Source organism: Galbibacter sp. (assembly GCF_048266365.1).
Lineage (GTDB): Bacteria > Bacteroidota > Bacteroidia > Flavobacteriales > Flavobacteriaceae > Galbibacter.
On sequence record NZ_JBLWZP010000012.1, the window covers coordinates 1 to 57,671 of the forward strand.

Here is a 57,671-nt window from a genome sequence, read left to right on the forward strand (position 1 = left end):
ATTCTATAACACCAAAAGAAGGCATACTGAAATAGGAAAAGTACCACCTGATCAAATTTATAATACAAAAAGAATAGCATCATAAATAATTAGATATATATTTAAACTGTCTTACAGATGGGGAGTAGTGTATTATTAAAAATGACATTATCTGCTTTCACATCTTTTATTGAAACGTTATTTACAATAGTTTCCCCATTATCTGAAGTTCCATATTTAAAACCTATTTGATTGTAGCATTTTAAGGTTTGTCTTCCTCCTACATCTGTATTAGTCTGGGTATTAACTACTGTTGAGGAAACTTCTCCATTTTCATCATCTGAATAATATGTTATAACCATTGGATATTGTTGTTCAGAAGAGCTATAACCCCTAAAGGATATTTCATACTCCCTAGCTTCCTTTATATCATCATAACAATTATCTTCTCCTTCTTTATAATGAATTATAATATCAGATGCATTATTATAATCAGTTAGCTGTAATGTACAATCATTTAAAAATTCAAAATAATATTTCATTGTAGGATGGTCTTTCCAATTATCATCCCATTCTTCATCTGGATCAGGGTAATAAGCAATTAATACATTTTCTTCAACTATATTCCAAGCCCCATTATAAATGTCAGTTTCTGTACTAGAATAATGATTTTCATAAACAGCAGTTCCATCTGCATTATAAGTATAGGTGTTTCCTGATAAATCTTCTGAAGTGTTCCATGAACCAACTAAATTGGAGTCTAATGTGTTTAAATCTGATGAATCATCTTCATTTGAGCAACTAATAATTAATCCACAGAATAATAATAGTAGAAATAGGGTATTTTTCATGTTTAAAATTTTAAATATTAATGTGTAATTATTTTCATTTCTTTATTGTAACAGATGTATTAAACTCCTTGGGGAGCCAATACCTGAGCATAAAATAGTCTTTGGTTATTTCATCTAGTCCAATTGCTAAATTGCCCAAAGAAGTAAAATAACTCCTATGGTTAACAAAAGGGTCTTTTGTTAGTTTATTTCCTTGCTGTAATTCAGCATTTATTGAATTGAGGAATAGCGTAAAATACTTGTTATGAATCCTGTATTCAATCCGTATCAATACATTTTCTTTAAACCATAAATAACAAACAGATTCAAATGACTTTCCAAAGAGATAAACCTCTGAATACTTGTCACTCCTATAAAATTCAGTATCATTTTTTAAGGTTTTTATGTACTCTATATCAGTATTGGATTTATGAAGTGTAGAGCCTAATTTATATGGAATAGATTGAAAAAAAGTCATTCTATAATCTTATTTTTCCATACAACATAACCTGTTGGGCAAAATCTTGGGCTAGTTGTTTTTGTCTTTCCCCTGTAATATCCCTAGAAATGTTATAGGTTTTTTTATAATCCGTTATTACTCCAGCAGTATTTTCATAGTACTCAAGATGTAAGCTACTTAACCTATATATAATAGAAACATGACTTTCGTTATTTGGTATTTTACTTTTTTGAATAAAAAATTGTCTTTCATTTTTTTTCATCAAAATAAATTGCTGCCCATTCCATAATTGTTGCCCTAAAGTATCAACAAATATTTTGAATTTTCTGGAAAAAGGCTCTTCTTTTAGAGTCTTAGACTCTCCATTAATTTTTGAAATAAAATAGACTATTACAAAGCCTATAATAAACATTACAACGTATAACATAGAATTGTTTTAAAATTAATATTGTCATATATGGCATTAAACTAAACAAATATAACCCATTTCTTGACTTGTCAAATATGTCAAGTAATGGAAAAAGCAGAATTGCTTAAAAATGTAGGTAAAAGAATACAGGAATTACGGGAGCAAAAAGGATTTACTCAAGTAGATTTGGCTGGCAAAATTCAGGGAGAATTTGATACTACCAATGTCTCAAGGATAGAGTCAGGTAGAACCAACCCTACACTTTATACCTTATATAGAATAGCTGAAGCTTTAGAAGTTCCTCTAAAGGATATAATAGATATTGAACCAACTGAAGAATAAGATTTAGCTATTTATTACTTTTCCTTCCAAATCCCATATTTTCTGTACAAATTATATCGTTTTTAAAAATATAGCTGGATTTACTCTATTATTGAATTACAAAATGTAACATTTCGCTATACTAATAATATCTAAGTTTCCCCTGACCACTAAAAAATATAGGTTTTTGAACTATATGGGGTACTTATGCATACACATAAAATTGCAAAAACTACTACCATAATAGGGTAGAATAATTATATTACATATCTCCATTATCCGCTAAGCTATAATATCCCTCTTTAGTAATAATTAAATGGTCTAGCAGTACTATTTCTAATGTAGTAGCGGCAATTTTCAATTTATTGGTAATATCTATATCTGCTTTACTAGGTTTTAAATTGGAGCTTGGATGGTTGTGCACTAAAATGATGTTACTTGCCACTGTTTTAAGTGCAACACTAAGTATCAACTTTATATCTATAATACAAGATGTAATGCCCCCTCTAGCCAAATTGAATATCCCAATTACCATGTTAGCTCTGTTTAATAATAATACTTTAGCTTCTTCCTGTAACTCTATGGTATTCATATCCCAATGCTCTAATGCTATTTTATAAGCATCTTGGCTACTATGTATTTTTACTTTATCCTTATTCCCATTAGAATAGGACACATTTATTTCACATACTTTCATATTAGTTAGAATTGAAAATTCCAATCTTGGTAATACCCTATATAAAGTGGAAACCAAAACTGGAAAAAAATTAAAAAGTGCCAAAGTGACCTTTTTTACAGAAACTTTTATTGTAAGGAATATGTTTAAAGATTAATCTGAATAAAGTTTAAGATGTATCAGTATGGTAAATTCCTTAATTATAAAGTTTTGCAATATTTTGTCACTTTAGCACTGCATTAAAAATGTCCTAAACCCGTATGTATATATAATACTATTACGAGAAATGGACGTTTTTATACTTAAATAGCCTGTCCAGCTAATTCATGGATGCCATTTTGTGAGAATACATTGGCATTTGCTTTGAATTCTTTTTCTCTAGAGGAAACTGCATCTTCCACTGGAACATACACCCATTTGTGTCTAAGGATTAATTCCTCCCCTGTTTCTTTTACAATATGGGTATAAGGCTCTACTTCCTGCTTAACTACATTACCTTGCATTTTAGTGCCTATAAGGAGTTTACAGGTTTCTTCATCAAAAGTAGATGGAATACTGGTTTTTTTGGATGTGGCGTAATAAAGCCCAGTGTCTTTGCTTAATACCATTTCCACTCCTCCTGAAAGTTCTAAAGCAAAGAATTCCCTTCCATCCTCTGCTTGTCTTTTTTGATAGTTTACAATACGTACCATTGGTTTAAAATTTTTGAGTTGAATAAAATACCTTCTGAAAAACCTTGCATATAAAAACTTGCTATCACCTAAGTTTTTATATATGCTGCTGAAAAAAAGTTCTTCAAATAAAAAGGTACGGGGTGTTTCCCCTCAGAAAAAGGTGGGGGTACTTAGTGAGAGGTGAGTTTTTAGAATTTTATCTATATTTGATTGTAATCTAAACTACTATGGCAAAAAAACATTTTGAAAAACCATTCGACGTTGGGACAAAAGCAAAATTAGAACTTTTTAGAAGTTATTTAATAGAATGGTTGCCTACTTTTATATCTTCAAATGAAAAAGCCTATTGGAAAAATATTTTTATTTATGATTTTTTTGCAGGGAAAGGAAAAGATTGTGAAAACACATATGGAAGTCCTTTAATAATTTTAGAAGTACTTAACAGCTTTGAGGAATTTATTTCTTTAACAGATGTTAATATTAATATTGTTTTTAATGAAAAAGACAAAAAGACGTACGAGTGTTTAATTAGAAATGTTGAAAACTTCAAGTATAGCAATCAAGAAAAAATTAATATTCATACTTATAATAAGTCATTCCAAGACCTTTTTTCGGAGTTATATCCTAAAATGTTAAATTATGACAAACTTCCGAAACTTATGTTTTTAGATCAATTTGGTATTAAAGAAATAACAAATGAGATTTTTATAAAATTAATAAGTTTTAAAAGGACTGATTTTATTTTCTTTATTTCTTCTTCATTTGTAAGAAGGTTTAATGAGCTTCCTGAATTTCAAAATTATCTTTCTATCACTAAGGAACAATTTATTGATACAAAACCATTTCACTCACATAAAGTTATATTTGAATATTATAAATCTTTGATCAATACAAACTATATGTTGGCTCCATTTTCAATTAAAAAGGGAGTAAACATTTATGGATTAATCTTTGGTTCAAATCACACCTTAGGAATTGAAAAGTTTTTAAAAGTGGCATGGAAAATTAATCCAAATACTGGAGATGCAAATTTTAATATAGATGAAGAAAAAATTATAGATGGGCAATTATCTATATTTGAAGAGGAAAATTCCATAAAAAAATTGGGTTTATTAGACTCTAAAGTTAGAAGCCTAATCATAGAAGAAAAAGAAGAGTCTCTTTATCGCTTATATCATGAAACATTGAATTTTGGATGTCTCCCAAAACATTGTAATGAAATATTGAGGAAACTTGAAAAAGAAAAGAAAATAGGTAAAGTGTCTACTAGGACTGAAAAAATCCATAACTTAGCTCCACCTAAGGACATTAAAGTAGAACTAAAGTGAAATACTCTAAAATAGAATGGACTGAGGCTACTTGGAATCCAACAACTGGATGCAATAAAGTTAGTGCTGGATGTAAAAACTGTTATGCAGAAGTAATGGCTAAGCGCTTACAGGCTATGGGAACTCCAGGCTATGAAAATGGTTTTGAATTTACTTTAATGCCAAGCCGACTAGATGCTCCTAAAAAAATAAAAAAACCTACAAAATTCTTTGTGAATTCCATGAGTGATTTATTTCACGAAGATATGCCTTACGATTATTTAGACAAAGTATTTAGAGTTATTGAAGAAACCCCTAGACATCAATATCAAATGCTTACCAAACGAGAAAACATCCTTAAAGATTATTTTTCCACTAGAAAAGTTCCTAATAACGTATGGCTAGGTGTTACCGTTGAATCTGCAAAGACAAAACATAGAATTGATGTTTTAAGAAATATTGATGCAAGAATAAGATTCCTTTCTGTTGAACCTTTAATTGAAGCAACAGGAAGACTTAACCTAGATAATATACATTGGGTTATTGTTGGTGGAGAAAGCGGCTCTAAAGCTAGACCAATGGATCCTGAATGGGCGATAGACGTACAAAGACAATGTGATGAACAAGATGTTGCATTTTTCTTTAAACAATGGGGAACATGGGGAGCAGATGGAGTTAAAAGAAGCAAAAAAGCTAATGGCAGGATCCTTATGGGAAAAGAATGGAATGAAGAGCCTACCATTATTTAAGCTTAGAATTTGTGAATTATCATTAAAAATAATATATTACATTTGCATAAAATTTAAAATTACTACAACCAAAATGGAAATTAATAAAGTTTCTGCATTTGAGTATTTATTATTCAAGTTGGTCATTTGGCACAAAGAAGTGACAAATGAAGAACAGAATGATATTAGTGTTTTAAAAGCTTTAAAGCTGCTTTTTTTTGTTTCAGCTGCTAATACAGATGAATCAGGAGAAACTTTATTAGATACGGTTTTTAATGAATTTGTTGCAATGCCTTATGGTCATGTTGAAAGTGATGTGTATGAAAACATCAAGAACAGATTGCATAGCAACATAATCATAGATAGAAGAAGTACGACAATCATTGATACTTTTAGTGATGAAAACCTAGATAAGGAGATACGATCTAAAATTGATTCTAATATTCAGGCATTAAAAGAAAATAATAATAAAATAATAAAATATTCTTCTTTTGAATTGGTTGACTTGAGCCATACGTGGTATTCATGGAAATATTATTTTTCCAAAGCAAAAGAATCTAACATTAATAGTCATATAATTCCTCTCTCAGTCATTAAGAAAGAAGATAAATTCTTCTCTTTAGCATAAGAAATTTGAGGAAATGAAATTTATAAAGAAGGCGTTTAGCTTACTAGAAGAATTTGAAAAAAAAATAGATTCTGTTTTTCCAGAAGATAATGGTGATTATGATGAACATGAAAGGGCTGATTCTATTGAAGTATTAAAAGCTGAATTTCAAAAGTTTCAAAGACTCTCTCATCAAAACATAAATTATTCTTTGTTGTCAGGAGAATATATTAATAGTGATGATTTTCAAGAGTTTTTAAATTTTTTAAAGCCTAAATATTCAGAGCTTCTAAGTTATTTTGTGTTTAATGGTGAACTCCAAAATATGGCCTATCAAATTGTGGAGTGTTTAGATAAGACTATAGACTACTACTTTGTTTTCATTACAGATATTAAAAATAAGTATTCATTAAATCAAAATGATTATTTTTTTAGTATCAATTCAATTTTAAGTTCTGTATATAGAAACGAGAAACTCTCTGAAGATTCTTTGAAATATTTTAGATACTTTCATGTGAATATTTTAACAGCTAGATGTGACCATCTTTTTTCTCATGATGATTCTTTTTTAGTTCAATTATATAATATCGAAAGTGCCTTAAGTGATATAAAAATAAGTGGTCTAAGTGCATTATCAGAAGTTATTTTAGCTAAATGTGGTTTCCTTAAATCAAAATGGTTTCTTAGAAAACAAGAAGAAGCTCCAGATGAATCTACTTTTATAGTAGATGGAATAGAACATCAGATAGAAAATGTTAAAAATCAAGCTTCTTTTGAAGAATGGATCAAGTATTCCAAAGAGCACTATCAGTTGGAGATAAATTGGGTCTCCAAAATTAAAAATGATTATAGAAAGTTTCATAATAAAGATTTAAGTGATTTAACATTTACTCAGATTCATCGAATGATAAAATATCATAAGGATGAATCAAAAAATTATTTGGAGTTAAAAAAAATTTCTAACTTTTTAAAGGAAATTTTAATCTTAGAGAAAAAGAAGAAAGATTGTAGTTACTTTAATGAGTTTGCCTTCTCTGTAATGAGTAATTACGCTCTCAATAATAGTTTTTCTTTATTTGTAGAGAAGAATAAGGACATAAATAATCTTAAGAGCGAGTATGCTAAAATAAAGTCTGAAACTAATTCTTACCTCAACAACTTTTTTATAGAATTTAAATTCTTAGATTCAATTATACAGATTTTAAATGATAAACTAGAAGAAGAAGACAACGATGATTTTTTAAAAGAAAATGAGGAATATATAAAAACAGAGTTAAAAGGTATATTTAATAAATATGAGTTTAATCACAAATGGTCTATAAATCACCATAATTATATATTCCAGTTACCTTTTGAAGAGTGCAAGCTTAGTCTTGAGGATAATAAATTAGATTATATATTTATAGCATCATCATTTGTACTTCCTCCTTCTAACAAAAAAATTGAAAAACAATTCAATTTAATAAAATCAAAGTTTAACAATCTATTGTTTCATATTGAATCCGTTAAAGTACTAAAGACTGATACGGATAAAATTAAAAATCTAAATAATGAAATTAGTGATCATAAAGCTATAATTCAGAGACGTGAAACTCAATCTATTGAAATTCTTGGAATATTTACAGCATTAATTGCATTTGTTTTTGGCTCTATCTCAACTTTTCAATTTTTAGAAAGTGCAAAAGAAGTTTTAATGTTTAATGTAGCTTTAGCACTGTCACTAATTTCATTTGTATGTGTTTTAATAATTTTTATTAGAGGAAAAGATACATTAATAAATAATTGGAAATGGTTAGCTGGTTTATTTGTCTTATTTATACTTTTTTGGGGAACTCTAATATATTTTGATATTAATCCAGAAAAAGAAGGGAAAATTGAACAAGATGTTATTAATATTAGAGATTTGGACAGTTTAATAAATATTCGTCTGAACAATAAAACAAATAAGTTTTCACCTATTAACCAAAAAGATACTACTGGTCATAATGAAAGCTTTTCTCTATCAGGAGAATCCAATAAAAACATTGAAGTTATGAATACAAGTTTAAAGAAAAAATAAATATCTTGCCTTATTAGATAAGACAAGATATCCTTTTCAACTCAAAAACCAATGGTAATTTCCACTACCACTGAGAGCCTTTAATAAGCTGTTGGAGAAGTTAAAAACATTGACATTCCTATCCAGAAAAGTATCAATATAACTGCTCTTATTGGCTTGTGTAAATAGGTTGTACACTTTCCAAAGATTAATATCTCCATCCTCATTTCTACAAAAAGGTTCATCTTGGTAATAATCCTTAGCTACTGTAGATATCTGCCCATCATTAAGCTGTAATTCTGGAATGTTTAATTTTTCCCCTCTAGGCAAATAATTATACAGCCGTGATTTCCCAATAAGCTGTGCAAATTGATGTTCAGTAAGATGATGCTTGCTAAATTCTTGCATCTGTTCTAGATGCTTTTCTGCCTTATATTCCTGTAGGGTTTTAAGCAGTTTACTTTTTAGGGTATCATAACCATCTACTTTTAATTCTCCTGCAAAGCCATCACTAGAGATGCACATATTACAGCATACCATATTCTGAAATCCAATAAAGAACTTGAATTTTTCAAAGGTCTTTTTACTGTATAAGTTCTCTTGGTTATAGGCTCTTACTCCTCCTAAAGTCAACGTAATATCATTTCCATTGATATTTTCTGTAATACTGGGGATTTGAATAATAAAAGCCATCCTTTCGTAATAAATGGTCTTTTCATGGTCTAGGAGTTCCTTTACGGACTTATGTATAGCTGAAGGAATTCTACCTTTAATTTGGTGGGATACCCTTACTTCTGGTGTATTAAAATGATGATGCGGAAATACCTTATTGGCACAATGTTGTGCTATTTCAATAAACTCAGTATGGGCAATTGTACGTTCATTATCCTTGCTAAATACAGGAATAATACAATCCTTTTTTAAATGAGAGAGGCTAACTTCTGATGTGTTAGCCTCTATAAATGGTTTTCTCCCATAATTCTTTGGGATTCTTCTTGGTGTAGGGGCTACATCAGGTGCTTTCTCTATTATGGTAGTAGAATTTACAGCTTTAAGCTGCATACTAGGCTGAATGATTTGTGCTTCCATTTTGGCTAAAGTTTTGTGGGTTCAACAATGTTTGTTTGGATAAAATGGTATCCTTTTGGACTTTAAAGTCATATTCCAAATGCTCTTTCCAATTGGAGTAATGTGTATAGAGTTCCCGTAATCCCTCTAGATTATTACAAGATTTAATATTAGCTCTGGCTTCTTGTAGGTTGGTTCCTGAATTACACCAATCCAATATTTTTCTTCCAGTGGCTGTGTTAATGGTAAATTCTGGTTTTCCCATAAATAAGCCTGTCCTGTCTTTGGATGCTGAGACAAAATGTTTAATGTCTATATCAAAAACCAAAGTAAATTCATAGTCTGTTCCATCTCGCATTACACTTTTAAGTCCAACTTTTTCAGGTATGTATTTACCATCCTTTTGTTGAAGGACATAGTCCTGCTTTGTTCTCATAGTAGCTATAACATGAGCTTCTGCTTGAAGAATCTTATTAATAAAGGCATTAAGTCTTGGGGTCACCTTTGCCCAATTGGTAAAGCTATTTCCTGCTAATTTGGAATGAAAGTCCAATAGCTCATCCCAACAGTGAGATATACTATCTATAATTACCACTTCCATTTCAGCCCTTAGACATACATCAATAGCTTTGATATATTTCTCTGGTGTAAATGGTGGCTCTAGAGTGAGTACATTATAGTTGCCTAAATGGGCATATAAATCTGCTGAACCATTTTCTGTATCTATAATAGCTACTTTGGTTAAATCCTTATTAGTTAACCCTTGTGCAAGAAGCAAACTTGAATAGGTTTTTCCTGACCCAGCACTTCCTTGTAAAGCCATTTTTATCTTGGCTCTTTTGCGTTCTGATTGTCTTAATTGCATGATTTTAAAGTTTTAGAATTAATGAAATATGTTGAAAATGAAAAGAGCACCTTATCACTTTTGGTAAGGTGCTCTTGTTTGATTTTATATGCTTTTGGAAATTATCTTAAAGACAACTCTTTAAGTTTGTAAAGATTAACATGAAAATACAAATGCAAAAAAAAATACTTTTTGATAAAAAGATCACTTCGTCACTTTTCATCCAGTAAGCTTTTCATGGCATCATCAATTACATTATTTTCAAGGTCTTTTAAGTAGGATTGGGTAATAGCCAAATTTTGATGTCCCATAGCTTCAGAAATAATATCAGTAGAAATTCCTTTTTGCTTTAAATTGGTAGCAAAGCTATGGCGAGCTACATAGCTCGTCAATTTTTCTTCAATCCCACATTTAGAGGCAATCTCTTTAAGCTGTTTGTTATATCGCTTCAATGTTTTAGCTTTTCTATTTTCAATCTGCATGGGTGTCATATTGTTTCTTAAAAGAATAGGAAAAACATAATCTGTAGGTCTTTTTTGGGCTTTATAATATGCTAGAATTTCCGCAACAGGATTTAAAATTTCAATAGTAAAAGCTGTTTTAGTTTTTCTTCGAACATATTGAATTTTGCCCTCCTTAATATTATCCCATTTTAATAACATCATATCATAAAAATTCATCCCTCTTGTATAGTAACTAAACAGGAAATAATTTTTGCTATCTATCAGGTGAGGGTTCTTGTTAATATCCAATTGAATTATCTTTTTAACAGCATTTGTACTGATAGCCCTCTTATTATTCGTTTTTTTAAGCTTGGATATTTTATAAACATTAAAGGGGTAATGTTCTGGCTTGGTATAGTTCTTTTTGATTCCATCATTAAAAACTGTCCTTATAGCTCTCATTTTTGCAGCTACACCTGTATCAGAATTTCCATTACTCCTAAGAAAAACCTCATACTCTTTTAACAATTTAGGGGTTACTTCTTTAAATGATACTGTTTTACCATTTAAAAAATTTTCAAAACTCCTTTTGGAATCACTGTAATATCTGGCATTTCCTGTCCTGTTTGAGGTTGTAAGTTCAGTAATGTATTCATCAAAGGCTTGTAAAAAAGTAAGTTTCTTATCCAATTTAAAATCAAAAAACCTATCATGGAATTCATCTAGAGTAATATCATCTTGTTCTGCCAATGCATCAGATATTATTTTTTCGGCTCTTTTCTTTATATCACCCAATGTTTCATTGAATTGTCTATAGTCTATAAAATTTTTCCGAAACTCGGATTTAGAGCTATTCCACTGAGATTTTTCACAGGCTAGATTTAAAGAAATAAATTTAGATTTTCTATCTTTCGTGACCCTGAGGAAAATGGGAAATAGTCCACTGGATAATGCTTTAGTTCTTTGAATGATTTTTATTGATGCCATAATAGATAATATTACTTTGGGTACAACATAGGTACAACAAATTTAGATAAAATGGGATAACAAAAGAAAATAAATGAAATCAGAATATATCAAATCCCTCATAAAATAAGGGCTTATGAAGAAATATGAAAACTTAGGAAACAATCTTTTCTCTGACTGTTAATCAGAGGGTCCTTGGTTCGAGCCCAAGAGGGGGAGCAAAATTAGAATCCAGTCTACAAAATAGGCTGGATTTTTTGCTTTTACACTCTATATAAATATTTATGAAACGGAGCGTAAAACCCATTCATCGCTTTTTAGCGTGGATGGGATGTAATCGACACACTAACCTTGTGGAAGTATGTACTGAGGTATGGTATCTGGACTAGCCTCGCCAATAACGCAAACGAAATATCCTTCTGACCAAAAAGTACACTTACGCCAACATTGTTTTTGTAAAGATACAGGGTGTTTCTGCCATATTAACTTTGTAGACTGTTGTTTTAATCTACGGACTATTTGAGATATAGAAAGACTTTGAGAAATTAATTGAGTTTGATGAAAAATGGGATGAAAAATATCTGCTATCTGTAAGAGGATGGATGGATAATTGGGGACATTTATCTACCTATTTTGAGTATGCTCCGGATATCAGAAAAGCTATATACACAACCAATGCGATCGAATCCATGCACAGACAAATACGAAAAGTCACCAAAACAAAAGGAGCTTTCATCTCTGTTCAAGCATTGCTAAAGATTGTGTATCTAACCGTTAAAGATGTTTCTAAGAAATGGACAATGCCAATTCACAATTGGGGTTTGACACAGTTTACTATACACTCCCTTGACTTACAAGCTGGAATAAACAAATCTAACCTAAACTACTAAACCCTTACTTTTTCTATGCTTATTAAGAAAAGATCAATTTTTATAAACTTCATCTGGCATAGGTGCTTCAACACCGGATAATTTTATAATCGGCATAGGCGATTTCCATTTTCTCAATCGTTCAGAAAGCAAAATTGATAATTCCTTTACTCTATCAGGGTATTTAGAGGATAAGTCTTCACGTTCTCCGATATCAGTTGTTAAATTGTATAATTCATTACTTCCATCCCGCATGTTATAAATCATTTTCCATTCGCCTTTTCGGATGGCGGATCGATAATTTATTCCTAAATTGTCCTTCGCTATCCATTTGTTAGGGATATGCCAAATAAGCAATCTATCCTCTTTTTTTAGTTGAGGTTTTTTAAGCAATGGAATAAAACTTTTTCCATCTACACTCTGAATGATATTGCTTGGTTTAATGCTTGCCATTTGCAAAATTGAAGGAAAAAAATCTTCTATAATTACTGGTTGGTGATAATCAGATGATGGTTCTGTAACTCCATTCCATTTGACTATCATTGGTACACGAATTCCTCCTTCGTAAACTGATCCTTTACCCGCTCTAAGTGGAAAGTTTTGTGTATTTTCCGTTCCTCCTCTTGGGGGGGCCATGCTTAAGCCGCCATTATCGCTAATAAATAGTAGTATTGTATTTTCTTCAATCTCGTTTTCTTCAAGAAAATCCATGATATCCCCTAAACTTTTATCCATGCCTTCAATCATACTGGCATAAATTGCCTCCACGCGTTCAAGTCCAGCATCAAGATACTTTTGTAAATATCGTTCATCTGCCTCATAAGGATCATGTACTGCAAAATGAGAAAGATATAAAAAGAATGGTTCCTTTCGATGAATTGGCGTTTTAAGGGAATTTAAGGCCCTCTGAGTTAAGGCTTCCGTAAGGTATAGATCGCTCCCAAAATACTCAGTCATCCCCGGTACGGCATGAACATTATGTGCCTTACCATCAATATTACCATAATTTTCCTGACCAAGATAGCTTAGTGGACGACCGGCGCCAGTTCCGGCAATATTTATCATAAAACCAAGATTCTCAGGATTTGATCCCGGCGTTCCATTTGGAGCAAAATGTGCTTTACCAGCATGAATAGTATAGTAACCTTCATTTTTTAATAGCTCTGGAAGCGGATTAGCCTGCACACTTCTGGGAACATCTCCAGAAGGGTTTAAGCCGTTAATATTCCATTCTGCTGCTTCAAATTGTTCATCGCTCTGGTCAGAATTTCGATCCCTGTGGGGCATGGTCCAATTTGTTACCTTATGATGTGCCGCATTCATCCCAGTTAATAAACTCACCCGCGATGGTGTGCAAATGGGAGTTGCATATGCATTGGTAAACTTCGTCCCTGTTTTTGCCAATCGCTCCATATTGGGTGTGTGAAATTGTTTGTTCAATGGATAAGCAGTATCTGTAAAGGGAACAGACGTATCCATCCAACCCATATCATCAACTATAAATACGATAATATTAGGCTGTTTTTGACTATAAAATGGTGTTAAACTTAAAAAAAAGTAGAGTATGAATATTTTTTTCATGGTAAATTTTATTAATCTTAAAGAATGGCTTTTCTTCTTTTATCCAGCCAGTTAAACTCAAAATTCATTTTTCATTCCTTCCTGGAATTTTCAATCCGTAACCCTGATTCATATTACTATAACAATGAATCTCTACATCTATATACTTATCCCAATGAAAACGGACACTTCTCCAAAAAAATTTCGGTTAAATTAATCAAAAACTTTTACAGTCCTTTTCTAAATATTCCTTTTGATTGACCTTGAAGAAGTACGACAATCTGGTAATTGGAGCCTTAACATGAATTATAATCCTGATAGAGGATAACCTTCATTCAATGATTTTTTATCATTACCTTACATGGGAGGAACAATTGATGTTGAGGCCTGCCTCAAGTTGGGAAGATTATTCATAAGAGTTGTGTTCTTGTTATTTGGAGAGGTCTGGTAATGGGAGCATTCAACACCCACTAGCTTCATATTTAAATCAACATTCGTATATTTAGTAGATGTAATCTTTATTGATCTACTAATACCGAACCAACCATGCTTAGAAATCTAATCGCACTTTTCACATTCTTTATAATATATACATCTTGTGAATTAAAAGAAGATAATCCACTTAATACAGATAGCGTTATAATTACGGGTACAGTACATCAATTCGACCGGAATAATGTTGAAATGTATTACCTCTTCTCACAACCTGGACGGAAACAAGAAAAAATACCGATTGCGTTGGATAGTCTGGGGAAATTCAGGTTTGAATTGAAAAGTTCGCTTCCAATGGATGCGCTGATAGTTGATAAAAAAACGATGTCATTTATTAATTTTATCTACCATCCCGGAGATAGTATTAACATTGAATTCTCTGCAGTTGATAACAGCATGTCACTTCTCAAAACAGTTTGTTTTACTGGAGACAGGAAGGAAACTAATAATGATTTGATCCTGTTTCAACGATTACGAGAAGAGAATAGACTAGGGTATGATGTTATAGATCCAACTAAGGCATATCAACTTGACGTAAAAGAGTTTATTCAAAAGATGGATACTGTAAAGCAAAATCAGCTAAAATTCTACAACCATTTCATTTATGAGCTTTTACCGAATGATGAAGTAAAACAATGGACAAGACAGTATGTCCTACAGTCTTATTACAACTACCTTGATGAATATTCAATGGGGAAAAAGAATCTTCCTTGCGATTATTTCGATTATAATAAGGAGATTCTACCATTAACCCCAGAGAAACTTGTAGGATGGAGTAACTTGAGCTCAAGAATTAATAGCTACTGGATGAATATTGTTGTAAAAAACATTGTGGCTTCAGCGCCAGATAATATTGAGGGGGCTAAAAATTTTGATGCTGACTCGCTGCTACTGAATTATTTCAACTCAAACATTCAGGATAAACTACTGTCCGAGCTTCTTATTGCACGTTATTATAGATCTCAATTAGAAGGAAATAGAATAGAGGGATTCGAAAAGCACGAAACAGAAATAGCTACAATGATTAAAACGCCACTCATAATGAATAATCTAAAAAACAATTATTCATCTGCCCGAGCATTCTTAAATAAGCCAGATATTTATACTAAAGAGGTTTTGAAGAATATGAATGGAATTCCGATGGAGGATACTTTTTCAACGATATTGGAAGAAAACCAGGGAAAGGTATTATTTATTGATTTTTGGGCAACTTGGTGTGGGCCATGCATAAAGGCAATGCCAGATTCAAAGAAACTGATAGAAGTATATCAAGGCAAGGAAGTTGCGTTTATATATATCTGTATTGAATCTGAGGATGACCTATGGAGGAGAATGGTCTCAGATTTTAATCTTGGAGGAGGAAAGCATTATCTCCTAAACTGGGAGCAAAGTAGTTATTTTAGAAAGGATTTGGATATTCCAGCGATACCGGAGTATATTTTGATTGACAAGGACAAAAATATTGTTGAAAAAGGAAGGCACCTCTCTCCAGGGGCGAAACTAACAAAGGAAAAGATTGATGAACTGCTTTATTAGGTATATAGAGAAGCTGCTTATCGTTATAACATCAACGCGCTAATCAATATGAAATACAATTCAAACAATAGACTTCCCAATGTTCGGACACTTTAATGTACATGAGGTAAACAATCGAGGTGATCCAGACCTAAATAATGTTATAAAATATTTTTTCCAACTATTATGCGAATAACTTCATGTTTAATGCAAGCCATTGCGTTTTCATCATGTCGAGGATGAAATAGTGTTTAAGCCTGTTAAATTTCAAAATAAATATAAATTAAACGATCAAATCCATAAACAAATTCAGGCGTATACGTCTTATTGAATATATCAATACAGAGCTGCTGAATTCTCATTTAAAGATATTCTGGCAGAATAAAAAAATTAATGATATATTTGTAGTATATATTCGCATGTTTGTGAAAAAAATTATTTGCTTGACAGCAATGCTGCTCTCTTCCACTCTTTTGTTTTCTCAGAATAACAATGTTGAAAATTCTTTCTACGGTATACAAACGGGATTCCTAGGTGTTTGGGTTCATAATGAATCCCGCTTAGCTCCTAACCTTGCTTTGAGAAGTGAGGTAGGCTTTAATGCAGGGTTAATTGGAGGAGCTTTTGTTGAAGATGGACTTATATTTGCACCAATAATAACATTAGAGCCTAGATATTATTACAATATAGATCAACGAAGTAGTAAAGGGAAGTCTACATTTAATAATGCTGCTAATTTTATTTCATTTGATATAAGCTATTCACCGGATTGGTTTGTAATTTCAAGCATAGATAATGTAGAAGTATTAGATAACATTTCCTTTATACCAAAATGGGGGATACGAAGAAATCTCGGCAAAGACTTTAATTATGAAGCCGGAATAGGTTTGGGTTATCGCTTTTATTTCTCAAATGAAGCTATTTACACGGATGACCAACAAGAGTTAGCGGCTGACATTCATCTCAGAATAGGCTATACTTTTTAACACTAACTTCGGGCAATCCATTTAAAGGATCAAAAGCAGTTGAATACCGGCAGTGAGGTCATTTAAAATATAAAGAAGGCATAGACATGTGAAAAAGGCATTTAATATCCCATTTAAATGTAGAGATATGATTAGAAGAATTATAATGTTTTGCCTTTTCGGTTTTTCAGTTATTGCCCAAGCACAATCCACCATTCAACCTAGACTTTATATTGGGGTAGACGCCTTTAATGAGAACTTATTTTTTAATGATCAGGGGTATTATGGAATATCTATAGGTGCAGAAGTTTTAAAATTTAAATTTATAGCACCGGAAATTGAAGTGAGCTTTTATGGTGGTACAATTGAAAAGCAAGAGCAACTCGATATTTCTAATTTGCCAGATGGCTATGATGGACCAGCTCCAAAGGCAGTTGAATATATTGCCGGGGGGTTTAAAGCAATGGTATACAGTTTTTCACCTAAACTAATTTTTGGAAACGCTGAATTCGCCTTCGTTTTTCTTCCGAAGTATTCATTCTCAAATGTTAACAGCTATTTAAGTCAATACAAATTAACCCCTGACGGAAGTGTATATAAACGGGAACAACGTGAAGAAATGGATAGTTATCAATCATTTCTTTCGCTTGGTTTTGGGATTGAAGGGAGGGTTTTTGAGGCTGACAAGCTTACATTAAATTTCACCTTCCAGTATAGTTTTTTTGATACTCGTAAGGCCTTTAAGGGACATGATATTAACGATTTTGAGAATGATCAAGGAACAAGAGCCGTTGGCATCGGATTTAAATTATATTTTGACCCTTTTAGGAGCTTAAAGTAATCCCCTTTATTGTCTGGTTTATAACAACTATAAAATATAATAATCAGGAAAAATTCTACTTTTGTAATTAAAAATAGTACAGTCTAGATTATTTTATATAGTTTTGAGCTAACAAATCTTATTTCGGACTTATACTAAGTGTAATGACATTTATTCGACCTACTGAAGGATTGATCTCCCTACTTTCAATTCTTAAAACTTGGGATATTTCAATATCCAAATCAGTCATAAGCAGTTCTTTAGTAAAGAGCTTTTACTTATGGTGTTTTTTAAGTTTTTTCTTACAAAGATATTATGAAATCCATCTTATATAAATTCGAGTCACCGTCATCGGTGTGCAATTTATCTCGGGTATAGAAGACACGTTCATCCCCAATATGTTACGTGAATTTATTAACCTAAATATATTTTAAAATGACAAGTAAAAACGTTTCTAATGCCTCATTGGCATCATTAAAAAAAATGAATTATGTATTTTTATCTAGTTTTAGCTTTGCGTTATTAATGAGTTGCAGTGATTCTGCCTCTGAAGAATTCGATGAAGTTAATGGTGATGTAGCGAAAAAATATATCACGCAAATTTCTATAGAATCAAGTGAATATCCAGAGGATGATAAAAAGTTTTATTTCAACTATAATGCAGATGGGCGTCTAACTACAGTATCTAACGGGGAAGGTGAAAGAACATTAGAATACCAAGACAATAAGCTTTCCAATATTAGTGGAGAAGGTGCTGATCCTTTTAATATTGAAGAATTATATGAGTCTCCATATGATGCATTTGAAACAGGTCATGTTCTTGAATATGACGATAACGGAAATCCGTACAAAATTCAACTTCTTGAAGAAGATTATGATTATACCACAAATACATCTGAAGTTCTAGAGACCACTGCAGAAATTAGCTATGACAATGTTCATAATCCTTATTTCTATACATTAGAAAGTGCAGGTATTATAGATGTTATGGATAGAATTCAGCTAAATTTTAATATGACGCCACAAAATTCTGACTTGGTCAAAGCAAGAGCATTATTCCCAGTCAACAATCCTACGAAGATTGTTTATAAAGATGAGAACGGAATTCCTTCATATCAAATTGACGTGACTTATGAATATGATGCTGAAAATTATCCAATTTCCGCAATAGTAGTGGCAACCTCACTTGAGGAGGATGAGAGTGAACGTGAAAGTTTTACGTATACTACAAATTATTTGTACAAAAAATAATCATTTGGGAGCCCTGTTGTTAAAGAAGTATAGGGGCCACTTAGAAGAATCATAGTATGGTTTTACCTGGTTATCGAGAATAAGAATGCTGAACGACTCGAATAGCAGAGTGTTGATTTTTATTCAAAACCAAAGTTGAAAAAAAGGAGTCAGTCTAGAAATAGACTGGCTTTTTATTTATGGGGTACGGCGCAGCTACCATATAGCTAGGTCGTATCTTGAGTATTCGAAAGTTTATAATATTATATCCAGGTAGCCAGTTGGGTTATGTGCTATTAGAAAGCTTCCCTTGAATCAGGTTTTATTTACTAATAAACCCAGCTAAGGCATAAACCAATGCAGCTTGCCAGTTGATTGCTATTTCATTATGACTGTATGATTCTTGCTCATCGACCCAATCTGTTGCGGTATGGCCTCCTCCAACCAAATATCCCGGCCAAGGTTCTTCTATTGAATCGGCTCCAGAACGACGATCATGTGGATGCATTGGTGCGTGATTCCCTAAACCTGTGACAAAGGATCTGTTGTAGTAATTGTTGCCAAAGAGATGGTCTATAATGCTTAGAGAAGTGTTTATGTATTCTTCTTTAGGTTTAATACGATTTGCTACTTGTAAATTAATTGTTTGACGGGCAACAGTGCCATTGCAACCCCAGAAGTATGTCGAGCCAAGTGCACGAGAGTATACATCTTTATTGGCCTTTTCGACCAACTGATCTGCATTTTTTATTGTGTTTCTTTTTATTGCTTTTTCAACTCCAGGAGTTTTTCCTTCTCTACTGGAAAGGATATAGGTGAACATGCCTAGATTTGACACATTCCCCCAATCCCAATTTTCATCTATTCTAAAATCGATCGTTTTAGCTCTTTTTTCAAAATCGTCCAGACTGCTTTTGTCTCCCGTAGTTTCCCACATTTCTGCAGCTGCCCATAATCTGTCGTCATTATCACTTGTTTGGTATCCGCCGGTTTTAAAATCTCCTTGTACAAAACCTTTGTCTTCCGGATTGTCACGTAAAAAATTATAACTCAACCATGCGGCTTCAAGACATATTTGGGCGTACACCGGATCATAGGGTTGAAAATACCGAGCTGCCATAGCCATCATTGCTACAAAATCAGCTGTTGCTGCAGAACTCCATTCTGTAAAGTATCTTTTTTCATGGTCTTTATCTGCCATGATAAATGGTGAAAAATTCACACGGGTTAGCTTATGTGAAACTCTTCCAGAGCCATCAGGATATTGCATTTTTAAAACCCAGTCAGTTTCCCATTTAATTTCCTCTAAAAAAGCGGGTAATTTTGAAGTAGCATTTGGAGTGTCTAAATTCAAATTTTCTAACTGCGGCTTAAAATGATCCCAAGCCTTAAAAAGAACACCTACAGTAATCCCGGCATTCACAGTGTATTTTCCATAATCCCCTGCGTCATGCCATCCGCCTGTACCATCATGTTTGACACCTTTATTCCCAATATAATCTTCATAACCATCTTCCAAATGACAAACGTTTTGATGATAATGATTCCCATTAAAAGTGCCGTCTACTTCAGCACCGCATCTCCATAAATAGAATCCTCTCATACTTGTCTTTGCTGCAAGGTTAAATGCATCTGCAGCAATGTTGAATGGTGCTGTTTTTCCAACCCCTTCTATTTCAAGGGTGTATTCGCCTGGTTTTGTGAATCTTGAAAAGTCAGCATTCCAGACCTTTTGATCGACATCCTTTTGATATCTCGGACCCGTTGTTTTTCCGGTAAAAACCACTTCTCCATCCGTGTTTAAAATATTGTACACCTCACATGGTTCAGAAATTGTTGCCGTTTTATTATGATCAGGAAGAAAACCAAGTGAATTAAGATGGATGTTTGTCGATTGGGCACTAATTGAAAGAGTTGAAATAAGAGTTACAACTGAGAGTATTATTTGTTTCAGCATTATTGGAATTGGTTGGTTGAATTGACCAAAATACAAAAAAGAATATGTCTTTAGTTTTAATTTTTGCTGATTTCGTTAATTGTTTTTGCAATTAATTTTCTTGAATGCTCGCTTACCCCTGCATTTTTGGCGTATGTGTTCCAATTTGAAATGACATCATTTACTTCTTGTAGTATTAATTCAGGTTTTTTCACTCCAAATGTTTTGGCTAATTCAAATAAGTGTTGTTTTCCGGGGGATTTACTTTCGCCGGCAACCATGGTGCTTTGCATTCCGTGTGATGAATTCGAATACGTGAGATCGTAAGCTGGTGCTAACTTCCATTTTCCATTTGAATCCATTAGAAAAGAAACGTTCTTACTATGATCGTCTTTGTTATGACTGAATACATTGAAAGTTGCGAGTCTGAGGACCTTAGAATAGGCGTCTACATGATTTTCTAATCGAAAGGCGCAATCCATGAGGTTGCCATAATCAAGGGTACTATACCTAAAGTTATCGTTTAATAATCCGCTAGCAGAATGTAGGTGAATTCTGTTGTTTTGTTCTCTATCAAACCTTTTAGTGGCAAAATAAGAAGCACCTGATGAACCTTGAAATAATTTGCATTGCGACATTTCAATTCCCGAATCCAATGCCATTTGGTGATAGGCATATTCTATTTGAGCAATATCCAGGGGATCACTATTAGAGGGGAACTTTAAAATCCAGTGTTCATAACCTGGTGGTAGTATAGGATTTCCGTGGATAAGATGATTTGTTTTGGGGTTATAGCCCACAAATGCTTTAGGCCTAGCTCCACCGGATGAACCTCCTAAATAGAATAATTCATCTATAATGTCTGAAGGAGATCCCTCTAAGAGGTGTGTCATTTCTTGTGATATCTCATCTAAATCCAATTGTTTGTCGATTGTTTCATCAGATAGGAAATCAGGCTTATAAGTGAGTGCTCCAGTACCAGTTTTACCTACAAAAGCTAATCGGTCTAATGGAGTTATACTAGTTATCGATTTGCCTTTTGAAAGTAAGGCTCTGTCAAGTAACAACCTACCCCATCCATCAGGTAAGGAATCATTAAAAACACCGAATAGGCCATCAAAAATTTGTGTTATGGGGGTTAAAACTCCATCGGAAAGTTTTAGTTTAAACGGTGAAATTTCAAGACCTGTTTCTAAAAATGAATCATCATATTTAAAATAAATAGATCTATTTTTAATAACCAATTGACCCACTGGGATTGGGTTTGAAGAAAACTGCAAGGATACTTTGATCAGCTGTATTTGTTCCATTACCTATTTTTTTGTTCTGTCAAACAGGCTTTCAATATGACTTAAATTCCCCTCTGGTTTTAAGATGTCTTCAAAGTCAGATAATCGTCCTAATATTTGGACGAGTCTAAGTAGGGACTCCAGGGAAATTTGACCCTTTGATTCAAAACGTTTAAGACTCCCAAGTGAAACACCGGAGCGTTCGGCCAGTTCTACTTGGGTAAATTTCTTTTGTTTTCGAAGTTCTTTAATCTTCTGCGCTAAATCATTCTGTACATCTAGAGGAAGTTTTTCAATACTGTACCTATTCATCTTTACGGATAATATATTAGCTGTTAATATGCTAAAATACAAAAAATAGCTAATATATTATCTATTTTAAAACACAAATGTGTCTAATTAAATGGATGGTTTTTAAGTATGGTTCTACTGCGATTTTAAAAATACGACCTAGAGTTTAGATGCTTTGATTATCTACCGTTTATCTAGCTTTTCAATTTGTCCTTTTATCTGCTCAAATACTTGCTCAGCGACAGAAGCTTCCAGATTTGCCTTTTTGGCTAGTTTGGCAATATCTGGCTTTTCACCTGAATTAACCATAGGTACTACCAACTTCATAAAATCATTTATTTTTTTGAGTTCATTAGCCTCAGCCTCTGTTACTTCATCTTCAGTATCGAAGTACTTGTCATAGGCTAATATCTCTGCATTTTTCCCGGTTATTTTCTTAGTTGTCGTAAGCATAGAGGGTCTAACACATAAATCAGGAACTGGTCGTAAATTGTAGCCGGCTTTGTTCCATAACTTTACAATTTTAATAAACCCATGTCCGGTCATTGCTTCAAATATTAACTCTTTGGTGTCTCCGTCGTAATAGGCCACTGCAAAATGTGGATGCGAATGTAATTTTGGGGCTTTGAATCTATATATATTTGAATTGGATTCTATCTCAAAATATTCTTTTAACTTTTCAAAATCTATTTGTACATCATCAAAGATTGACCGTGCATGTATTGTCAGGTGGTTTTTAGAGTAAATCTCTGGATATCTTGATCCTGAAAATAGCATCATATATGGCGCAGGATTATACTCTATATGATTTAAAATATCTTGATCAGTAACTATTGTAGGATCCAATTCTGTAGCAAAAAAATAGATATCATCTGCTTTAAAGCTACTGTAGGAACCAATGGGGCCGAATGACTGCCAACAAGAACCGTTATATTGAATGAGGTTCAGCCATAGTTGAATAGAATTTTCATTGGTGATATCTTGTACGCTTGGAGAGTACAATAAAAATTCCTCTTGAGTGAAAACATCATACATTTTAAAAAAGTTTTCTTTGGGATTATCTACAATCTCACTAAAGCTGAATTTCCAGGGATTATCGATTTGTTGTTGGAAAAAGGCGAGTTCTTCTTGGTCTAATTGCTCCTTGACAGTACTGTGATTTAAGAGCTTCTTTCCCACTCCTCCCTTTTTAAAAATATGATGAACAATGTATTGAGACTTGAATAACGAAAGCCACTCTTTGTGATTTCTAGTGATGTGATTATAGACACCCAAGTTCTTATCAGCTACTTTTGATAAATTCAATTTTATTCCAGCATAATAAATTAAAAAGTCGTCGACCACTGATGAGGCTAATTTGCTGTTTGACTGACATTGAGCGATTAATTCTTCGTAGTTTTCCATAACTTTAATATTGTATTGCTCAAAGTTATAATGTTCTTCTGTATTTCTAAATAATTTTAGTCTAAAACGTATTTTACCTTTTATGAAAACTCGATTTTTAGTCCAGCAAAGACTTTAATAGGTTTAATGCGCTATTACTTTCCACTTTCGCTGAAGAAGCTTATTTTTGCCCATTCGTAAACGATTCTTGAAACAGTAGTAGACAATGAAGTACAATTTCAATACAATTGAAGCCAAATGGCAAAAATATTGGGCGGAAAACGGCACCTTTAAAGCAGATAATTCAAGCGATAAACCTAAATACTATGTGCTTGACATGTTTCCTTATCCTTCGGGAGCCGGCCTTCATGTTGGGCATCCATTAGGATATATTGCCAGTGATATTTATGCACGATACAAAAGGCATAAGGGGTTCAATGTACTTCACCCTATGGGCTATGATAGTTTTGGATTGCCTGCAGAACAATACGCAATTCAAACCGGACAACATCCTGCAATTACGACTCGTACAAATATAAACAGGTATCGTGAACAATTGGATAAAATTGGTTTTTCGTTTGATTGGAGTCGAGAAGTAAGAACTTCTGATCCACAGTATTACAAATGGACACAATGGATTTTCACTGAGTTATTTAATTCCTGGTATAATATAGAAGCTGATAGGGCCGAAAAAATAGAGGTCTTAATTTCTAAGTTTAAGGAGTCCGGAACTGTTAATGTAAGCGCCGTTTGTGATGATGATGCCATATCCTTTAGCGCTGACCAGTGGAATGGTTTTACGCAGCAAGAACAAGAACAAATATTATTACAATACAGATTGACTTATTTGGCAGAAACTGAAGTGAACTGGTGCGCAGCACTAGGAACAGTTTTGGCAAATGATGAGATTGTAAACGGAGTTTCAGAACGAGGAGGTCATCCTGTGGTTCGTAAAAAGATGATGCAATGGAGTATGAGAATCTCTGCATATGCAGATCGATTACTTCAAGGTTTAGATCAATTGGATTGGCCTGAACCATTAAAAGAGATTCAGCGAAACTGGATTGGAAAATCGGTAGGGGCTCAGGTTAAATTTAATGTGCTTTCATCGGATGTCGATGCGTATATCGAAGTTTTCACCACCAGACCTGATACGATTTTTGGAGTGTCATTTATGACCTTGGCTCCAGAGCATACTTTGGTAGATAAAATAACAACGGCGGAGCAAAAGCAAGTCGTACAAGACTACGTTAAAGCCACCTCAAAACGCAGTGAGCGTGAGCGTATGGCAGATGTCAAAAATATCAGTGGTGTCTTCACCGGTGCCTATGCAGAACACCCTTTTACTAAGAAACCGGTGCCAATCTGGATCGGAGACTATGTGCTTGCAGGTTATGGTACAGGGGCTGTTATGGCGGTACCTTGTGGTGATAGCCGCGACTATGATTTTGCCAAACATTTTGATTTAGATATTCCCAACATTTTTGAAGGGGTTGATATAAGCGAGCAGGCTTATTCGAGCAAAGACAATTGTAAGATGGCCAATAGTGATTTTTTAAATGGTTTGGATTACAAAGAAGCCACAACCAAAGTGATAGCAGCTCTTGAGGAGCTCAATCAGGGTTATGGAAAAATAAATTTCAGACTTAGAGATGCTGTGTTCTCAAGACAACGGTATTGGGGAGAACCATTTCCGGTGTATTATGTGAATGGACTACCTAAAATGATTGAAAAGCAGCACCTACCTATAGAACTGCCGGAGGTCGAAAAGTACTTGCCAACCGAAACAGGTGAGCCTCCTTTAGGAAATGCCAACGCTTGGGCATGGGATATCCAAAATAATAAAGTAGTAAGCAATGCTAAAATCGATCAACAATCGATATTCCCATTAGAGCTGAATACAATGCCCGGTTGGGCAGGAAGTTCTTGGTACTTCAACCGTTATATGGACTCTGATAATTCAAATGAATTTGCATCAGAAGGTGCTTTGAATTACTGGAAAGATGTTGATTTGTACATCGGCGGAAGTGAACATGCTACCGGACATTTGTTATATGCCAGATTTTGGCAGAAATTTTTGTTTGACAGCGGAAGATTGGCTGTAGATGAATTTGCTAAAAAGCTCATCAATCAGGGGATGATCCTTGGAACAAGTGCTTTTGTGTATCGGTTGGAAGGAGAAAACACCTATGTTTCAAAAAATCTAATTTCCGAAAAATCGGTGACACCTATACACGTAGATGTTTCCATTGTAAATACTTCCGATGAATTGGATTTGGATGCTTTCAGAAGCTGGATGCCGGAATTTAAAGACGCTGAATTTATCTTGGAAGAAGGAAAATATATTGTGGGTAGAGAGGTGGAAAAAATGTCCAAATCCAAATACAATGTTGTAAACCCTGATGATATCTGTGAAAACTACGGTGCAGATACACTGAGGATGTATGAAATGTTCTTGGGTCCGATTGAGCAAGCAAAACCTTGGAATACTGCTGGGATAACCGGAGTTCATGGTTTTTTGAAAAAACTGTGGAAATTGTATTTCGACGATAATGGTGTTCGGGTTACAGATCAACAGGCTTCAGCAGAAAGTTTAAAAACATTGCATAAGACCATCAGAAAAGTAGAAGAGGATATTGAGAATTTTTCATTTAATACCAGTGTCTCAACTTTTATGATATGTGTCAATGAATTAAGCGCGCAAAAATGTAGTAGTAGATCTGTTCTAGAGCAGTTGGCGGTACTGATATCACCATACGCACCTCATATTGCAGAGGAAATATGGTCTGCACTTGGTAATAAGGAATCTGTATCCACTGCGGCATTCCCAGTCTTTAACGAAGCATATTTGGTGGAAAGTACTAAGACTTATCCAATTTCTTTCAATGGAAAAATGAGGTTTACCCTGGACCTTCCAATGGACTTGAGTAAGGATGAAATTGAGAAAGTTGTCATGGAGCATGAGAAGACCAAGGCACAATTAGAAGGGAGAACGCCTAAGAAAGTGATTATAGTACCGGGAAAGATTGTTAATATCGTGGGTTAATCACGGTACAACTAACTGCAAAGAATCATATACTGACGTAACGTCATAGTGTTAAAACCTCGCTAATATTGGCGAGGTTTTTGTATATTTAGTTGTAGATTTACTTTTAAAAAGAAAGCAAATGGGAATAGGTTATTGGATTATAATAGGAGGAATAGCGCTAATCAGTATGTTGGTGAGTTCCAAATTAAAGAACAAGTTTAAGTATTATTCTAAGGTTCATCTTAGAAATGGTATGAGTGGTGCGGAGATCGCAAGAAAGATGCTTGATGATAATGGAATCTTCGATGTGCAGGTTATTTCAACGCCTGGAATGTTGACAGATCACTACAATCCTGTTAAGAAAACTGTTAATTTAAGTGAAGGGGTTTACAACCAAAGAAATGCTGCCGCTGCTGCTGTTGCTGCTCATGAATGCGGACACGCCGTACAGCATGCAAAAGGGTATGAATGGTTACAGATGCGTTCCAAATTGGTTCCGGTCGTAAGTGTTGCTTCTGGAATGTCAGTTTGGGTGATTTTCGGTGGCTTAGTATTGGGTGCTACCACGCAATTTGGATTCGCGGTTGCCGTAATTGGACTTATTATGTTCGCATTTGGAACGCTGTTTAGTTTTATAACACTTCCAGTAGAATACGATGCAAGTAATAGAGCCTTGGCATGGTTGAAAACTAAAAATATAGTGAGCCCGGAAGAATATAAGGGAGCAGAAGACTCTTTGAAGTGGGCAGCAAGAACTTATGTCGTAGCTGCCATTGGTTCATTAGCGACACTGTTGTATTTCGCAATGCAAGTCTTCGGTGGAAGAGACTAAAACTTAATCAACAAAAAATAAATCTGAGGCAATTCCATCGGTTAAAAATTTACCCTTTGGAGTTGCTTTTATGATTTTAGACTCCTTGTCTTGGCTGAGTAAACCATTCTCAGTATATTTTTTTGCCTGCGATATTAGGTAATTATGATACAACTCTCCATACTCATTTTCAACCATGGTTAGCGAGACTCCCCACATGGTACGTAACCCTGTCATAATCGTTTCATTATAACGATCGGTGATGGAAAGTGTTTCTACTTCCGATGGAATCTTATCCATCTCAAGTGACTTCAAGTAGATGGTGTTGTTGTTGATGTTCCAACTTCTGTTTTTACCATCATAACTATGGGCCGATGGTCCAATGCCTAAATATTTTTTCCCCAGCCAATAGGCCGTGTTGTTTTTGGAAAAATAACCAGGTTTTCCAAAATTAGATAACTCGTAGTGGATGTATCCTTTGGAGGTCAATTCCTGCATTAAAATTTCAAAATGTGCCGCAGCTACTGCATCGTCTACATTGGGCACTTGTCCGGATCTTATTCTTGAGGCTAAGGCAGTTTTAGGTTCAATCGTCAAGGCATAACTTGATATGTGTGGTATGTTAAAGTCAAGAACCCTTTGTATGTTTTTGCGCCAACGTTCATCAGTCATATGTTGAACGCCGTAGATTAAATCTATGGAAATGTTGTCGAAATGCCTGGTGGCTATTTCTAAGCAATGTAAACTTTCTTCTGCGCTATGTGCTCGGTTCATGAGCTTTAAATCTTGATTATCAAATGACTGTATTCCAATGCTTAATCGGTTAATGCCAATATTTTTTAAAGCAATGATTTTTGTTTCATCAAGATCGTCTGGATTTGCTTCTAATGTTATTTCAGGCGAAGGGTTTACTGGATAATTCTCATAAATCAACTTGATCAAAAAATCAATCTGCCGGGCTGGTAAAAGACTTGGAGTCCCACCACCAAAATATATGGTATCTATGGACTCATCAAAGGTGTTTTTTCGGAGTAACAGTTCTTTAGCGAGAGCATCCACTAAGGAATCTTTCTTTTTCAGAGAAGTCGAAAAGTGAAAGTCACAATATGAACACGCCTGTTTACAAAAAGGGATATGAATGTATATTCCTGCCATAGGAGGCAAAGGTAAGTGAAATTATGGGTTTCTTAGAACTATAACGCTTTGTCTTTATAGTGATATTGATCTGTTTGTGGGGTGTGGCAGGGAAAATGTCTGTAGAAAACTTTGTGTTTAAACTAATACGGTCAACAAGTGTAACATAGCCTAATATTTTAATACAAAAATTAAATTTTTTGAGTGATAAAGATTTGAAATAGTGTATATTTGCACCCGCTTTGACCGTGGGGTTGAAGTTTAATAATTAATAACAGGGGTCGTGCACCCCACTAATTAATGGATTATGCCAGTAAAAATTAGATTACAGAGACGTGGTAAAAAAGGTAAACCTTTTTATTGGGTCGTAGCAGCGGATTCTCGCTCAAAAAGAGATGGTAAATTTCTTGAGAAATTAGGAACTTACAATCCAAACTCTAACCCAGCGCAAATTACCTTAGATGTTGACGGTTCAGTAAAATGGCTTCAAAATGGAGCTCAACCTACTGATACTGCAAAAAGAATCCTTTCTTATAAAGGAGCACTTTTGAAACATCACCTTTTAGGCGGTGTTGCTAAGGGAGCACTCACTGAAGATCAAGCAAACAAAAAGTTTGAAGATTGGTTGGAAGATAAAGAGCAAAAAGTTGAAGGTAAAAAAGGTGATTTAGCCAAAGCACAAGAGGAAGCGAAAGCAATAGCTCTTGCCGCTGAAAAAGAAGTCAACGAAAAACGTAAAGCTGCTGCTGCTGAGGTAGAAGCAGAAGCTACAGCAGAAGAAGCAGAAGCAGAAGCTCCGGCTGAAGAAGCTGCAGAAGCTGCAGAAGAAGTTGCTGCTACTGAGGCTGAAGAAGCTCCAGCTGCAGATGGTGAAGAAAAAAACGCTGACGCTTAATTAGTTTAAATGAGAAAAGAAGATTGCTTCTATCTCGGTAAAATAGTTAAAAAGTACGGCTTTAAGGGTGAATTGTTGGCCAAATTGGACACCGATGAACCTGAACTTTACAAAAATTTGGAATCAGTATTCATCGCCATTGGCGATGATCTGGTTCCTTTTTTTATTGAAAAGTCCTCTCTACACAAATCGACACTTTTACGAATGCGTATAGAGGATGTCGATACGGAAGCTGAAGCTGATGCGCTTATAAAAAGCGAACTATTTCTCCCGCTAGATATGTTGCCCAAACTATCTGGAAATCAATTTTATTTCCATGAGATCATTGGATATAAGATGATAGATGTAGAATTTGGAGAAGTCGGAGAAATCACCGCGGTGAATGATTCCACTGCCCAAGCGTTGTTTGAAGTACAAAGAGATGACAAGCAAATCTTAATCCCTATGAACGATGAGTTTATGGTGCGATTAGATCGGACAAAAAAAGAAATTGTCGTCCAAACACCTGGTGGGCTTATAGAGCTATACCTGTAAATTCTATACTGATAGAAGCTACCCCTAAAATCACAACTAATGTCCAAAAAACCATTTCGTTTCAAAGCATTTGAAGTGCATCAAGATCTATGTGCAATGAAAATTGGTACTGCTTCAGTCCTTCTCGGTGCGTGGGCAGATATTACTTCTAATCCTTACTCGATATTGGATATCGGAGCAGGAACCGGGATTTTAGGACTAATGATGGGGCAGCGTACTTCTGCTGAACTCATTGATGGTATAGAAATTGAACCTGATGCTTTTGAACAATGTGTTGAAAATTTTGATAACTCTCCCTATTTTGGACGATTGTTTTGCTTCCATACTGACCTTAATGAATTCGTAGAAGAGGTTGAAGACCAATATGACTTCATTATTTGTAATCCTCCTTTTTTTAGTGAAAACACGGCTTCTCCTGATCCAAAAAGAGATAGAGCTAGACGTGTAGCTTCCCTCCCTTTTGAAGAATTGGTGCTTGGAGTCTCTAAACTTTTAACTCCACAAGGGCAATTCAACACCATTATTCCTTATAAAGAACATCTTAATTTTATAGATTTGGCTGAAAACGTAGGTCTTTATCCTTCGCGTTTGACTTATGTTAAAGGCACTCCAGATAGAGAAACTAAGTTGGTCCTAATGGCATTTTCTTTTCATGAGGTTTCTGCAGTTTTTGACAAATTAGTTATAGAGCTCGAAAGGCATGTCTATACGGAAGAGTACATAAATCTTACCAAAGATTTTTACCTCGATATGTAGTGTAAATAACTGAAGTATATTGTTGTGAAAAACGCAAAATAATTCGATTTATTTTGTGATAGTCATGTTTTTTCGTAATATCGTAGTGAGTTTATTTCGTATTGTCATTAAAACTCAGCGTTGTTGGTGAGGAGCAACACTTTTTTTTCAATGAAATACTAAATCGATTTAGTCCTAAATCTAATATACTACTGAACTAATTTGATTAAAACGTTTTAGTACAAATTTTTAATTTAATTACTAACTGCACTTATGAAAACAAATCTTTTACGGAGCATTGTACTTCCCTTAGCATTTCTGTGCTTAGGGTTTGTGCAAGCACAAACAACAGTGTCAGGAGTTGTTTCTGACCAGAACGGTCCCTTGCCAGGGGCCAGCGTGGTAGTCAAAGGCACTACCAACGGAACTCAAACCGATTTTGACGGTAATTATCAATTAGCTAACGTGCCTGATGACGCTATTTTAGTGTTCAGTTATGTTAGCTTCAAGACCCAGGAAGTACCACTTAATGGGCAGACGACCTTGACTATTACTCTGGAGGCTGATACGCAATCTCTAGAAGAAGTAGTCGTGGTAGGTTACGGTACTCAGAAAAGGAAGGAAGTAACCTCTTCGGTTGCATCTGTAAAGGCTGAGGATTTTAATCAAGGTGGTGCTCGCTCGCCAATGGATCTTATCCAGGGTAAGGTTGCGGGATTAAACATCACCAGAACACGAGGTAACAACCCTAACTCAAGCACATCTATTCAGCTTCGTGGGGTTTCATCTATTAGAGGGGACGTTGCTCCACTGATTGTAATTGATGGAATACCTGGTGGGGATTTGGATCTATTACAACAAGATGATATCGCTTCAATCGATGTTCTTAAGGATGGATCTGCTGCTGCAATCTACGGTACTCGTGGTAACGCAGGTGTGATTTTGATCACCACTAAAAGAGGGAGAAGTGGAAAGACAACCACAGAATACAACACCTACATTCAGTCAGAATTTGTAGACAAAAAACCGGATTATTTATCGGCTTCTGAGTTTAGAGATTTAATTGCTCAAGGCGTGATTTCAGAGGATCAGGATTTTGGATACTCTACAGATTTATATGATGAACTGATAAACAAATCCAATCTGAGCCAATATCACAATCTTTCCATGTCAGGGGGGAGTGAGTCAACTACCTTTAGGGCTTCCATTGTTTACAATGAAGCTATGGGTATTGCAAAAGAAAATGAAAGAGAACAATTTGGAGGTCGTTTTAGTATTAATCACAAAGCATTAGATGATAAATTGACCATCCAGTCTCATTTGGCGGCTAATTTTATAAATGCAAACCTTTTAGGAGGTGGAACAGGAGATGGTACAGATTTATTAGGAGGAGCGACTGCGAATTTTGAGCAAGCGATCCAAAGAAATCCAACTGCTCCTATTTATAACGAAGATGGAACTTTTTATGAGACTCAGGCTTATAATAACTTTAACCCTTTACACAGGTTAGCGGATCGAATTTATGAAAGACAAGAAGAGGTTATCTCTGGAGACTTAAGATTGACCTTGGAACTAGCCAAAGGGTTGAATGCTAGTGTTTTTGGCTCTTATGTGCGAAGCAACTACAATGACAGAGTTTTTCGATCTAAAAATGATTGGGATCAAAGAGAATCAACCGAGTATCAAGGTACAGCTTATGCCAAAAAATTCAATCATCTGGAATGGAGTAAAACCTTGGAAAGTACAATAGAATACAAAACCACTATTGCGGAAAAGCACAATTTAGGAGCTATTGTGGGTTATAGTTATCAATATAGCACGGTAGAGGAATTTAGTGCTGATAATTCAGGCTTTACCAATGATGGATTTTTAGACTGGAAGCTCGAATCTGGTAATGCACTTACTGATACCAGCCTTCCAAGACCCCAATTGTATAGCTTTAAAGATGATAACTTATTAGTAGGTTTCTTTGGTAGGATTAACTACGGATTCAACGATAAATATTTTGCGCAATTTGTACTGAGAAGAGAAGGGTCTTCACGTTTCGGAGACAATAATAAATGGGGTAACTTCCCTGCGGCCTCAGTAGGTTGGGCAATTAGTGAAGAGTCTTTCTTAGAAAATATTGATGTTATTAATCAACTTAAATTAAGAGTGGGTTACGGAGTTACCGGTAACCAAGGGATTCCGAATTACCAATCTATGATTACTTTAAGTGAAGGAGGCGTTTATCCTCAAGGTGGAGTATACTACCAAACCTATGGAGCTGCCAGAAACGCAAACCCTGATCTTAAATGGGAAGAAAAACACGAACTCAATTTCGGATTGGACTTTGCGCTATTGCAAAATAGATTGTCAGGTAGCGTTGATGTATACCAACGTAAAACTAAGGACTTGTTGTACAATTATACTGCTCAGCAACCGGCATTTGTGAGAAATTCTATTTATACAAATGTGGGAGAATTGGAGAACAAAGGGATTGAGGTGGTGATCTCTGCCACTCCGGTTAGCAGTGAGAACTTCCAATGGAATGTTGATTTTACCGGAAGCTATCAAAGTAATAAACTCACACAACTCTCAGATGATAACTTTAAGGCAAATTGGTTGCAGTTTGGGGGCTTACCGTCTCCAGGTAACTTGGGAGATGCCATACGTCTTGAGGAAGGCGGTTCTGTCGGTAATTTCTATGGAAAGCGATTCGCAGGATTCACAGATGACGGAAAATGGTTGTTTTATAAGGCAGATGGAAGCACTGCTCAGGCAAGTGAAATGAATGAGAATGATTTAACCATCATCGGTAATGGGGTGCCTAAATATCAAGCATCATTGGGTAATCGATTCACCTATAAGAACTTCGATTTATCTATTTTCTTTAGAGGAAAATTTGCCTACGATATATTAAATACAAAGGATCTGTATTTTGGTAATAAAAAATGGTTACCTAATAACTTATTAAAGAGTGCAGTGACCAAACATAACCAATTGGATGATGATCCACAATACTCTGACTATTATATAGAAAGTGGAGATTTTGTAAAATTAGACAATATCACTTTTGGATATAACGTGCCTTTGGAGTCTAAATATTTGGAGAGTATGCGTGTCTATGTCACCGGAAAAAATTTAGCCACATTCACCGGTTACAGTGGAATCGATCCTGAACTTGAAGATACTGGTTTTACAACAGGTATTGACGGTAGAGATTTTTATCCAAGAACCAAAACCTGGACACTTGGACTTAATTTCAGATTCTAAGCTAACAACAAAATTTTAAAATGATGAAAAAACATTTATATAACATATATACCTTGTTGATTGCAAGCCTGTTAGTTTTTACAGGCGCCTGTACAGACTTGGATGAAAACGTTTACAGTGAAATACAGAAAGAAAAGTTTTTCAATGATAAAACTGAGGTGCTGCAAGCAGCACTACGACCCTTTACCCATTTGCAAGCTTGGTTAGCACCTACCGGTTCAAGTGGATATTACTATCACAGTGAATTATCTTCTGATCAAGTGGCCTGGCCTCAAAAGGGGCGTCACGGATACGATGGTGGAGATCACTTTAGACAACACTACCATACCTGGACCAGTAATGAAGGCCGAATGAGAGGCACTTGGGAATTAATGTGGACTGGAGTTGGTTACGTTAATGGTGCTATTGAGGACATTTCTGCTCTTAAAAATCCAGAAGAAATTGGAATGAGCCAAGAAGAAGTTAATTCTATTTTAGCTGAATTGTACGTACTCAGAGCCTTTCATTATATAAAGCTTATGGATTTGTGGGGTAACATCCCTATTGTTACTGTCAATGCAAAAAGTACGCCCTTAAATCCAGAGACCGCTCCTAGATCAGAGGTATTTGCATTTATTCAATCCGAACTCGAAACCTATGTTCCGCAACTTCCAAAGTATTCAGGAGATTTAGTAGGACGTACAACGCAAACCGCCGGTTATGCAATGCTGGCCGAACTCTATCTAAATGCCGAACAGTGGAACGGTACTGCGATGTGGGATGAGTGTATTGCGGCCTGTGATATGATCATCGATGGTCAGGCCGGAGGATTAGGCGGTGCTCCGCAATTAGCAGACAATGTGCTTGAGACTTTTGGAAACACGAATCAAATGGCTTCTGAGAATTTGTATCAAATTGCTTATAGTCGTAAAGGCGGATTCACCTTTAACTGGTCAGGATTTTATTTCGGATATGGTAATATGTCAGAGGCCTTGAATGTTGGTTACTCCGGTTGGAATGCCTTTGTGGTTGTACCCACGGCTTTTGATGCTTATGCTGAAAATGACCTCAGGAAAGAAGAGTGGTTTTTATTTGGACCTCAATACATTTATGGAACTCAAGAACCTGTTTTGGGTACAGAGGAATATAATGGTGAGCCGCTTGTTTATGTAAATAGCATTCGTAGAGAGAGCGAAGGAGACCTCTCTTCAGTGGGTAGTATGGCAGAAGGTGAAGAAAATAGTGGAGCACGATTTGATAAATATAAATCTGGTACACTTGATGACGAAAATTATTGGGAGAACCAATATGTTATTTACCGCCTAACTGAAATATACTTCAATAAGGCTGAGGCTATTATGCGTAAAAATGGTGGAGTTGCAACTCAACAAGCGGTTGATTTAATCAACGCAACTAGAGAACGTGCTTTTGCTGACACAGATTGGGCAAGTGCGATGTACACGACAGCTACATTGACTATGGATGAACTTTTAGCTGAACGCGGCAGAGAATTTATTTTTGAAGGAAAACGTAGAACGGATCTAATTCGTTTTGGTGAATTTACCACAGGTTCGTGGTGGGATAAGGAGCCGGATGGTGATCCTAACAAAAACTTATATCCAATACCATCCAACCAAATTGCTAATAACCCGAATTTAAAACAGAATCCAGGTTATTAGATTGTTCTTTTTTTAGAAGTTAGTTTGATGATTCTCTCACTTGGTGTAGTATCAGGTGGGAGAATCTTTTTAATTTAACTTTTTTTTGTATTGAATTCCTTAAATTTATCCCATTCGTATTAAATTTGGGAATTACCTAAAACCTTTTAGTAAAATTTAATTTACATGAAAACGATTACGTTTACATTCTTATTTTTGACTTGCTGTATCCTGAGTGCGCAACATAAAATTATTGAAACCATTGACAATCCTGTTGATTATGTGGATCCTTTGATTGGAACAGATTCTAAACCTAGTTTGTCTAATGGGAATGTCTATCCCGCCATTGCTATGCCATGGGGGATGAATTTCTGGACCCCTCAAACAGGAACTATGGGTCATGGTTGGGCCTACCAATACGATGCAGATAAATTGAGAGGGTTTAAACAAACCCATCAACCTTCTCCTTGGATGAATGACTATGGTCAATTTGCTATAATGCCAACCACAGGAAAATTAGTTTTTAATGAAGACGATAGGGCGAGTTGGTTTTCTCATAAATCTGAAATAGTAAAACCGTATTATTATAGTGTGTATCTCGCAGATCACAATATAACCACAGAGTTTACACCAACCGAGCGAGCAGCTTTCTTTCGCTTTACTTTTCCAAAGTCTGATAGTTCTCATGTAGTGATTGATGCCTTGGATAACGGTTCTTATATAAAAATCATTCCACAGCAGCGTAAGATCATTGGCTACACCACTAAAAATAGTGGCGGTGTTCCTGAAAATTTTAAAAACTATTTCGTTCTAGTATTCGATAAGGACTTTGATCAGGTAAATACTTTTAATGGTGATCAATTACTAAACACCACTGAGGCCGATGCTGATCACGTGGGTGCTGTGATTGGATTTAAAACCCAAAAGGGAGAAGTGGTTCAAGCAAAAGTAGCCTCTTCTTTTATTAGCTTTGAACAAGCTGAGCGCAATTTAAAAGAAATAGGCAGCAAAGATTTTGAAACCGTTAAATCTGATGGACGTGCGATTTGGAATAAGGAATTAAGCAGAATCATGGTCGGCGGTGGAACCATAGACCAGTTTAAAACATTCTACTCTGCACTCTACCGTAGTTTATTATTCCCCAGAAAGTTTTATGAGTATGATCAAAATGGTGAGGTTGTTCACTACAGCCCATATAATGGCGAAGTATTGCCTGGATATATGTTTACGGATACTGGATTCTGGGATACATTTAGGTCACTCTTCCCATTTTTAAATCTGATGTACCCAGAGCTAAATGTGAAAATGCAGAAAGGCTTGGTGAATGCTTATAAAGAAAGTGGTTGGTTACCGGAGTGGGCAAGCCCTGGTCTTCGAAATATAATGGTAGGGAATAATTCTGCTTCCGTTGTTGCGGATGCCTATTTAAAAAACCCAGACGCCAAGTACGATATTGAAACCCTTTATGAGGCTGTTATTCACGGCGCTAATAACGAAAGCCCAATGACCGCTGTTGGTCGTGCCGGAGCGGAGTACTATAAAGAGCTTGGTTATGTTCCTTATGACGTTGGTATTAATGAAAATGCTGCGCGTACCTTGGAATATGCCTATGATGATTTTGCTATTTACCAATTGGCAAAGGCACTTGATAGACCAAAAAAAGAAATTAAGCTTTACAAAAAGCGGAGTTTAAATTATAAAAATCTATTTGATTCACAAACCAATCTCATGCGCGGTAAGAACCAAAATGGGGAATTTATGGCGCCTTTCAATCCTTTCAAATGGGGAGATGCTTTTACAGAAGGGAACAGCTGGCATTATACCTGGTCGGTTTTCCACGATATCGCGGGTCTTATGGATCTCATGGGTGGAAGAGAAGCTTTTGTAGCTCAGTTGGATAAGGTTTTTGAATTACCTCCTGTATTTGATGATAGTTATTACGGAGGGGTTATTCATGAAATACGCGAAATGCAAATTGCAAATATGGGTCAGTACGCTCATGGAAATCAGCCTATTCAGCATATGATTTATTTGTACAATTACGCATCTGAGCCCTGGAAGGCACAATACTGGATTCGTGAGACCATGGATCGGATGTATTTGCCTACTCCGGATGGATATTGCGGGGATGAAGACAACGGTCAAACTTCCGCTTGGTATGTGTTTTCAGCTATGGGCTTCTATCCTGTTTGTCCGGCTACGGATGAGTATGTTATAGGAACACCATTGTTTCAAAAAATGACTTTAAGTCTTCAAAATGGAAAAACAGTTACCATTGAAGCTCCTGAGAATAATCATGAAAATAAATACATACAGAAGGCCTATTTGAACGGGAAATCCTATTCTAAAAACTACATCAGTCATAAAGAGCTGATGCAAGGGGCTGAAATTAAATTTGACATGGGAAGTTCTCCAAATAAATCTAGGGGGATAAAAAAAGAAGATGTACCTTTTTCCCTATCAACTGATTAGCAATATTAAAACAGCAATTTTAATTGATGGATTTTTCGTTATCAATACATAATAATTTATTTTTAAGCATAGGTTTAGTGACCGTTTATAGCTTGCTTTCTTCATGTGAAAATCAAAATAAAGCGCCAATAGAACCTAGCCAGGTTATCCCTATTTTGGAACAACGAGATTTGGTACAGTTTGTAGATCCAATGATTGGTACTGCTAAAATGGGTCATACCTATCCTGGTGCAACAGCGCCATTTGGGAGCATTCAATTAAGTCCTGATACCGATACAATACCCTATGCAGTTGAAGGAAACTACAATCCTGATGTCTATAAATATTGCGCAGGTTATCAGTATGATGATTCTACCATTGTAGGGTTCTCTCATACGCACTTTAGTGGGACGGGGCATTCAGATTTAGGGGATTTTTTAATCATGCCAACAGTAGGTAAGCTACAATTAAATCCGGGAACAGAGGCAGATCCTGATAGTGGATATCGCTCTACATTTTCGCATAACAATGAGCATGCAGAGGCTGGGTATTACAGCGTATTACTAGAGGATTATAATATTAAAGCTGAGTTGACCGCTACCACGAGAGTTGGAATGCATCAATATACTTTTCCCAAGAGTGATCAAGCTCATGTCATTTTGGACCTGACCTCCGGTATATATAATTACGAAGGAAAAAATGTATGGACCTTTTTACGCGTTGAAAACGACACCTTAGTTACAGGTTATCGTCAGACGAACGGTTGGGCGAGAACGCGAAAAGTATATTTTGCCATGACCTTTAATAAACCCATCGAAAGTTTCGGAAGGAATGAACTTTCTAAACAAGTCTATAGAGGGTTTTGGAGGAAGTTCGACCAAACTAAAAACTTCCCTGAACTCGCCGGTGAAGATCTAAAGGTGTTTTTTGATTTCAAAACAACTGACGCAGAAAAGCTTAAAATAAAATTCGCCATATCACCGGTTAGCACTCGAGGAGCGATTAAGAACATCCAGGCAGAAATCCCCCACTGGGATTTTGAAAAAGTGAAATCTGAAACTCAGCAACAGTGGAATACAGAACTGAATAAGGTACAAATTGAACCTATAAACAAGGATGAAATGATCAATTTCTATACAGCGATGTACCATGCCTTCTTGGGCCCTACAGTTTATATGGATGTTGATGGAAAATACCGCGGCTTGGATATGGATGTTCACCAGGCAAAGGATTTTGTAAACTATACCAGTTTTTCTCTCTGGGATACCTATAGAGCATTGCATCCGCTGTTTAACATTCTCCAACCGAAGCGCAATGCAGATATGATCACCTCGATGTTGGAACATCAGAAGCAGAGTGTCCATGGAATGCTCCCCATTTGGTCACATTATGCCAATGAAAATTGGTGTATGATAGGGTACCATAGTGTTTCTGTGATTGCCGATGCTATTGTAAAAGGAAATACAGGTTTTGATGTTGATGCTGCTATTGCGGCAAGCGTTGAAACTGCCAGTGTCCCCTATTATGATGGTTTGGACTATTACATGAATAAGGGATATGTACCGGAGGATAAAAATGGAGCTTCAGTATCCAAAACTTTAGAATATGCCTATGACGACTGGGCAATTGCTCAGGCTGCAAAAGCCGTTGGTGATACTGCTGTTTATGATGCGTTTATCCAAAGGTCTGAAAATTATAAAAATGTGTTTGATACAACTACGGGGTTTATGCGCCCTAAACTTTCTGATGGTAGTTTTAAAAAAGAATTTGATCCCATGGATACCCATGGACAAGGATTTATAGAAGGAAACTCATGGAATTATAGCTTATATGTCCCTCATCAACCAGATACTTTGATCACAATGATGGGCGGAAAAGAAGCTTTTGTCAACCGATTAGATTCCCTATTTACCATGGAACTTCCAGATCGCTATTTTGCCAATACGGAGGATATCTCTAGAGAGGGGATAATAGGGAATTATGTACATGGAAATGAACCTTCACATCATGTGGTTTACTTATATAATTGGACGGATTCTCCTTGGAAATCCCAAGACAAAATCCGAATGATATTAAAAGCCATGTACAAGCCTGCCGAAGATGGGCTTGGAGGAAATGATGATTTTGGACAAATGAGTGCTTGGTATATTTTCAGCTCTCTAGGGTTCTATCCGGTTGCACCAGGTTCGCCTGTGTATGCACTGGGCAGCCCCGCAATCCAAGATGCCAAGATACAACTGGAAAACGGAAAGGTTTTTGAGGTTGTAGTTGAGAATCAATCTGAAGAAAATGTGTTTGTAGATAAAGTAACTCTTAATGGTAAACCCCTACATACACCATTTATAAAACACAGTGATATTAAACAAGGTGGTCGTTTACATTTTTATATGACGAGCCGACCCAATAAAGGATGGTATAAAAACCATTGAAGAAATGTAATTATTAATTAAACTCAAGTTTAAATGTCTTTTCAAATTAAAGAAGCAGCCAAAGTGTACGATGTCCTTATCGTAGGTTCAGGTGCCGGAGGTGGGATGGCGACTAAGGTGCTTTCCGAAGCGGGTTTTAAGATTGCCCTATTAGAAGCTGGACCTAATTTTGATCCTGCTAATTCAGATCAACAAACCCAGTTTAAATGGCCCTATGAATCTCCTCGTAGAGGTGCAGGGACAACGCGACCATTTGGAGATTTTGATATGGCTTACGGAGGTTGGGAAATCGACGGAGAACCCTACACTCATAAGAACGGTACAAAGTTCGATTGGTTTCGTTCTAGAATGTTAGGAGGAAGAACAAATCACTGGGGCAGAATATCCTTGAGATTCGGTCCATTGGATTACAAACGTAAAGACTTTGATGGCAAAGGAGATAACTGGCCCATTGGATATAATGATGTGAAGCCTTATTATGATAAGGTGGATAAGTTAGTTGGTGTATTCGGAACTAAAGAGAATATCCCAAATGAACCAGATGGATATTTTCTTCCACCGCCAAAACCGCGATTGCACGAATTATTTTTGCAAAAGGCAGGAAATCAAATGGGGCTGCCCGTGATTCCTTCACGACTGTCCATATTGACCAAAAGAGTAGACAACCGACGTGGTGCATGTTTTTATTGCAGCCAATGTTCTCGTTCCTGTAGTATATACGGTGATTTCTCTTCTTCATCTGTTTTGGTGAAGCCTGCTCTGGAATATGATAATGTCGATTTATATGTCAATGCCATGGTGCGTGAGGTACTTACTGATGATTCGGGTAAGGCAACAGGGGTCTCGTATATCAATAAAGAAGACATGCAGGAATATACCGTAAAAGCCAAAGTCGTTATTCTAGCGGCTAGTGCTTGTGGTTCTGCACGAATATTGTTAAACTCTAAATCAGATCGTTTTCCCGATGGACTAGCGAATTCTAGTGGAGTGGTTGGTCGTTACCTTCATGATTCAACAGGGGCTTCTCGTTCTGCGATTATTCCTGAGCTTATGGATCGTAAACGCTATAATGAAGATGGTGTTGGCGGAATGCATATGTATGTCCCATGGTGGCTTAATGATAAGAAGAATCTTGGGTTTTCAAGAGGATACCACATCGAATTTTGGGGAGGTATGGGTATGCCTGCTTATGGTGCCGGTATGGGTATACAACACCTTAATGGTCGTTTCCAAGGTAAAGGAGAAAATAAAAAGGCAGGAGGATACGGTGTTGGTCTCAAGGAAGATGTTTATAAATATTACGGAGCCATGGTCGGTATGGCGGGCCGTGGTGAAAGTATTCCGCAATATGATAACTACTGTGAGATTGACAGTAATGTTGTTGATAAATACGGTATTCCAGTACTGCGATTTAATTACAATTGGACGGATGATGAGGTTAAACAAGCCGGACATATGCAGGATACCTTCGAAGAGCTATTCCACAATATGGGAGCTGTCGCTTTAGGTGATAAACCTGGTGCTGAAAGTGATTATGGTTTGGAGGCTCCCGGAAGAATTATACATGAGGTAGGAACGACTCGAATGGGTAGTGATCCTAAAACTTCAGTGCTCAATCAGTATAATCAAGCTCATGATGTTCCTAACTTATTTGTGATGGACGGCGGTGCTTTTGTGTCTCAAGCAGATAAAAACCCAACGTGGACTATTTTGGCCCTAGCTTGGAGAGCGTCAGAGTATTTGACTCAAGAAATGAAAAAAATGAATATCTAAATCAATCAGTCATGGATAGAAGAAAAAGTTTAAAAGCCATGTTCGCAGGAACAGTGACCTCAGGTTTTATGTTTTCTGCCTGTCTTACAGATACGGAAGAGAAAACACCTGAGAGCTTACCGGCGGCCCCCAAAGTAGATGATAATTACGACACTACCCGAACCGTAGGAGAGTTAAAAAGGGAAGAAGAACTACGGTCAAAGGAGTACTTTAACCAACACGAGTTAGATACTCTCACGGTGCTTGCGGATATCATTATTCCCGCAGAAGGAGAATACCATGCGGCAAGTGAGGTTGGTGTGATTGATTTTATCGCCTATATCGTTCTGGATATGCCACATCATCAGCTGCCGCTTCGCGGGGGGATTATGTGGATTGACCATCAAAGTAATAAACGGTTTAACAAGTTGTTCAAGAACGCTACTGCTGAAGAACAAATCCAAATTGTAGATGATATCGCCTATCCGGAGGAGGTAAAACCGGCGCATATTCAAGGAGAACGCTTCTTCTCACGTTTACGTGATTTAGTTTCAACGGGCTATTTTACCAGTAAAGAAGGGATTGCATATTTAGGATATGTTGGAAATCAACCAAATGTTTGGGATGGTGTACCTGATGAGGTTCTGGCCCAATACAATTTGAAATACGACCAACGCACCTTAGAGGTGAGTATTAAACCGGAAGAACGTAACGAAATCGCAAATTGGGATAATTATAAGGTCTAAAGATTTTGGTTTTTATTGATTTATCGGGCTGCCTCCTTTTTTTGTAGACATGAAAATAGGGGGTGGCTTTTTTTTTAATCAATTTAATATAAAGGCAGTAAGTTCTATATTTTTAAAAAGACACGTTTGCTTACATGGCGAAATACATCATCAAGGTCTTTCTGTGAGAAATCATTGACCGTAATGAGTTCGTTTTTGGAAATAGAATAGTTTAGAGTAACCGTATTGCTTCCATCAGAAAAGGATCCGTAAACAAGTATAATCTGGTCCTCTTTTAAGGTATAGGTGCCTGTTTTTGATGACTTTTCAATTGTATTTTGACCGATATTTTTATATTTCTCGACTTGAATAAATCGATTATTCTTCTTGAATATCATTTCAAAATAGGAATCGCGACCGTACATGAGAATATCTTCATTACTCAATTTGCCATTCTCGTACAGTTTTTCCTCATATGAGATAGCTTCCCAGCTTCCTATGACTTGACTAACATCATCATAGTTTCCTATTTCGATATTTAATGACGATGCGATCTTTGTTAAGAAGGCGGTGAATTTACTCATTGCTTTTTGATGTCTATATGGGATAAGTGCAATCTTACTAAAAATAAATAGACTAAAAAATTAAAATTTAATCCAATTTAAAATTAAGTGTTAAATTTAATATTCGTTCTGATAATTTTAATATATATAAAATATAACATTTTGTTTTTGAAATGTTATATTTTTATATTTACCATCAATAGTAAGCAAATCAAATTTATCGCCATGAGACCAGACCTTTTTGAAGCCCCAGATTATTATAATATGGATGATCTTTTATCCGAAGATCATAAATTAATACGCCAGGCAACACGCGCTTGGGTGAAAAAAGAGGTTTCGCCTATTATAGAGGAGTATGCGCAAAAGGCGGAGTTCCCAAAACCACTACTCCAAGGATTAGCTGAATTAGGAGCCTTTGGCCCATACATTCCATTAGAATACGGTGGAGCTGGATTGGATCAAATTAGTTATGGCTTAATTATGCAAGAAATTGAACGCGGTGATAGTGGAATTCGGTCCACCGCCTCTGTTCAATCTTCCCTTGTAATGTATCCCATCTGGAAATATGGATCCGAGGATCAGCGTAAAAAATATTTACCTAAACTAGCCAGTGGAGAACTCATCGGCTGTTTTGGTCTCACCGAGCCTAACCACGGTTCGAACCCTGGCGGCATGGAAACTAAGTTTATTGATGCTGGGGATCATTATGTGCTCAAGGGTGCAAAATTATGGATTTCTAATGCTCCTTTTGCGGACCTAGCCGTAGTGTGGGCAAAGGACGAAAATGGAAGAATTCACGGTTTACTTGTAGAGCGGTCAATGAAAGGATTCTCTACTCCTGAGACTCATAATAAATGGTCCTTAAGAGCTTCAGCAACTGGTGAGTTGATTTTTGACAACGTGAAAGTGCCTAAGGAGAACATACTTCCAGGGAAGAGCGGGTTGGGCGCACCATTGGGGTGTTTGGATTCAGCACGCTATGGTATTGCCTGGGGCGCTATTGGAGCAGCAATGGATTGTTACGATACTGCACTCAGGTATGCCAAGGAACGTATTCAATTTGGAAAGCCCATTGCAGCAACCCAACTTCAACAAAAGAAATTAGCAGAGATGATAACCGAAATAACTAAGGCGCAGCTTTTGACTCTTCGCCTAGGACAATTGAAAAATGAAGAACGTGCAAGTTCCGCTCAGATCTCAATGGCAAAACGGAATAATGTAAATATGGCGCTGGAAATTGCTCGGCAAGCGAGACAAATTCTTGGTGCTATGGGGATTACTGGCGATTATAGTATAATGCGTCATATGATGAATTTGGAAAGTGTCATCACTTATGAGGGCACACACGATATTCATTTATTGATCACTGGTGCTGATATAACTGGAGAGCAAGCTTTTAAATAACCTATTGCATTAACAATTTTAACAATTTGAGCACGATTTAAACTCGAGATGTTAAATAAATTAACCCTTTCTAAATTTTACATATAATTCTATCGATTCCGTTCACCTAGTTTTGTAAATATTGTACTTTTGTATAAATATTGTCTAAAAAAGACATTGAACAAATATCATGGATAAGTATTCCTTTTTAAATGCGGCAAATACCGCTTTTTTTGCGGATTTGTATGATCAATATTTAATCAACCCAGATAGTGTAGAGCCCAGTTGGAGGGCTTTTTTTCAAGGATTTGATTTTGGAATGGAAAGTGTAGATTCAGAAGAATTTGAATCCATAAATAGAAGTGAATTAATCACCGTCGGTATTCCCGGCTCTGATAAGAAGGTTGAGGTTCCACAAGATGTATACAAGGAATTCCAAGTCGTTCGACTCATTGACGGTTACAGAAGCAGAGGGCATTTGTTTACCGAAACGAATCCTGTTAGAGATCGTCGAAAATACTTCCCAACCCTAGCTTTAGAAACCTTTGGTCTGGACAAATCAGACCTAGATGTGGTCTTCAACGCTGGAGAGATTCTTGGAATAGGCCCCTCGAGCCTTAAAAAAATAATAGAACATTTAGAAGCCATTTACTGTGATGCCATCGGCATTGAGTATATGTATATTCGTAATCCGGAGCGAGTGCAATGGATACAGCAATGGTTAAATGTCAATGATAATCACCCTGCTTACAATACTGACGAAAAGAAAAACATACTTCGAAAGTTAAACGAAGCTGTTTCTTTTGAGACTTTTCTTCACACAAAATACGTGGGTCAGAAACGATTCTCCTTGGAAGGGAATGAATCGCTGATTCCCGCTTTAGACAAATTGGTAGAAAAAGCCTCAGATATGGGCGTTGAACAATTTGTTATGGGTATGGCACACCGTGGGAGGTTAAATGTGTTGACCAATATCTTCGGTAAGGCAGCTAAGGACATCTTTAGCGAATTCGAGGGTAAAGATTACGAACAACAAGTTTTTGACGGAGACGTGAAATATCACTTGGGTTGGACTAGTGATCGAAAAACAGATAACGGCAAGAAAATAAATATGAATATTGCACCAAACCCTTCACACTTGGAGACTGTAGGTGCAGTGGTAGAAGGTATAACCCGAGCGAAACAGGACAGACACTTTAGAGATGATTACTCTAAGGTCTTGCCAATTATCGTTCACGGTGATGCTGCGATTGCCGGTCAGGGAATCTCCTATGAGGTTGTGCAAATGGCACAGCTTGACGGTTATAAAACCGGAGGTACCATCCATATCGTCGTCAACAACCAAATTGGTTTTACAACCAACTATTTGGATGGTCGTTCCTCGACCTATTGTACAGATGTTGCAAAGGTGACACTCTCACCAGTACTTCATGTTAATGCAGATGATGCCGAAGCTGTAGTGCATGCGGCTACGTTTGCATTGGATTATCGCATGCGATTTCAAAGGGATGTCTTTATCGATTTATTGGGCTATAGAAAGTATGGGCACAATGAAGGTGATGAGCCTAGATTTACCCAACCTAAATTGTATAAGGCTATTTCTAAGCACAAAAACCCAAGAGAGATCTATGCACAAAAATTGATCGAACAAGGAGTTATTGATCCGGAATTTGTCAAAAAAATAGAGGCTGACTACAAGAAGGTATTAGAAGAAGAGCTCGAAGATTCTAGAAAGGAACAAACTACTGTAATTACACCCTTTATGAGGGACGAATGGAAAGGGTTTGTGCCTGCTCAAGAAGATAAAATGTTGTCTCAAATAGACACCACATATTCAAAAGAAAAACTTCAAAAATTAGCAGAGAAGATTACAACCCTACCAGAGGATAAAAAATTCTTGCGTAAAATTGAAAGACTGATTGGGGAGCGTAACAAAATGTTCTTTGAGAATGATAAGTTGGACTGGGCAATGGGTGAGCTATTAGCCTATGCTTCGCTATTGGAAGAAGGTTTTGCAGTTCGATTCTCAGGGCAGGATGTAGAAAGAGGAACCTTTTCTCATCGACATGCTGTGATCAAGGTCGAAGACTCAGAGGAAGAAATTGTGCTTTTAAATGAATTAAAAGATCAACAGAACGCCCATTTTGATATCTATAATTCCTTGCTATCAGAATACGGAGTTGTTGGTTTTGATTACGGTTACGCTATGGCATCGCCCAATACCTTGACGATTTGGGAAGCACAGTTCGGAGATTTCAGTAATGGCGCACAAATCATGATTGATCAGTATATATCGTCAGCTGAAGATAAATGGAAATTACAAAACGGATTGGTGATGCTCTTACCACATGGTTATGAAGGACAGGGAGCGGAACACTCCTCTGCGCGTATGGAGCGGTACCTGCAATTATGTGCTAAGGACAATATGTTTGTCGCAGATTGTACAACACCTGCAAACCTATTCCATTTATTGCGTAGACAAATGAAAGTTGATTATAGAAAACCACTAATCGTATTTACCCCTAAAAGTTTGTTGAGGCATCCAAAAGCAGTTTCTTCAGTAGATGAATTTGTAAATGGAAGTTTTCAAACGGTAATTGATGATGTTGACGCTCAAGCTAAGAAAATCAAATCTGTAGTACTGTGTACCGGGAAGTTCTATTACGATCTTTTAGAGGCTAAGATTGAGCGAAAGCGTTCAGATGTGGCTTTGGTTAGGTTGGAACAACTATTCCCGCTACCGGTGGAGAAAATAAAAGAGGTCCTTGCGAAATATACCAACGCTGAAGAAGTAGTATGGGCACAAGAAGAACCTAGAAACATGGGGGCTTGGAGTCACTTGTTGCTACATTTTGAAGAGGCTAGAAATTTTAGAGTTGCATCTAGAAGATTTTATGCCGCTCCTGCAGCAGGAAGTACGACAAGATCTAAACGTAGACATGCGCAAGTCATTGATTACGTCTTTGATAAAACCTTGGACAATATGGTACGCAAACCAAAATAAGATTATATTTACATAGTAAAACTGGTATAAAAGACTAAAAAATAAAACTAAAATAAAGAACAATGGTTTTAGAGATGAAAGTTCCCTCACCAGGGGAGTCCATTACAGAGGTAGAGATTGCAGAATGGTTGGTGCAGGATGGAGATTATGTTGAAAAAGATCAAGCAATAGCTGAGGTTGACTCAGATAAGGCAACTCTTGAACTCCCTGCGGAAGCAAGTGGAATTATTACATTAAAGGCAGAAGAAGGTGATGCAGTAGCCGTTGGAGAAGTGGTTTGTCTCATAGATACTTCGGCAGCTAAGCCAGATGGTGCCGCAGCCAAAAAAGAAGATAAAGCAGAGCAAACAGAGACTGAAGCTCCAAAAGAAGAGGTTAAGGTAACGCGAAAAGAGGTTGAGAAGCCTGCTGCTAAAGCGTCAACTTATGCTACGGGAACGGCTAGTCCTGCAGCTAAAAAAGTACTTAGTGAAAAAGGAATAGAGCCTAAAGATGTTCAAGGAACTGGAAAAGATGGACGAATCACCAAAGGGGATGCCATTAACGCAGTGCCATCTATGGGGACACCTGGATCTGCTAGCAGAACATCACAGCGCTCAAAACTTTCTATGTTGCGTAGAAAAGTAGCAGAACGTCTTGTTTCTGTAAAGAACGAGACTGCTATGCTGACTACGTTTAACGAAGTGGACATGAGTCCAATATTTAAATTAAGAGATCAATATAAGGAAGAGTTTAAAGCCAAACATAACGTAGGCTTAGGCTTTATGAGTTTCTTTACTAAAGCAGTGGTAAGAGCACTTGAGCAATTCCCGGCGGTGAACTCTATGATCGATGGTAAAGAAATGATCAGCTATGATTTCTGTGATATCAGTATTGCAGTTTCTGGTCCTAAAGGTCTTATGGTTCCTGTGGTAAGAAACGCTGAGAATTTAAGCTTTAGAGGAATTGAATCTGAAATAAAACGATTGGCATTACGCGTAAGGGATGGTGAGATCACTGTAGATGAGATGACTGGAGGAACCTTCACCATTACAAATGGTGGTGTGTTTGGTTCTATGTTATCCACTCCTATTATTAACCCACCACAGAGTGCCATTCTTGGAATGCACAATATTGTTGAGCGTCCAATAGTAAGAGATGGAGGTATAGCTATAGCACCTATTATGTATGTAGCATTATCTTATGATCATAGAATTATTGATGGTAAAGAATCTGTAGGGTTCTTAGTAGCTGTAAAAGAAGCTCTAGAGAATCCAGAGGAACTACTTATGGATGGCAATGTTAAAAGAGCATTGGAGTTATAAAATAGTAGCCCATTAATCGTTGTCGGTTAAACACGGTATTAAAAACGCCCAGACTACATATGTTAAGTAGTACTGGGCGTTTTAACGTAGGCCAGTGAATTAATTAACTGTTGTATGTTTTACAAGATAAACAGTAGAAGAATATTGATTAGGAATGTGATTATGATCAAGCATAGAATACTGCTTGTGAGTATGCGATCTTGATTTCTGATAATGTGAAGGTGGTGGTCGGCTGTGGTTTTCATGACTTGTTGTTTAATTTGCTGATGTAAAGTTGCAACAAATCGAAGTAGTTGTCAACAGGGAAAATCACCCTATTTTAAGGGGGATATCGAGCTGATCTAAGGGAAATATACAGTTTCAACCTATATATCATATAGTCCAATAAACACCTTTATAAGATGTTGTATTGCTCTTTTTTATATCTTTAAGAAGAGCGCCCTCTTCTGATAATCGATAATAGCCTTTGATTTTTTTAAAATATCTGCACCTATAATTCCGTGAACAGGAAGTGCCTCATGTCTGGTTAGTGCATTGTTGACATGAGTGAGATCGAATAAGACAATTTTGATCTTTTTCCGCGACCATTTTGAGATTACAATACTATTTCTCTTGGAAATATGAGTCAACATATTGGAGGCTCCTGCACCTGAAGCCTTGATTTCGGACTCTTGGGTGCTGAGGTTAAAATGATCAATGCTGTCTAGGCCAATGCAAGTACTAGATGCTCCTGTATCCAGGATAAAGCGACCTTCAATGTCATTTATTTTTGCAAGCATTTCCAGGTGATTTGTTTTGGTGAGTGTTAGGGGTACTCTGATATATCCTTTGGTATTTAGGAATTTTTTTAAACTTTGCATTCTATTTGATTTTATACAAATATAGCCGTTTAAACTGTTATTTTTGCAGCATGATTTTAACAGATACGCATACACATTTATACAGCGAATCCTTTGATGAGGACAGAGACCAAATGATTCAACGTGCTTTGGATTTAGGAATCAAACGTTTTTTTATACCGGCTATTGATTCTACATACAACCAAGGGATGTTTGATTTAAAACAGCGCTATCCTGAGTATGTTCATTTAATGACAGGTCTTCATCCGACACATGTCAAGGAAAATTATGATCAGGAGCTTGAGGTGGTAAAAAACCTTTTGAAACAAGGTTCATTTGTCGCAGTTGGAGAAATTGGGATCGATTTATATTGGGATAAAACATTTTTAAAACAGCAACAGTTTGCCTTTAGAGAGCAGATAAAATTAGCCAAACAGTATCAATTGCCTATAGTGATCCATTGTAGAGATGCCTTTGATGAGGTTTTTGAAATTCTAGAAGAAGAAAAGGGTAAGGATTTATTTGGGATCTTTCACTGTTTCACAGGAACCTTTGAGCAGGCTAAACTGGCCATATCCTATCAAATGAAACTTGGAATTGGTGGCGTTTCCACTTTTAAAAATGGTAAAATCGATCAATTTTTAGATCAAATAGAGATTTCGAACATTGTTCTTGAAACTGATTCTCCGTATTTAGCGCCGGTCCCGTATAGGGGAAAACGTAATGAAAGTGCGTATTTAATTGAGGTAGCGGCGAGGCTTGCTGCACTATATCAAATTCCTATCGAGCAAGTTGCCCAAATAACTACGGACAACTCAAAACAAGTTTTTGGAGTTTAATGCTAGTTTGAAAATTTAATCGACTAAATTTTGTTCCTTTGTCAAAAAGTTAGACAGAAGTGATTACTATTGATGATATTCGGCCTTATTTAGATGACGAGGTAAATGACGCACTTGAAAAAGGGCTGGGTCATCCTATGATTCAGGCTTTGTTACAATTTACATTTCCGGATAAATCCTGGGATGAAATCTATGAATTAGTACGCTCTTGTAACTCTATTCAAGATTTTCAATCTAAGATCATATATGCGAGTGTCCGCATGGTTATCGATAAAAGTTCGGAAGGTTTTACCACCTCAGGCTTCGATAAGTTGGATCCTAATCAGACTTATTTATATATCAGCAACCATAGGGACATTATACTTGATACGTCACTTTTAAACGTTGCGCTATTAGATAATGGACTTGTTATGACCGCATCGGCTATAGGCAATAACCTTGTCAAGAAGCCATTTTTGATGGAATTAGCTAAGTTGAACAGGAGTTTTCTCATTATGAGGGATCTTCCGCCAAGAGAGATGTTGAAAGCCTCTAAAATGGTTTCTCAGTATATAAGAGATTTATTGGAAAAAGACGATAGATCGGTTTGGATTGCGCAAAGAGAAGGCAGGACAAAAGATGGCAATGACCTCACTCAACAAGGGGTACTTAAAATGATTGCTCTAGCGCACAACGAACTATCAGTGATGGATTATTTTAAGAAATTAAGGATCGTTCCTGTGTCTATCTCATATGAATTTGATCCTACAGATATATTGAAGATTCCTGAATTGATGGCCAAACATCATGATATTGAATATGTAAAGTCAAATAATGAGGATTTTAATAGTATTCTCAAAGGAGCTACTGGTCATAAGAAGCGAATTCATATCACAGCTGGAACGGTAATGGAGGCTGAATTGGACAGCATTGGTCAAAGCGGAGAAACGCTAAATAAGCAGTATCAGCTGTTGGCGGATGTAATCGACAATAAAATTCACAAAAACTATCATCTTTGGCCTTCTAATTATATGGCCTATGATATGTTGAATAAGGTGGATACCTTCAAGGATAAATACAGTGAAAAGGAAATGCGGCAATTTCAACGCAGAATTCACCGACGGGTTGAGGACAACAATGAAATAGCGCTTCAAAACTTCTTGCTCATGTATGCCAATCCTGTAGTCAATCAGCTAAATCAAGAACATGCAGGCTAAAATTCTGTTGATATATACTGGAGGAACCATAGGAATGGTGAAGGACTTTGAAACAGGTGAACTTCGCGCTTTTGATTTCGATCAATTGCTAAGCAGAATTCCTGAACTTACACAACTGGATTGCGATATCCAAAGCATGTCCTTTGAATCACCCATCGATTCTTCCAATATGAATCCAGATTGTTGGGTTAAATTGGCAGAAATAATAGAAGATAATTATCATCAATTTGATGGCTTTGTTATTTTACATGGGAGTGATACGATGAGTTATTCTTCCTCTGCATTGAGTTTTATGCTTGAGAACCTGTCCAAGCCTGTAATTTTTACTGGATCACAACTCCCTATTGGGGATTTGAGAACCGATGCAAAAGAAAATTTAATTACCTCCATTCAAATTGCATCCCTACAAAAAAATGGTGAATCTATTATCAAAGAGGTTTGTTTGTATTTTGAATACAAATTGTATCGTGCTAACCGCACAACAAAGATTAATGCAGAGCACTTTGAGGCATTTACCTCTTTGAATTATCCAACGCTTGCTGAGAGTGGAGTGCATTTAAGGGTTCACGAGGAATATTTGCTAAAACCAAACAAAAAACAGTTAAAAGTCCATAAAAATCTTGATCCCAATATCGCTTTAATAAAATTGTTCCCCGGAATCACCGAAAATACCCTAAATTGCATTCTTACTAACCCAAAAATTAAAGCAATTGTATTAGAAACCTATGGAGCTGGTAATGCTCCGACCGCAGAATGGTTTGAAAAAGCGTTAAAAAATGCGATTGAATCTGGTAAAATAATTGTAAATATTACACAATGTTCAGGTGGAAGCGTCATAATGGGTCGTTATGAGACCAGTTCTCACCTAAAAAATTTAGGAATTATTAGCGGAAAAGACATTACAACGGAGGCTGCACTTGCCAAGCTTATGTTTTTGTTGGGTAGTAATATTGAGCCTAAAGTGTTCAAAACCATATATGAAGCCTCATTAAGAGGAGAAATGAGTTAAAATTAACTACATATATTTTAACAACTAAAAAAAAATTCGTTATTTGGCGCCTTAAAGCTATTGATATTACAGAGAGGTGGCCGAGTGGTCGAAGGCGCACGCCTGGAAAGTGTGTATACGTCACAAGCGTATCGAGGGTTCGAATCCCTTCCTCTCTGCTGTAGTTTTAATGTTTAATAACATTTTTTTTTTATATTTAACCCTATTAACGAACAAATTTAAGTTTAGAAGAAATGAAAAAACTATTCTCTATTCTGGCTATCGCTGGATTATTGGCTTTTAATGCAACTACAGCCAACGCTAAGGAGTTGACTCCTGAAGGTCCTGAACAAATTTCAGAAATTGTTGCTTTTCATGGTGCTACAACAGCATTCGTACAAGATGACGCTGCTTCTGCTGCGACTGAAGAAACTTCACCAAGTTTTCACCAAGTTTTAAAAGATAAATTTATTGAAGGTGGTGCAGGCTTTATGGGTATTGTACTATTGTGTTTGATTCTTGGTTTAGCTGTAGCTATTGAAAGAATTATTTTCTTGAACATGGCAACTACAAACACTAACAAACTAGCACAACAAATTGAAGATGCTTTGGCTTCTGGAGGTGTTGAAGCTGCTAAAGAAGTTTGTAGAAACACTAAAGGTCCAGTTGCTTCTATCTACTATCAAGGTCTTGACAGAGTTGACGAAGGTATTGACGCAGCTGAAAAAGCAGTTGTTGCTTATGGTGGAGTTCAAATGGGTCAATTAGAGAAAAATGTTTCTTGGTTGTCTTTATTCATCGCTATCGCACCGATGCTTGGTTTCATGGGAACAGTAATCGGGATGATTCAGGCATTTGATAAAATTAGTGCTGCTGGTGGACTTGACGCATCTTTGATCGCAGGTGATATTCAGGTAGCATTATTGACTACAGTATTTGGTCTTATCGTGGCTATTATTCTACAGGTGTTCTACAACTATATTATCGCTAAAATCGATAGTATCATCAACAGTATGGAAGATGCTTCTATTACTTTAGTTGATTTGTTAGTATCGCACAAGAAATAAGAGTATAACACTGATTTAAAGATCAATTAAATTAAAAAATTATGTATAAAATAGCTAAAATTATAGCAATTATACTTGGAGTGGTCGGATTGATCCTTTGGGTGCTAATTGCTAGAGCTGATAGCGATGTGGTAGCACAGTCTGGTAGTAGCGCCAACAATGTTGTTGGTTTAATGCTTACTTTGGGCGTTTGGACTACTATTATTGTTGCCATTGCTACATTGTTATTTTCTTTGGTAGGACTTGCATCGGAACCAGCTAAACTCAAAAAAGCGCTACTTTCAGTTGGTGTTTTTGCGGTGGTTGCTTTGATAAGTTACTTGCTTGCTACTTCTGATGGATTTGACTTTGATAAAATGGCGGATAAAGGTATCTCAGTCTCAACGGGAACCGTTAAATTGGTTGACGCGGGATTATGGACATTTTATATTCTTGCTGTATTGGCAGTGTTAGCCATGGTTCTAGGAAGTTTTAAAAAACAATAAATAAGTAATTATGGGAAGAAATAGAAATGCACCACCAGAGGTGAATGCAGGGTCGATGGCAGATATCGCATTTTTACTTCTGATCTTTTTCTTGGTAACGACTACCATAGAAACTGACTCGGGGTTAGATCGTAAATTACCACCTATTGAACCGCCAGAAAATCCGCCTGTTATTAGGCAGAAAAATATCTTCACCGTGGTTGTCAATAAAGACAATCAGTTATTTGTTGAGGAAGAGTTAATGGAGCTTAAAGACTTGAGAGCTGCTGCTGTTGATTTTTTAGATAACGGTGGTGGAGTAGGTCAGGATGGTGAGGCATGTGATTATTGTCAAGGGTCCAGAGATCCTGAATCTTCAGATCATCCATCTAAAGCGATTATTTCATTGCAGAATGACAGGTTGACGGAATACGGAACTTATATTGCGGTTCAGAATGAATTAGTTGGAGCATATAATGAGCTAAGAAATCGTGAAGGGGAGCGTTTATACGGAAAGACCTTTACCGATATGAATACGCTTTTTTTAGATCCAAAAACACCGGATGATGTCAAGGATGACTTGAAGCCTAAGTTGGAGAAAATCCAGGAGATGTATCCTCAGAAATTATCTGAAGCAGAACCAAAGACTAATTAAAACTAGTACAATCTATTATGGCAAAGTTCAATAAGAAAAAACAAGGGGATTTACCAGCGGTTTCAACCGCATCATTGCCGGATATCGTTTTCATGTTGCTGTTTTTCTTCATGACGGTAACCTCAATGAAGGATAGTTCTCTTATGATCAAAAATGAATTGCCTTATGCAGATCAGGTTCAAACGCTTGACAAAAAGGATAGGGTGATATATATTTATGCAGGAAAACCTAGCGCACGTTACCAAGATCAATTTGGTAATCTACCAAAAATTCAACTTAACGATAAGTTCGCTAATGTTGATGAGGTGGCTAACTATGTACTTGCAGAAAGAGCTTCAAAGCGAGAGGAGTTACAAAATGTACTTACTACAGCTTTGAAAGTAGATTATGAGACCAATATGGGTCTTGTGTCTGATATAAAACAAGAGTTAAGAAAAGTCAATGCACTTAAAATTAACTATACAACTAGAAGTGGTAGTGCTTTTGAGAATGTAAAATAAGTAGTTCTATTTCATATAAACTTATGTTTAAAAAACGCTTCTGATTTCAGAAGCGTTTTTTATTAATTTTACAATGACGTTAGCTAAGATGATTTATTTTGTCCTAATCGAAATTGACATATGATTTTAAAATCCTATAAACACCTAGTATTTGCATTGTTCTTCCTTTGTGGTGGATGGCTCTGGGCACAACAAGATACTATCGTTATTGTAGATCCTGATGCAAAATATTTCGAGGATCAATTCTACTTTGGGGTGAATTACAATGTGCTAGTTGGAGCACCCAAAGGAATTAGCCAAAATAGTTTTTCTTCAGGTATTATGGGCGGTTTTATCAAAGACTTTCCATTGAATAAAAGAAGAAATGTCGGTTTTGGTCTTGGGGTGGGCTTGTCCATCAATACTATTTATAGTGATCTGATGGCTACTAAAAACGACAATGGTACCATTAGCTATCAAGAAGTACCTGAAGATGTTGATTACAATAGAAATAAGCTAACCATGCATTTTGTGGAGTTTCCATTGGAGTTTCGATGGCGTTCCTCTCGAGCTGAAGACTATAGATTCTGGAGAATCTATTCTGGTATTAGACTTCAATACCTTTTTAGTGGCGGTTCAAAGTTTGTTACTGATACTAAACGAATCAGCTTCTCAAATAGTGACATACGAGATTTTCAATACGGAATCTATCTTAGTTTTGGATATAATACCTGGAACTTTTATGCACAATACAATCTTACCAATATCTTCGAAGATGAGCGATATTTGATGGATGGAGAACCCTTGGATATCAATCTTATTAAAGCAGGCTTGATCTTCTACATTTTTTAGGATGGTCTTGCTATAACCACATACTAAATAAGGTAAACTGAGGCAATATACCTATAACGGATCCTATTACTATTTCTGTCACGCTGTGGCGTTCCAAATATAGTCTCGAGGTGGCGACGGCTCCCACACACATTATAAGCACCTCAATTAATACAATAAGGTTTGTTTGGAAATGTATTGAGAGCCCAATTACAAACGTAGTCACGCCCCAAATGCCCATCATGTGCATACTTGCTTTAAAATTCATGTACACTAAGAAAAGGCAGCTTATAAGGGTGCCTAGGACCCCCATAAAAAAGAAATACAGTTCATGTGATATGGAACTCGGTGTAATCTTTACTATAGTGATGTAGGTCACTATAATGCATAGATATAACGGGATTTTGCGTTCATTTATATCGGTGAGATCCTTGTGCGTCACCCAGCCTAAGTTTCTCAATAGCAAATAAAATAAATACGGAATTACAACGGTGATTATTAGAATCCCCAAGAGTACCAATCGTTTGGTTCGCTCTGGTGTATATCGAGGTGATATGAAAAAATAGATCAGCGCACCTGCTAAGGGCATCAGGATAGGGTTAAATAAAAGACTTATGGCCTTTGAAGCAAACCGCATTAGATTTCTTTTCTTAAGCGCGCCACTGGAATACTAAGCTGTTCCCTGTATTTAGCGATCGTTCTACGTGCAATCGGGTATCCTTTACCCTTGAGTATTGCTGCTAGTTTATCATCTGTTAGAGGCTTTCTTTTGTCTTCTTCCAAGATTACCGTTTCTAAAATCTTTTTGATCTCTCTAGTGGATACATCTTCACCTTCATCATTCTTCATTGATTCTGAAAAGAAGTCTTTGATGAGCTTGGTACCATAAGGGGTGTCAACGTATTTGCTGTTGGCAACTCTGGAGACTGTCGATACGTCCATGTCTATGGCCTCAGCAATATCTTTGAGGATC

The 57,671-nt window shown here is 36.2% G+C and carries 51 protein-coding genes and 1 tRNA gene (1 of these 52 running past the window's edge); 33 read left to right on the forward strand and 19 right to left on the reverse strand.

The window, feature by feature from the left end:
- Positions 1–101: 101 nt before the first annotated feature.
- From ACN0TV_RS14415 to ACN0TV_RS14425, 3 genes are read right to left on the reverse strand one after another with little or no spacing between them, the layout of a single operon-like run.
- Positions 102–830 (reverse strand): hypothetical protein, encoded by a 729-nt coding sequence (locus ACN0TV_RS14415; protein ID WP_417363647.1) that lies wholly within the window; start codon positions 828–830, stop codon positions 102–104.
- Between the two features lie 34 nt (positions 831–864).
- Entirely contained in the window at positions 865–1,287 is a 423-nt protein-coding gene (locus ACN0TV_RS14420) for a hypothetical protein (RefSeq protein ID WP_417363649.1), read from the reverse strand.
- A 1-nt stretch (position 1,288) separates the two neighbouring features.
- Complete coding sequence (locus tag ACN0TV_RS14425; protein WP_417363651.1) at positions 1,289–1,696, reverse strand: hypothetical protein; 408 nt, start codon at positions 1,694–1,696, stop codon at positions 1,289–1,291.
- A gap of 87 nt (positions 1,697–1,783) precedes the next feature.
- Here ACN0TV_RS14425 and ACN0TV_RS14430 point away from each other — a divergent pair, with 87 nt between their 5' ends.
- On the forward strand, positions 1,784–2,020 hold the full coding sequence (locus tag ACN0TV_RS14430; RefSeq protein ID WP_417363653.1) for a helix-turn-helix domain-containing protein: 237 nt from the start codon (positions 1,784–1,786) through the stop codon (positions 2,018–2,020).
- A gap of 241 nt (positions 2,021–2,261) precedes the next feature.
- Here ACN0TV_RS14430 and ACN0TV_RS14435 read toward each other — a convergent pair whose 3' ends face one another.
- Both ACN0TV_RS14435 and ACN0TV_RS14440 read right to left on the reverse strand, forming a co-directional pair.
- On the reverse strand, positions 2,262–2,780 hold the full coding sequence (locus ACN0TV_RS14435) for a JAB domain-containing protein (RefSeq protein WP_417363655.1): 519 nt from the start codon (positions 2,778–2,780) through the stop codon (positions 2,262–2,264).
- Between the two features lie 197 nt (positions 2,781–2,977).
- Positions 2,978–3,367, reverse strand: coding sequence for a hypothetical protein (locus tag ACN0TV_RS14440; RefSeq protein ID WP_417363656.1), 390 nt, complete (start codon positions 3,365–3,367; stop codon positions 2,978–2,980).
- A 209-nt stretch (positions 3,368–3,576) separates the two neighbouring features.
- On the opposite strand from ACN0TV_RS14440, the gene tcmP reads away from it, so the two are divergent.
- The 4 genes from tcmP to ACN0TV_RS14460 all read left to right on the forward strand — a co-directional run bounded on the left by tcmP (position 3,577) and on the right by ACN0TV_RS14460 (position 8,050).
- Positions 3,577–4,677, forward strand: coding sequence for a three-Cys-motif partner protein TcmP (tcmP, locus tag ACN0TV_RS14445; protein WP_417363658.1), 1,101 nt, complete (start codon positions 3,577–3,579; stop codon positions 4,675–4,677).
- Positions 4,674–5,405 carry a DUF5131 family protein gene (locus ACN0TV_RS14450; protein ID WP_417363659.1) on the forward strand — a complete coding sequence of 244 codons (732 nt, stop codon included), beginning with the start codon at positions 4,674–4,676 and terminating at the stop codon, positions 5,403–5,405. The genes tcmP and ACN0TV_RS14450 overlap by 4 nt, the downstream gene beginning before the upstream one ends.
- Before the next feature lie 73 nt (positions 5,406–5,478).
- On the forward strand, positions 5,479–6,012 hold the full coding sequence (locus tag ACN0TV_RS14455; RefSeq protein WP_417363661.1) for a type II toxin-antitoxin system antitoxin SocA domain-containing protein: 534 nt from the start codon (positions 5,479–5,481) through the stop codon (positions 6,010–6,012).
- 13 nt (positions 6,013–6,025) lie between these two features.
- On the forward strand, positions 6,026–8,050 hold the full coding sequence (locus ACN0TV_RS14460) for a hypothetical protein (protein WP_417363663.1): 2,025 nt from the start codon (positions 6,026–6,028) through the stop codon (positions 8,048–8,050).
- A gap of 36 nt (positions 8,051–8,086) precedes the next feature.
- Here ACN0TV_RS14460 and ACN0TV_RS14465 read toward each other — a convergent pair whose 3' ends face one another.
- The 4 genes from ACN0TV_RS14465 to ACN0TV_RS14480 form a co-directional block, all read right to left on the reverse strand.
- Positions 8,087–9,118, reverse strand: a complete 1,032-nt coding sequence (locus ACN0TV_RS14465; protein WP_417363665.1) for a DUF3871 family protein — start codon at positions 9,116–9,118, stop codon at positions 8,087–8,089.
- Positions 9,093–9,962, reverse strand: a complete 870-nt coding sequence (locus tag ACN0TV_RS14470; RefSeq protein WP_417363667.1) for an AAA family ATPase — start codon at positions 9,960–9,962, stop codon at positions 9,093–9,095. Before ACN0TV_RS14470 ends, ACN0TV_RS14465 begins: the two co-directional genes overlap by 26 nt.
- Before the next feature lie 191 nt (positions 9,963–10,153).
- Positions 10,154–11,371, reverse strand: coding sequence for a phage integrase SAM-like domain-containing protein (locus ACN0TV_RS14475; protein WP_417363668.1), 1,218 nt, complete (start codon positions 11,369–11,371; stop codon positions 10,154–10,156).
- Between the two features lie 324 nt (positions 11,372–11,695).
- Positions 11,696–11,974 carry a transposase gene (locus ACN0TV_RS14480; RefSeq protein ID WP_417363779.1) on the reverse strand — a complete coding sequence of 93 codons (279 nt, stop codon included), beginning with the start codon at positions 11,972–11,974 and terminating at the stop codon, positions 11,696–11,698.
- Here ACN0TV_RS14480 and ACN0TV_RS14485 point away from each other — a divergent pair.
- Complete coding sequence (locus ACN0TV_RS14485) at positions 11,899–12,240, forward strand: transposase (protein ID WP_417363781.1); 342 nt, start codon at positions 11,899–11,901, stop codon at positions 12,238–12,240. The genes ACN0TV_RS14480 and ACN0TV_RS14485 overlap by 76 nt on opposite strands.
- 33 nt (positions 12,241–12,273) lie before the next feature.
- Here the strand turns inward: ACN0TV_RS14485 and ACN0TV_RS14490 are convergent, their stop codons facing one another.
- Positions 12,274–13,800 (reverse strand): sulfatase, encoded by a 1,527-nt coding sequence (locus ACN0TV_RS14490; protein ID WP_417363670.1) that lies wholly within the window; start codon positions 13,798–13,800, stop codon positions 12,274–12,276.
- A gap of 525 nt (positions 13,801–14,325) precedes the next feature.
- Here ACN0TV_RS14490 and ACN0TV_RS14495 point away from each other — a divergent pair.
- The 4 genes from ACN0TV_RS14495 to ACN0TV_RS14510 all read left to right on the forward strand — a co-directional run bounded on the left by ACN0TV_RS14495 (position 14,326) and on the right by ACN0TV_RS14510 (position 18,822).
- Positions 14,326–15,807 (forward strand): TlpA family protein disulfide reductase, encoded by a 1,482-nt coding sequence (locus tag ACN0TV_RS14495; protein WP_417363672.1) that lies wholly within the window; start codon positions 14,326–14,328, stop codon positions 15,805–15,807.
- A gap of 398 nt (positions 15,808–16,205) precedes the next feature.
- Entirely contained in the window at positions 16,206–16,772 is a 567-nt protein-coding gene (locus ACN0TV_RS14500; protein ID WP_417363673.1) for a hypothetical protein, read from the forward strand.
- Positions 16,773–16,899: 127 nt separating this feature from the next.
- Positions 16,900–17,592, forward strand: coding sequence for a hypothetical protein (locus tag ACN0TV_RS14505; protein ID WP_417363675.1), 693 nt, complete (start codon positions 16,900–16,902; stop codon positions 17,590–17,592).
- A gap of 504 nt (positions 17,593–18,096) precedes the next feature.
- Positions 18,097–18,822, forward strand: coding sequence for a hypothetical protein (locus ACN0TV_RS14510; protein WP_417363677.1), 726 nt, complete (start codon positions 18,097–18,099; stop codon positions 18,820–18,822).
- 301 nt (positions 18,823–19,123) lie between these two features.
- Here the strand turns inward: ACN0TV_RS14510 and ACN0TV_RS14515 are convergent, their stop codons facing one another.
- From ACN0TV_RS14515 to ACN0TV_RS14530, 4 genes are all read right to left on the reverse strand, one after another.
- Positions 19,124–20,758 (reverse strand): glycoside hydrolase family 9 protein, encoded by a 1,635-nt coding sequence (locus tag ACN0TV_RS14515; RefSeq protein WP_417363679.1) that lies wholly within the window; start codon positions 20,756–20,758, stop codon positions 19,124–19,126.
- 56 nt (positions 20,759–20,814) lie between these two features.
- Positions 20,815–22,047 carry a type II toxin-antitoxin system HipA family toxin gene (locus tag ACN0TV_RS14520; RefSeq protein WP_417363681.1) on the reverse strand — a complete coding sequence of 411 codons (1,233 nt, stop codon included), beginning with the start codon at positions 22,045–22,047 and terminating at the stop codon, positions 20,815–20,817.
- Positions 22,048–22,050: 3 nt separating this feature from the next.
- Positions 22,051–22,338: a helix-turn-helix domain-containing protein gene (locus tag ACN0TV_RS14525; protein WP_417363683.1), complete on the reverse strand. Its 288-nt coding sequence runs from the start codon at positions 22,336–22,338 to the stop codon at positions 22,051–22,053.
- Positions 22,339–22,500: 162 nt separating this feature from the next.
- Positions 22,501–23,721, reverse strand: a complete 1,221-nt coding sequence (locus tag ACN0TV_RS14530; RefSeq protein WP_417363685.1) for a hypothetical protein — start codon at positions 23,719–23,721, stop codon at positions 22,501–22,503.
- 205 nt (positions 23,722–23,926) lie between these two features.
- Between ACN0TV_RS14530 and leuS the strand changes: the two genes are divergently transcribed.
- A complete protein-coding gene (gene leuS, locus ACN0TV_RS14535) occupies positions 23,927–26,746 on the forward strand; it encodes a leucine--tRNA ligase (protein ID WP_417363686.1) in 2,820 nt (939 codons plus the stop codon).
- A 121-nt stretch (positions 26,747–26,867) separates the two neighbouring features.
- A complete protein-coding gene (locus tag ACN0TV_RS14540) occupies positions 26,868–27,560 on the forward strand; it encodes a zinc metallopeptidase (protein ID WP_417363688.1) in 693 nt (230 codons plus the stop codon).
- Positions 27,561–27,563: 3 nt separating this feature from the next.
- Here ACN0TV_RS14540 and hemW read toward each other — a convergent pair whose 3' ends face one another.
- Positions 27,564–28,694, reverse strand: coding sequence for a radical SAM family heme chaperone HemW (gene hemW / locus ACN0TV_RS14545; RefSeq protein ID WP_417363690.1), 1,131 nt, complete (start codon positions 28,692–28,694; stop codon positions 27,564–27,566).
- 286 nt (positions 28,695–28,980) lie between these two features.
- Between hemW and ACN0TV_RS14550 the strand changes: the two genes are divergently transcribed.
- The 9 genes from ACN0TV_RS14550 (at position 28,981) to ACN0TV_RS14590 (ending at position 43,107) form a co-directional block, all read left to right on the forward strand.
- Complete coding sequence (locus ACN0TV_RS14550) at positions 28,981–29,568, forward strand: 30S ribosomal protein S16 (protein WP_417363692.1); 588 nt, start codon at positions 28,981–28,983, stop codon at positions 29,566–29,568.
- Between the two features lie 9 nt (positions 29,569–29,577).
- On the forward strand, positions 29,578–30,102 hold the full coding sequence (rimM, locus tag ACN0TV_RS14555; protein ID WP_417363694.1) for a ribosome maturation factor RimM: 525 nt from the start codon (positions 29,578–29,580) through the stop codon (positions 30,100–30,102).
- A gap of 39 nt (positions 30,103–30,141) precedes the next feature.
- Entirely contained in the window at positions 30,142–30,858 is a 717-nt protein-coding gene (locus ACN0TV_RS14560; RefSeq protein ID WP_417363695.1) for a tRNA1(Val) (adenine(37)-N6)-methyltransferase, read from the forward strand.
- Positions 30,859–31,110: 252 nt separating this feature from the next.
- Positions 31,111–34,092, forward strand: coding sequence for a SusC/RagA family TonB-linked outer membrane protein (locus ACN0TV_RS14565; RefSeq protein ID WP_417363697.1), 2,982 nt, complete (start codon positions 31,111–31,113; stop codon positions 34,090–34,092).
- Positions 34,093–34,112: 20 nt separating this feature from the next.
- A complete protein-coding gene (locus ACN0TV_RS14570; RefSeq protein ID WP_417363699.1) occupies positions 34,113–35,750 on the forward strand; it encodes a RagB/SusD family nutrient uptake outer membrane protein in 1,638 nt (545 codons plus the stop codon).
- A gap of 165 nt (positions 35,751–35,915) precedes the next feature.
- Positions 35,916–38,201 (forward strand): GH92 family glycosyl hydrolase, encoded by a 2,286-nt coding sequence (locus ACN0TV_RS14575; RefSeq protein WP_417363701.1) that lies wholly within the window; start codon positions 35,916–35,918, stop codon positions 38,199–38,201.
- A 26-nt stretch (positions 38,202–38,227) separates the two neighbouring features.
- The gene (locus tag ACN0TV_RS14580; protein WP_417363702.1) at positions 38,228–40,609 is read left to right on the forward strand and encodes a GH92 family glycosyl hydrolase; all 2,382 of its coding nucleotides are present in this window, start codon (positions 38,228–38,230) and stop codon (positions 40,607–40,609) included.
- A 33-nt stretch (positions 40,610–40,642) separates the two neighbouring features.
- The gene (locus ACN0TV_RS14585) at positions 40,643–42,382 is read left to right on the forward strand and encodes a GMC family oxidoreductase (RefSeq protein ID WP_417363704.1); all 1,740 of its coding nucleotides are present in this window, start codon (positions 40,643–40,645) and stop codon (positions 42,380–42,382) included.
- Between the two features lie 11 nt (positions 42,383–42,393).
- Positions 42,394–43,107 carry a gluconate 2-dehydrogenase subunit 3 family protein gene (locus ACN0TV_RS14590; protein ID WP_417363706.1) on the forward strand — a complete coding sequence of 238 codons (714 nt, stop codon included), beginning with the start codon at positions 42,394–42,396 and terminating at the stop codon, positions 43,105–43,107.
- A gap of 104 nt (positions 43,108–43,211) precedes the next feature.
- Here ACN0TV_RS14590 and ACN0TV_RS14595 read toward each other — a convergent pair whose 3' ends face one another.
- Entirely contained in the window at positions 43,212–43,670 is a 459-nt protein-coding gene (locus tag ACN0TV_RS14595; RefSeq protein ID WP_417363708.1) for a lipocalin family protein, read from the reverse strand.
- A gap of 204 nt (positions 43,671–43,874) precedes the next feature.
- Here ACN0TV_RS14595 and ACN0TV_RS14600 point away from each other — a divergent pair, with 204 nt between their 5' ends.
- The 3 genes from ACN0TV_RS14600 (at position 43,875) to odhB (ending at position 49,340) form a co-directional block, all read left to right on the forward strand.
- Positions 43,875–45,053 carry an acyl-CoA dehydrogenase family protein gene (locus tag ACN0TV_RS14600; protein ID WP_417363710.1) on the forward strand — a complete coding sequence of 393 codons (1,179 nt, stop codon included), beginning with the start codon at positions 43,875–43,877 and terminating at the stop codon, positions 45,051–45,053.
- A 169-nt stretch (positions 45,054–45,222) separates the two neighbouring features.
- Positions 45,223–48,036: a 2-oxoglutarate dehydrogenase E1 component gene (locus ACN0TV_RS14605; protein ID WP_417363712.1), complete on the forward strand. Its 2,814-nt coding sequence runs from the start codon at positions 45,223–45,225 to the stop codon at positions 48,034–48,036.
- Positions 48,037–48,098: 62 nt separating this feature from the next.
- Positions 48,099–49,340: a 2-oxoglutarate dehydrogenase complex dihydrolipoyllysine-residue succinyltransferase gene (gene odhB, locus ACN0TV_RS14610; protein WP_417363713.1), complete on the forward strand. Its 1,242-nt coding sequence runs from the start codon at positions 48,099–48,101 to the stop codon at positions 49,338–49,340.
- 419 nt (positions 49,341–49,759) lie between these two features.
- Here the strand turns inward: odhB and ACN0TV_RS14615 are convergent, their stop codons facing one another.
- Positions 49,760–50,200 (reverse strand): aspartyl protease family protein, encoded by a 441-nt coding sequence (locus tag ACN0TV_RS14615; protein WP_417363714.1) that lies wholly within the window; start codon positions 50,198–50,200, stop codon positions 49,760–49,762.
- A gap of 50 nt (positions 50,201–50,250) precedes the next feature.
- Between ACN0TV_RS14615 and ACN0TV_RS14620 the strand changes: the two genes are divergently transcribed.
- The 9 genes from ACN0TV_RS14620 to ACN0TV_RS14660 all read left to right on the forward strand — a co-directional run bounded on the left by ACN0TV_RS14620 (position 50,251) and on the right by ACN0TV_RS14660 (position 56,719).
- A complete protein-coding gene (locus ACN0TV_RS14620) occupies positions 50,251–51,018 on the forward strand; it encodes a TatD family hydrolase (protein WP_417363716.1) in 768 nt (255 codons plus the stop codon).
- A gap of 59 nt (positions 51,019–51,077) precedes the next feature.
- The gene (locus ACN0TV_RS14625) at positions 51,078–52,214 is read left to right on the forward strand and encodes a 1-acyl-sn-glycerol-3-phosphate acyltransferase (RefSeq protein ID WP_417363718.1); all 1,137 of its coding nucleotides are present in this window, start codon (positions 51,078–51,080) and stop codon (positions 52,212–52,214) included.
- Entirely contained in the window at positions 52,204–53,223 is a 1,020-nt protein-coding gene (locus ACN0TV_RS14630; RefSeq protein ID WP_417363720.1) for an asparaginase, read from the forward strand. The genes ACN0TV_RS14625 and ACN0TV_RS14630 overlap by 11 nt, the downstream gene beginning before the upstream one ends.
- A gap of 70 nt (positions 53,224–53,293) precedes the next feature.
- Positions 53,294–53,381 (forward strand) — tRNA-Ser (locus ACN0TV_RS14635).
- A 75-nt stretch (positions 53,382–53,456) separates the two neighbouring features.
- A complete protein-coding gene (locus tag ACN0TV_RS14640) occupies positions 53,457–54,269 on the forward strand; it encodes a MotA/TolQ/ExbB proton channel family protein (protein WP_417363722.1) in 813 nt (270 codons plus the stop codon).
- A gap of 41 nt (positions 54,270–54,310) precedes the next feature.
- Positions 54,311–54,754, forward strand: a complete 444-nt coding sequence (locus ACN0TV_RS14645; RefSeq protein ID WP_417363724.1) for a hypothetical protein — start codon at positions 54,311–54,313, stop codon at positions 54,752–54,754.
- Between the two features lie 10 nt (positions 54,755–54,764).
- Positions 54,765–55,388, forward strand: coding sequence for an ExbD/TolR family protein (locus tag ACN0TV_RS14650; RefSeq protein WP_417363726.1), 624 nt, complete (start codon positions 54,765–54,767; stop codon positions 55,386–55,388).
- Positions 55,389–55,405: 17 nt separating this feature from the next.
- Positions 55,406–55,888, forward strand: a complete 483-nt coding sequence (locus ACN0TV_RS14655; RefSeq protein WP_417363728.1) for an ExbD/TolR family protein — start codon at positions 55,406–55,408, stop codon at positions 55,886–55,888.
- 120 nt (positions 55,889–56,008) lie between these two features.
- Positions 56,009–56,719 carry a porin family protein gene (locus ACN0TV_RS14660; RefSeq protein WP_417363730.1) on the forward strand — a complete coding sequence of 237 codons (711 nt, stop codon included), beginning with the start codon at positions 56,009–56,011 and terminating at the stop codon, positions 56,717–56,719.
- A 10-nt stretch (positions 56,720–56,729) separates the two neighbouring features.
- On the opposite strand, the gene ACN0TV_RS14665 is transcribed toward ACN0TV_RS14660, so the two are convergent.
- Together ACN0TV_RS14665 and rpoN are read right to left on the reverse strand one after the other, a co-directional pair.
- Positions 56,730–57,287 (reverse strand): hypothetical protein, encoded by a 558-nt coding sequence (locus tag ACN0TV_RS14665; RefSeq protein ID WP_417363732.1) that lies wholly within the window; start codon positions 57,285–57,287, stop codon positions 56,730–56,732.
- Between the two features lie 47 nt (positions 57,288–57,334).
- Positions 57,335–57,671 carry the 3' portion of an RNA polymerase factor sigma-54 gene (gene rpoN / locus ACN0TV_RS14670; protein ID WP_417363734.1) on the reverse strand. Its footprint extends 1,124 nt past the window's final position, so only the last 337 of its 1,461 coding nucleotides appear in the window; its start codon lies beyond the right edge, outside the window; the stop codon is at positions 57,335–57,337.

Excerpts from the sequence above, each read along its gene's own strand:
- ACN0TV_RS14645 (WP_417363724.1), top strand. The coding sequence starts at position 54,311 with ATGTATAAAATAGCTAAAATTATAGCAATTATACTTGGAGTGGTCGGA.
- ACN0TV_RS14460 (WP_417363663.1), top strand. The coding sequence starts at position 6,026 with ATGAAATTTATAAAGAAGGCGTTTAGCTTACTAGAAGAATTTGAAAAA.
- ACN0TV_RS14605 (WP_417363712.1), top strand. The coding sequence starts at position 45,223 with ATGGATAAGTATTCCTTTTTAAATGCGGCAAATACCGCTTTTTTTGCG.
- ACN0TV_RS14585 (WP_417363704.1), top strand. The coding sequence starts at position 40,643 with ATGTCTTTTCAAATTAAAGAAGCAGCCAAAGTGTACGATGTCCTTATC.
- ACN0TV_RS14455 (WP_417363661.1), top strand. The coding sequence starts at position 5,479 with ATGGAAATTAATAAAGTTTCTGCATTTGAGTATTTATTATTCAAGTTG.
- ACN0TV_RS14540 (WP_417363688.1), top strand. The coding sequence starts at position 26,868 with ATGGGAATAGGTTATTGGATTATAATAGGAGGAATAGCGCTAATCAGT.
- ACN0TV_RS14515 (WP_417363679.1), bottom strand. The coding sequence starts at position 20,758 with ATGCTGAAACAAATAATACTCTCAGTTGTAACTCTTATTTCAACTCTT.
- ACN0TV_RS14630 (WP_417363720.1), top strand. The coding sequence starts at position 52,204 with ATGCAGGCTAAAATTCTGTTGATATATACTGGAGGAACCATAGGAATG.
- ACN0TV_RS14655 (WP_417363728.1), top strand. The coding sequence starts at position 55,406 with ATGGCAAAGTTCAATAAGAAAAAACAAGGGGATTTACCAGCGGTTTCA.
- ACN0TV_RS14415 (WP_417363647.1), bottom strand. The coding sequence starts at position 830 with ATGAAAAATACCCTATTTCTACTATTATTATTCTGTGGATTAATTATT.
- ACN0TV_RS14510 (WP_417363677.1), top strand. The coding sequence starts at position 18,097 with ATGAGTTGCAGTGATTCTGCCTCTGAAGAATTCGATGAAGTTAATGGT.
- leuS (WP_417363686.1), top strand. The coding sequence starts at position 23,927 with ATGAAGTACAATTTCAATACAATTGAAGCCAAATGGCAAAAATATTGG.
- rimM (WP_417363694.1), top strand. The coding sequence starts at position 29,578 with ATGAGAAAAGAAGATTGCTTCTATCTCGGTAAAATAGTTAAAAAGTAC.
- odhB (WP_417363713.1), top strand. The coding sequence starts at position 48,099 with ATGGTTTTAGAGATGAAAGTTCCCTCACCAGGGGAGTCCATTACAGAG.
- ACN0TV_RS14430 (WP_417363653.1), top strand. The coding sequence starts at position 1,784 with ATGGAAAAAGCAGAATTGCTTAAAAATGTAGGTAAAAGAATACAGGAA.
- ACN0TV_RS14580 (WP_417363702.1), top strand. The coding sequence starts at position 38,228 with ATGGATTTTTCGTTATCAATACATAATAATTTATTTTTAAGCATAGGT.
- ACN0TV_RS14470 (WP_417363667.1), bottom strand. The coding sequence starts at position 9,962 with ATGCAATTAAGACAATCAGAACGCAAAAGAGCCAAGATAAAAATGGCT.
- ACN0TV_RS14615 (WP_417363714.1), bottom strand. The coding sequence starts at position 50,200 with ATGCAAAGTTTAAAAAAATTCCTAAATACCAAAGGATATATCAGAGTA.
- ACN0TV_RS14520 (WP_417363681.1), bottom strand. The coding sequence starts at position 22,047 with ATGGAACAAATACAGCTGATCAAAGTATCCTTGCAGTTTTCTTCAAAC.
- ACN0TV_RS14500 (WP_417363673.1), top strand. The coding sequence starts at position 16,206 with ATGTTTGTGAAAAAAATTATTTGCTTGACAGCAATGCTGCTCTCTTCC.
- ACN0TV_RS14420 (WP_417363649.1), bottom strand. The coding sequence starts at position 1,287 with ATGACTTTTTTTCAATCTATTCCATATAAATTAGGCTCTACACTTCAT.
- ACN0TV_RS14640 (WP_417363722.1), top strand. The coding sequence starts at position 53,457 with ATGAAAAAACTATTCTCTATTCTGGCTATCGCTGGATTATTGGCTTTT.
- ACN0TV_RS14490 (WP_417363670.1), bottom strand. The coding sequence starts at position 13,800 with ATGAAAAAAATATTCATACTCTACTTTTTTTTAAGTTTAACACCATTT.
- ACN0TV_RS14505 (WP_417363675.1), top strand. The coding sequence starts at position 16,900 with ATGATTAGAAGAATTATAATGTTTTGCCTTTTCGGTTTTTCAGTTATT.
- ACN0TV_RS14570 (WP_417363699.1), top strand. The coding sequence starts at position 34,113 with ATGATGAAAAAACATTTATATAACATATATACCTTGTTGATTGCAAGC.
- ACN0TV_RS14660 (WP_417363730.1), top strand. The coding sequence starts at position 56,009 with ATGATTTTAAAATCCTATAAACACCTAGTATTTGCATTGTTCTTCCTT.
- ACN0TV_RS14495 (WP_417363672.1), top strand. The coding sequence starts at position 14,326 with ATGCTTAGAAATCTAATCGCACTTTTCACATTCTTTATAATATATACA.
- ACN0TV_RS14650 (WP_417363726.1), top strand. The coding sequence starts at position 54,765 with ATGGGAAGAAATAGAAATGCACCACCAGAGGTGAATGCAGGGTCGATG.
- ACN0TV_RS14560 (WP_417363695.1), top strand. The coding sequence starts at position 30,142 with ATGTCCAAAAAACCATTTCGTTTCAAAGCATTTGAAGTGCATCAAGAT.
- ACN0TV_RS14465 (WP_417363665.1), bottom strand. The coding sequence starts at position 9,118 with ATGGAAGCACAAATCATTCAGCCTAGTATGCAGCTTAAAGCTGTAAAT.
- ACN0TV_RS14565 (WP_417363697.1), top strand. The coding sequence starts at position 31,111 with ATGAAAACAAATCTTTTACGGAGCATTGTACTTCCCTTAGCATTTCTG.
- ACN0TV_RS14550 (WP_417363692.1), top strand. The coding sequence starts at position 28,981 with ATGCCAGTAAAAATTAGATTACAGAGACGTGGTAAAAAAGGTAAACCT.
- ACN0TV_RS14590 (WP_417363706.1), top strand. The coding sequence starts at position 42,394 with ATGGATAGAAGAAAAAGTTTAAAAGCCATGTTCGCAGGAACAGTGACC.
- ACN0TV_RS14600 (WP_417363710.1), top strand. The coding sequence starts at position 43,875 with ATGAGACCAGACCTTTTTGAAGCCCCAGATTATTATAATATGGATGAT.
- ACN0TV_RS14425 (WP_417363651.1), bottom strand. The coding sequence starts at position 1,696 with ATGTTATACGTTGTAATGTTTATTATAGGCTTTGTAATAGTCTATTTT.
- ACN0TV_RS14475 (WP_417363668.1), bottom strand. The coding sequence starts at position 11,371 with ATGGCATCAATAAAAATCATTCAAAGAACTAAAGCATTATCCAGTGGA.
- ACN0TV_RS14595 (WP_417363708.1), bottom strand. The coding sequence starts at position 43,670 with ATGAGTAAATTCACCGCCTTCTTAACAAAGATCGCATCGTCATTAAAT.
- ACN0TV_RS14440 (WP_417363656.1), bottom strand. The coding sequence starts at position 3,367 with ATGGTACGTATTGTAAACTATCAAAAAAGACAAGCAGAGGATGGAAGG.
- ACN0TV_RS14525 (WP_417363683.1), bottom strand. The coding sequence starts at position 22,338 with ATGAATAGGTACAGTATTGAAAAACTTCCTCTAGATGTACAGAATGAT.
- ACN0TV_RS14620 (WP_417363716.1), top strand. The coding sequence starts at position 50,251 with ATGATTTTAACAGATACGCATACACATTTATACAGCGAATCCTTTGAT.
- tcmP (WP_417363658.1), top strand. The coding sequence starts at position 3,577 with ATGGCAAAAAAACATTTTGAAAAACCATTCGACGTTGGGACAAAAGCA.
- hemW (WP_417363690.1), bottom strand. The coding sequence starts at position 28,694 with ATGGCAGGAATATACATTCATATCCCTTTTTGTAAACAGGCGTGTTCA.
- ACN0TV_RS14575 (WP_417363701.1), top strand. The coding sequence starts at position 35,916 with ATGAAAACGATTACGTTTACATTCTTATTTTTGACTTGCTGTATCCTG.
- ACN0TV_RS14665 (WP_417363732.1), bottom strand. The coding sequence starts at position 57,287 with ATGCCCTTAGCAGGTGCGCTGATCTATTTTTTCATATCACCTCGATAT.
- ACN0TV_RS14530 (WP_417363685.1), bottom strand. The coding sequence starts at position 23,721 with ATGGAAAACTACGAAGAATTAATCGCTCAATGTCAGTCAAACAGCAAA.